This is a genomic window from Streptomyces sp. T12 (genome assembly GCF_028736035.1).
GTDB lineage: Bacteria > Actinomycetota > Actinomycetes > Streptomycetales > Streptomycetaceae > Streptomyces.
This window is the reverse complement of record NZ_CP117866.1, coordinates 6,844,084-6,899,444: the sequence shown is the minus strand read 5'-3', so window position 1 is coordinate 6,899,444 and position 55,361 is coordinate 6,844,084. Positions and strand designations below refer to the sequence as shown.

Below are 55,361 nucleotides of genomic sequence, written 5' to 3'. Positions count from 1 at the left end.
GGCGCCATCCGCACCGGCCTGTTCGTCGGCGCCGTCTGCGTCATGATGCTGATCGGCGCGAGTCTGCTGGTCTCCCAGCTGGAGCAGCTGCGCGACCGCAAGAAGCTGCTGTCGTCCCTGGTCGCCTTCGGCACCCGGCGCCGCACGCTGAGCCTGTCGGTGCTGTGGCAGACGGCGATCCCGATCGCCCTGGGCCTGCTGCTGTCCTCGGTGGTGGGACTGACGCTGGGCGCGGTCCTGCTGCGGATGACGGACACGCCGATCATGGTGGCCTGGACGAGTGTGCTGTCGATGCTGGGCGTCGGTGCCGGTGTCGTCCTCGCGGTGACACTGCTCAGCCTGCCGCCGCTCCTCCGGCTGATGCGACCGGACGGCCTGCGCACGGAGTAGGCACGGGTCGGACGCGGTCGCCGGTGCGCCAAGCCGCCGGTCACCCCTGCTCCTCGCCGCCCGTGCAGGCCACGCGGGGCTCAGGCGTTCGCGTCCAACACCCGAACGGGCAGCGGACGCAGGGCCTCACGCAGGGCGGAGGCCAGCTCCTCGTACTCCGCTGCGCGCGCCGCCCCCGTCCGCATGGCGAGGGCGACGCGGCGGGTGGGCGCCGGGTTCGCGAAGTACCCGGTGAGGAGCTGGCTGCTGCGGGTCGTCTCCAGCTTGAGGGCGGTACGCGGCAGCAGCGTGCAGCCCAGGCCGCCCGCGACGAGCTGCACGAGCGTGGACAGCCCGGCGGCGGTCGTGGTCACGGGAGCGTCCTCGCGGCCCGCCTCCCGGCAGATGTCGAGGGCCTGGTCGCGCAGGCAGTGCCCCTCGTCCAGGAGCAGCAGGTTCAGCTCCTTGAGGGCCTCGCGCGGGATGCCCTCCCGGCCGCCGAGCCCGTGGTCGAGCGGGGTGACGAGCACGAAGTCCTCGTCGAAGAGCGGGAGTTCGGCGACCCCGGGCACACCGAGCGGCACGGCGAGCAGGAGCAGGTCCAGACGGCCGGTCGTGAGCCCCTCGACGAGGCTGGCGGTCTGCTCCTCGTGCACCTGCAGGTCGAGGTGCGGATACCGGTCGTGGACGAGGCGCAGGACGGTCGGCAGCAGGTACGGCGCGACGGTGGGGATGACTCCGAGGCGCAGCGCACCGGTGAACGGCGCCCGGACCGCCTCCGCCTCCTCCATCAGCGCCCCGACCTCCACCAGCACCGCCTTCGCCCGTACGGCCAGCCGCTCACCGGCCGGCGACAGCAGCACCTTGCGGGTCGTCCGCTCCAGCAGCGTGACCCCGAGGGTCTCCTCCAGGGCGGACACGGCACCCGAGAGCGCGGGCTGACTCATACCGATCGCGGCCGCCGCGTCCCGGAAGTGGAGATGCTCGGCGACGGCGGCGAAGGCACGCAGCTGGGCGAGGCTGGGCTGCCTCCTCTTGCTCACGGTCACTGATAGATCCCTCCGATCAACCGGACCGAGTGTAGCTATTTCCCGTATCAATGCAGCCTGTGCCAGGATCGGTAAGGTCCAACCCAAGGGAGACACCTGTACCGAACGGGTGTCTCTTCGCTGCAAGGAGAGCGTGTGCTCACTGTCGGTGACAAGTTCCCCGAGTTCGAACTGACCGCCTGCGTCTCGCTGGAGAAGGGCAAGGAGTTCGAGACGATCAACCACAAGACCTACGAGGGCAAGTGGAAGATCGTCTTCGCCTGGCCGAAGGACTTCACCTTCGTCTGCCCGACCGAGATCGCGGCCTTCGGCAAGCTGAACGAGGAGTTCGCCGACCGCGACGCGCAGGTCCTCGGCTTCTCCGGCGACTCGGAGTTCGTGCACCACGCCTGGCGCAAGGACCACGACGACCTGCGTGACCTGCCGTTCCCGATGATGGCCGACTCCAAGCACGAGCTGATGCGCGACCTCGGCATCGAGGGCGAGGACGGCTTCGCCAAGCGTGCCGTCTTCATCGTCGACCAGAACAACGAGATCCAGTTCTCCATGGTGACCGCCGGCTCCGTCGGCCGTAACCCCAAGGAGGTCCTGCGGGTCCTGGACGCCCTGCAGACGGACGAGCTGTGCCCGTGCAACTGGAGCAAGGGCGAGGACACCCTGGACCCGGTCAAGCTGCTTGCCGGAGAGTGAGTGACATGTCCCTCGACTCCCTCAAGTCCCGCATACCGGACTACGCCAAGGACCTGAAGCTCAACCTGGGCTCGGTCATCGGCAATTCGGACCTCCCCGCGCAGCAGCTGTGGGGCACGGTCCTCGCCACCGCGATCGCCTCGCGCTCCCCGATCGTGCTGCGCGAGCTGGCGCCGGAGGCGAAGGCGAACCTCACGCCCGAGGCGTACACCGCGGCGAAGGCCGCGGCCGCCGTGATGGCGATGAACAACGTCTTCTACCGGACCCGGCACCTGCTGTCCGACCACGAGTACGGCAGCCTGCGCGCGGGGCTCCGTATGAACGTCATCGGCAACCCCGGTGTCGACAAGGTCGACTTCGAGCTGTGGTCCTTCGCGGTGTCCGCCATCAACGGCTGCGGCCTGTGCCTCGACTCGCACGAGCAGGTGCTGCGCAAGGCGGGCGTGGACCGCGAGACGGTCCAGGAGGCGTTCAAGATCGCGTCCGTCATCCAGGCGATCGGTGTCACGCTGGACGCGGAGGCGGTTCTGGCGGAGTAGCGCTTCGCCGAGAAACGCGGGGCCCGTTCACCCTGAGGGTGAACGGGCTCTTGTCATTCCTCCGCCGCCGACTTGTCCTTCGCGGACGGCGGCGGGTCAACGGAAGCCGCTCCCACCGCAGTCGCCCCCCGCGGCTCGGGCGCGTAGCGAAGAGCCGCCTGCTGCGAATACGCCCGCAGATACCCCACGATCGTGTTCGTCACCGCCACCAGCGGTACGGCCACCACCGCGCCGCCGATCCCCGCCACCATGCCGCCGGCCGCCACCGACAGCACGACCGCCAGCGGATGGACGCGGACCGCACGGCCGAGGATGAACGGCTGCAGGACGTGGCCCTCGATCTGCTGGACAGCGAGGACGACGGCCAGGGTCATGACCGCGGTGAAGACGCCCTGCGTCACCAGCGCCACCACCACGGCCAGCGCGCCGGAGGCCACCGCGCCGACGAGCGGGATGAAGGAGAACAGGAAGATGAAGACGGCCAGCGGGACGGCCATGGGGACGTCGAGGAAGTAGATACCGATGCCGATGAAGACGGCGTCGATCAGGGCCACCATCACCGTGCCGCGCACATACGCCGTCAGCGTCGCCCAGGCCCGCGGCCCGGCACCCGCCACACCCGGCCGGGCGGCGGCCGGGACCAGCTTGAGGGTCCACTCCCAGATCCGCTTGCCGTCGTAGAGCAGGAACAGCGTCGAGAAGGCGGCCAGCAGGATGCCGGTGAGCGCCTCCACGATGACCGTCACGCCTTCGAGGCCGGCCGAGGTGATGGCGTCGGTGTTGGCGCCGATCGCCTCCCGGAGGTTCTCGGCGATGTCGTTGATCTGCTTGTCGGTGACATGGAACGGGCTGTTGAGCAGCCAGTTGCGCAGCTCGTCGATGCCGTCCTGGATCTGGTCGGAGAGGTTGTCGATGTTCTCCATGACCTGCCAGGTCACGAACCAGCCCATCAGCCCGATGACGACGAACCCGAGGATCGCGGTCATCGCGGTGGCGAGCCCGCGCGGCACCCCGCGTCGCATCAGCCACGCCACCGAGGGCTGCATCAGCGCGGTGAGCAGCAGGGCGATGACGAACGCCAGCACCACGAGCTGTACGGCGCTGATGACCCGCATCAGCACCCAGACCGTGCCGGCCAGCACCAGCAGCCGCCAGCCCGCCTCCGCCGCGACCCGTACGCCCCACGGCACGACCTGTGCGGGGTCGGGGCGGGGCGGCGGAGCCGAGGGCGCGTAGTCGGGGGGCCGGGGGACGTGGGCGGCGGGCGGCGAGAGGGTGTCGTCGGCGGAGGGCTCAGGCGTGGCCTCGACGGCGGGTCTCGGCACCGGCTGGAGCTCGTCGCTCTCCCGTTCCACCGCGGCGCGGCGCTCGTCCAACCGCTCGCTCATCTCGGTCAGTCCGGCGCCGAGCCGACTGAGCCACCCTGGCACTCGCGACATGATCCGTCCTCTTCCCCCGTCTCTCCCCACCACTCCCCCTGGAGTCGCTGCGTCCGACCGTACAGGGCGCTGCACGCAGAAGAGCGAAAGCCCCTCACCCAAGGACGGTGAGGGGCTGCGCGAAGGTTGAGCGGCGGGCTCAGTACCAGTGGTTGGCCTGCCAGAACGACCAGGCGCCACAGGGGCTGTCGTAGCGCTCGTTCATGTAGTTCAGGCCCCACTTGATCTGGGTGGCCGGGTTCGTCTGCCAGTCCGAGCCGACGGACGACATCTTGGAGCCGGGCAGGGCCTGGAAGAGGCCGTAGGCACCCGAGGAGGCGTTGACCGCCTGGTAGTTCCAGCTGGACTCGTGGTCCACGATGTTGCTGAAGCACTGGAACTGGTCGCTCGGCACCATCTGGCGCGCCATGGCCTGGATCTGCGCGATGCTGTACGAACTCTGGATGGGGAAGTCCGCGGAGGAGGACCGGGAGGCCTTCGCCTCGGCCTCTTCGCGCTCCTTGGCTTCCTGCGCCGCCTTCTCGGCGGCTTCCTTCTTCTCGATCGCGGTCTGGGCGGCGGCCTTGCGGGCCGACTCCTCAGCATCCTTCTTGGCGCTCGCGTCCGCGGCGATGGCCTGCACGTTGGCCTGCGCCGTCAGGGACTCGGTCTGCACCTGGGCCTGCTGGCCCGCGGGTATGTCCGCGAGAAGCGTCGAATCGGCTGCCGTCGCCTCGGCGTCGTTCGTCTGCGCGGTGCTGCCCGAGGCAACGCCGACGACGCTTCCGACAGCGGTGACCGCGGTGGCCGAGGCCACTGCGAATCCCCTGACCGAAATCGGACTCACACGGTTTCCTTCCAGCATCGCCCGCTTCGGTGACCCTGGCGGACGCAATCGTGCCCCTGGCGCTGGCCTCCCAACTGCGGGGTCACGGGAGGCTCGGACCCGGTGGGCAACTCCCGCGAGGAGAGCGCCGCGTGTTGACTCGGGCGGCATACGACGGCGTTATGCAGTTGGCTGTGGTGTTGCTGTGGTGCCGTACCGCTGGGGGTACAGGTGTGTCGTATGCGGGGCCTGACAGGAGTGAGACTCTGCCGTACCCGGACGCCGCAAGGCAATTCTGTGTTGCGTGTGAAAGCTCACACCTTGTTTGCCCCAGGGGTTTTTCGGAAAGCCGCACACACCGAGGCGCCGCCCGGATAGGCTCCCTGCCTTTCCGGACGGCGCCAACCAACGAGTAGCTACCGCAAGTTGTGCACTTGGGTCAGATCTGCCCGTCCTCCAGCATTTCGGTCACAAGGGCGGCAATCTGGGACCTCTCGGACCGCGTCAGCGTGACGTGGGCGAAGAGGGGATGCCCCTTCAGCTTCTCCACGACGGCGACGACACCGTCGTAGCGCCCGACCCTCAGATTGTCCCGCTGGGCCACGTCATGGGTGAGAACCACCCGTGAATTAGCTCCAATTCGGGACAGAACAGTCAGCAGGACATTCCTTTCCAGCGACTGTGCCTCGTCCACGATCACGAACGCGTCGTGCAGCGAGCGTCCGCGGATGTGGGTGAGGGGCAGTACCTCCAGCATGCCGCGCGCGGTGACCTCTTCGATGACCTCGCGGCTGGTGACCGCGGACAGCGTGTCGAAGACCGCCTGTGCCCAGGGGCTCATCTTCTCGGCCTCGGAGCCGGGCAGATAGCCGAGCTCCTGCCCGCCCACCGCGTACAGCGGCCGGAAGACCATCACCTTCTGGTGCTGACGGCGCTCCAGCACGGCCTCGAGACCGGCGCACAGCGCCAGTGCCGACTTGCCGGTGCCGGCGCGGCCGCCCATGGACACGATCCCGACGTCCGGGTCGAGGAGCAGATCGAGCGCGATCCGCTGCTCGGCGCTGCGGCCCTTGATGCCGAAGGCCTCCCGATCGCCACGCACCAGACGGACGTTGCCCTCGGGTGTGATCCGGCCCAGCGCCTTGCCGCGCTCGGACTGGATGGTCAGTCCGGTGTGCACGGGCATCTGGGCGACCTCGGGCACATGGACGTGCCCCTCCTCGAAGAGGATGTCCACCTGCTCGCCGGGCAGGGTCAGTTCGGACATTCCGGTCCAGCCGGACGCGTCCGTGATGGCGAGCTCGGCGCGGTACTCCTCGGCGAGGAGACCGACGGACGAGGCCTTGATCCTGAGCGGCAGGTCCTTCGACACGACGGTGACGTCGAACCCCTCGGCCTGCAGATTGCGGGCGACCGCGAGGATGCGGGAGTCGTTGTCCCCCAGGCGGTAGCCGGTCGGCAGCACGCTGGGGTCCGAGTGGTTGAGCTCGACACGGACGGTCCCGCCGAGGTCCCCGATCGGGATGGGGGCATCGAGACGGCCGTACGCCACCCGGAACTCGTCGAGCAGGCGCAGTGCCTGCCGGGCGAAGTAACCGAGTTCGGGATGGTGCCGCTTGGCCTCCAGTTCCGTCACCACGACGATGGGGAGCACGACCTCGTGCTCGTCGAAGCGGCTCAGGGCGTTCGGGTCGGCCAGCAGGACGCTGGTGTCGAGAACGTAGGTGCGCCGGTCTGGCTTGTGGCGCTTTGTGCTGGTCACCACGGAAGGACGTACCCCCTCGGATGAGGTCGGGGAGCGACGGAGTGGAGCTGGACCGGTCGTCGGCCGCCCTGCACGCCGTGCAAGGGCCGAAAACCGGCCCTCCACTGCTTCTTCCATGCCGTGACCGCACGGTCGAGCTGGTGCAAAGGGCCTCCCGGGCGGACGGCTCCGGCGCCGCCCGCTGAGATACGACACCCGTGGTTCGGGCGTCGACCTGCTTGGCTTATGCCCTCGAACATGCGGTGCCATGCCAGCGCATATGACGGCGCGCTGGTGAACTCCTTGTTACTTCTGTCCCGGAGAGGGTGAGTTTCGTCGCGTCCGGATACGGCGGTGCGAGCGCCGAGAGGGGATCAGCCGCCGTAACGCCGGTGCCGGGCCGCGTAGTCGCGCAGGGCGCGCAGGAAGTCGACCTTGCGGAAGGCCGGCCAGAAGACCTCGCAGAAGTAGTACTCGGAGTGGGCGGTCTGCCAGAGCATGAATCCGGACAGCCGCTGCTCGCCGCTGGTACGGATCACGAGGTCCGGGTCGGGCTGGTCGCCGGTGTAGAGGTGGCTGCCGATCAGGTCGACGCTGACGGACTCGGCGAGGTCCTCCATCGAGGTGCCCTTGTCGTGGGCGTCGACGATCATCGAGCGCACGGCGTCGGCGATCTCCTGGCGTCCGCCGTAGCCGATGGCGACGTTGACCAGTATCCCGTCGACGTGCGCGGTGGCCTCCTCGGCCTCCTTGAGGGTGGTCTGCATCCCGGACGGCAGCAGGTCCGGCGTGCCGACGTGGTGCACCCGCCAGCGACCGTCGGCGGCGAGGGTGCGGACGACGTCCTCGATGATGCCGAGGAGTGGGACGAGCTCGTCCTGGGGCCGGTCGAAGTTGTCGGTCGACAGCAGCCAGAGGGTGACGACCTCGACGTCCGTCTCGGAGCACCAGCCGAGGAATTCCTCGATCTTCTCGGCACCGGCCCGGTGACCGTGCACGGTGGTGGAACCCGCGGCCTTCGCCCAGCGCCGGTTGCCGTCCATGATCACGCCGATGTGCTTGGGCACCTGAGCGTGGTCCAGGTGACCTTCCACCCGGCGTGCGTACAGCCTGACCAGCAGGCCGCGCAGCTTGTCGCGCAGGTTCACGTGATTGTCAGCCCCTCCGTACGGATCGGACAGGCGCGTGGCGCTGCGCGCGGCGCAGGCGAGGGCGGTTCCTGTCCGTATGGCGGTCCCCTCCGGCGAAGCGTACCCCTGCGGGGCTTGGGCCGTGGTTATGGGGTGCGGTGGGTGGGGGGTGCCACGCCCACGCGGCGGAGCCGCACATCGATACAGCCCCGCGCCCCCGTGCGGGCAAAAAAACGGGCCGGTCCGTGGGGGGGAGACGGACCGGCCCGAGGGGGGGTTTCCACCATAACCCTTCGTAAGGGATGCTGCGCGCATCGGCGTGCCACAATCACTCTCCGAAATCACTCGGCGACGGCCCGGTGGCCATGACAGGGCGCTTTCGTGGCCGATTCACGGCTGGTTCGGAGCCGATTCCCAGGGGAAACGCGTGGGATGCGGCCGGATCCGGAGGGTTTGCCGCACCTTGGTCCCCACTCGGCGACTTGTCCGCGCTTCCCTCCCCCGGGTGACCCCGACCGCGAACGTCCGCTTGACGCCGCACACCATTGCGCGGGGCGGACGCGGGTCCGATGCGATGCGCGTCCATCTGGGGTGCGCGCGGGCGCACAGCACCGCGCAGCCCCCTCCACTGCGCGGTACCGCCGCGCAGCTTTGCTTACGCGAATTACCTTGGTCTGAACTTACGTGAGGGGCGGAGGGAAAGCGAGTCGGTCGCTATAACAATGTGGAAAAGGTGCGGCCTCCTTTGATGCGCAGGGGGCGAAGGGCGTTCGCGCACGGATGCACGGTTTGCACCACGCGTCACACGGCGGGATGCCAAGCGGACAGTTCCTGACCTCTATCTGGCCTAACGTCGCCCTATGGCTGTCACTGTCACGTGGGACCAAGCGAGCGCGCGGCGGCTGGAGCGCCAGTTCCTGGCCCGTCCCGCCGAGCGCGGCACACCGGTCGGCGAAGTGGTCGGGGCGATGCTGGGGGCGCATGCGCAGGTGCTGTCCGCGGCCGAGGTGTCGGTGGGGGTGCGGGCCGCCGGGGTGACGCGGGCGGACGTACGGGCCGCGCTCTGGGAGGACCGCTCACTGGTGAAGACGTTCGGCCCGCGCGGAACCGTGCATCTGCTCCCCGCCGCCGAGCTGCCGCTGTGGTGCGGTGCGCTGACCGCGACTCCGACGGGCCGGAGCCCGCTACCGCCGGATGTCCGGGTGACGGAGGAACAGGCGGAGCAGATCGTGGCGGCGATCGGGGATGCCCTCGGCGGGGTGTGTCTGACCGTGGAGGAACTGGGCGAGGCGGTGGTCGCCCGCACCGGCTCCTGGGCCGGTGACCTGGTGATGCCCGCCTTCCAGGACCTCTGGCCGCGCTGGCGGCAGGTGCTGCACCGGGCCGGCCACTCGGGCGCGCTGTGCTTCGGCCCGAACCGGGGGCGGAAGGTGACGTACACGCGGCCGCCGGAGTTCGATCCGGGACCGGTGCCGGGGAAGGCGGCGCTGCGGGAGCTCGTACGCCGGTATCTGCGCGCGTACGGCCCGGCGACGCCCCTGCACTTCGCCAAGTGGCTGGCGGCGACCGCGGGTTGGGCGGCCGCCCTGTTCACGGAGCTGGCGGAGGCCGGGGAGGTCGAGGAGGTCGCCTTCGAGGGGGCGGCGGCCTGGGTGGCGGCAGGTGACACGGGGTTCCCGGTCGGGCGGGTGCCTGGCGTGCGGTTGCTGCCGTACTTCGACGCCTACGCCATCGCCGCGCAGCCACGGGAGTCGCTGTTCCCCGGGGAGGCGTACCGGCGGGCGCTCGCGGGCGGCCAGGCGGGGAACTATCCGGTGCTGTTGGTGGACGGAGTGGTGGCCGGGGTCTGGCACCAGCGGCGCCAGGGCCGTCGTACGACGGCGACGGTGGAGCTGATCGGGCGACGACGCCTGACGGCGCGGCAGGAGCGGGAGTTGGGCGAGCAGGTGGAGCGGGTGGGGGAAGTGCTGGAGGCGAAGGCCGAGTTGGTGGTCGGGGAGGTGACGGTCGGCCCGCATGCGTGAGGGGGGCGCCGGGCGGGTGTGAGGTTCGCGCCGGGCACGCTCAGGCGTCGGGCTTGCGGGCCTCGACGAGGTGACGGGTGCTGTGCGCGACGAAGGGGCCGTCGGTCCGGATCTGCTCGTGCAGGGCGCGGAGTCGGGGTCGGTACGCCTCGGCGGTGAAGCCGGGGACCATCCACACCACCTTGCGCAGGAAATGGACGACGGCCGCGATGTCGTAGAACTCCATGCGCAGCCGCTCGGCCCGCAGCTCGACGATCTCCAGCCCGGCCGCCTCGGCGTCGGCGCGCTCACGGTCCGGGTGGCGGGCGCTGCTCTGCTCCTCCGGGAGGGGGCCGAGGAAGTACTCGACGAGTTCGAAGACGCTGCGGGGCCCGACGTGCTGGGCGAAATAGCTGCCGTCGGGCTGGAGGACGCGGGCGATCTCGGCCCAGTGCGGGCTGACCGGGTGCCGGCTGCTGACGAGGTCGAAGGCGCCGTCGGCGAAGGGCAGCGGGGCGTCCTCGGGCGAGGCGACGACGGCGACGCCGTGCGGGCGCAGGAGGGCGGTGGCCTTGGCGATGTTCGGCGGCCAGCCCTCGGTGGCGACGGTGAGGGTAGGTGCCTTGGGGGCGGCGCGGCGGAGGGCGAAGTCGAGGACCTCTCCGCCGCCGGTCTGGATGTCGAGGGCGGCGGTGCAGAGGGAGAACCGCTCGGCGAGGGACGAGGCGTATCCCCAGGACGGCCGCGCCTCGGTGGCCCGCCCCTCGAACCACGAGAAGTCCCAGCCCTCGGTGGGGACGGCGGCGCCTTCGGCGACGAGGTCTTCGAAGGTACGGGTCATTTTTCCGGGGCGGACAGCACGAGCAGCACGTGTTCGTCGTCGCCGTGGTGGATGGTGCCCTCGCGCTGGAACCCGTGGCGTTCGAGGAGCCGTACGGACGCGGTGTTGCCGTGGAAGGGGTCGGCGTACAGCGGACGCGTCTGCTCGAGTTCGAGGAAGAGGGCGAGAGCCTTGGTACCGATGCCCCGCCCCCAGTACGGCCGCCCGAGCCAGTAGCCGAGGAAGCGGCGGTCGCCGTCCCACCACGAGACGACGCTTCCGGCCACGTCGTCCCCCACCGTGACCGTCTGCACGAGGCCGGTCTCGTCCCCGAGCACCCTCGTCCTCCAGTGCTTCAGGAAGGCGTCGCGCGGCCGAGGCGTGAATCTCGACCGCCGGACGGCCTCCGGGTCGTGCTCGTAGGCGAGGAATGCCTCGAGGTCGGCGTCCCGCACGTCTCGGATCCGTACGTCTGCGTACTCGCTGTCGCTCAGTTCTTCGCGCATGTCCAGGAGTGTGGCAGGAGCCACTGACAACGCCCCTGCCCCGACGAACGGTCCGAACGCGCTACGGCACCAACGGCCGTACTTCCTCGGCCACGAACCGCACGAACCCCTCCGGGTCGGGCTCGTCCCCCGTCGGCTGCAGCACCACGGTGTCGGCACCGGCGTCCGCGAGCCGCTGCACGGCCTTCGCGACGGCGCCGGCGTCCCCGGCGACACCGAGGTCCGGCACGGAGCCGAGCCCCTCGGCTTCGAGTTCGGCCTTGAGACGGGCAGGCCCGTCGGGCCCGGTGGCGGTCAGGAGGTAGACGACGACCTGGTGCGACGCGTCCTGGGTACGTCCCGCCGACTCCTGCCCCTCGTCGATGAGTTGCCGCGCACGCCGTACCCCCTCCGGCGAGGTCGAGGCCGTGAGCAACGTGCCGTCGGCCGCCTCACCGGCCAGCCGCAGCGAGCGCGGCCCGGTGACCCCGGCGATGACGGGCACCGGCTCGGCGGGCGGCCAGTCGAGGGCGACGTCGTCGAGCTTGACGTACCGCCCCTCGACGGTGACCCGCTCCCCACGCAACAGGGCCCGCAGCACGTCGAGATGCTCGCGCAACAGGGTCACCGGCGACTCGACCCGAGCCCCGACCTGCCCCATCCAGTCCTGCACACCGTGCCCGAGGGCGAGGATCGGACGGCCCGGGAACATGCGGTGGAGGGAGGCGGCCTCCATGGCGGTGATGGCGACGTTCCGCAACGGGACGGGGAGGAGTCCGATGCCGACCCGCACGCGCTCGGTCCACGCGAGTGCGGCGGCGGCCGTGGAGATCCCTCCCTCCCGGAAACAGTCCTCCCAGAGCCAGAGCTCTTCGAGGCCCGTCTCGTCGGCGAGGCGAGCGACGGATCGGAGTCGTTCGGGGGCGAGTTGGGGGCGGAAGATTGCACCGAGTCCGGTCATGGGGGCTTTCCTACCCGGCCGGGACTCGGCGGACAACAGAGTTTTGAAACGGCTCCCAGGAGGTGTCCGAAGCATGGGACGACGGTGGCGTGATGGGCGGGGAACGTTGGTCGTTCACGGGGAGCGGGGTGACGTTTCGGTCCCCCTGGAGCTCGCGTCGTCGTATCGGGCCCGTACGAAGGGGCTCCTGGGGCGTGACGTCGTCGACGGGGCGATGCTGCTGACGCCCGCCAGTGGCGTGCACACCTTCCGTATGCGCATCCCCATCGACGTCGCGTACCTCGACCGCAAGCTGAACGTCATCGCCGTACGCACCATGAGGCCGGGGCGCTTGGGTCTGCCCCGGCTGCGTTCGCGGCATGTGCTGGAGGCCGAGGCCGGGGCGATGGCGGGGTGGGGGCTGCGGGTCGGGGTGCGGGTGTCGGTCGGGGCCGGGTGACCGTACGGCTTCAGCGCTGAGTTTCCCCTCCCACGAGCCCCGTCTGCACCAACAGGTTCCCCCGCCTCCGCGAGACGAAGACGCCCCGCCCCGGCGGCATCGGCCGCGGGCGTACGTTGCCCAGGATGTCGCCCTCGTTCGGGTCACCGGAGAGCACGACGCCCTGCGCGCCCAGCTCCTTGATCCGCTGCATGAAGGGTTCGTACGAGGAGCGGCCGGCGCCTGCGGTGTTCCGGGCGGCGATGAAGCGGACCCCTATATCGCGGGCGAACGGGAGGAGTTCCGTGAGCGGGGCGAGGGGGTTGCCGCTGGACGTCGACACCAGGTCGTAGTCGTCTACGACCACATACACCGTCGGACCGCTCCACCAGCTGCGCTCCCGCAACTGGTCGGCTGTGACGTCGGGCGAAGGTGTGCGTCGGCGCATGAGGTCGGCGAGAGCCTCTACGTGGTGGTCCATGGCGTTGGACATGGGCACGTACTCGGCCAAGTGGGACGCCGGGGTCGCGTCCAGCAGCGAGCGGCGGTTGTCGATGACGAAGAGTTTGCAGGAGTCCCCGTCGTGCAGATCGGTCAGCTGCTTGATGAGGAGGCGCAGCAGGTTGGACTTGCCGGACTCGCTTTCGCCGAAGACGAGGAAGAAGGGGTCCTGGTCGAAGTTGACGTGGACGGGTTCCAGGTTGTTCTCGTCGAGGGCGAAGGCGACGCCGCGGTCCGGCTGGGCGAGGGCTGCCGGTAGGTCGGCGAGGGGCAGGTGGCGTGGCAGGAGGCGCACTGCCGGCGCGCTGGGCGCGGTCCAGTGGCGGTCCACGTCCCGGCTCATGGCGGCGGTCGCCTCGGAGAGGTCACCGTCGGAGTGGATGCCGTCGATGCGGGGAACCGCTGCCATGAAGTGCAGCGCTTCGGGGGTGAGTCCCCGGCCGGGCACACCCGCCGGGACGTTTTCGGCTGCCTTGCGGTCCAGTTCGGAGTCCATGGTGTCGCCGAGCCGCAGCTCGAGGCGGTTCATCAGCAGGTCCTTGAGGTTGGCGCGGACCTCCATGGCACGGGAGGCGGTGAGGATCAGGTGGATGCCGAAGCCAAGGCCCCGCGCGGCAATGTCAAGGACTGATGGCTCGAGGGCTTCGTACTCGGTGCGGAAGTTCCCCCAGCCGTCGATGGCCAGAAAGACGTCACCCCACGGCTGGTCCGCCACCGAGATGTCCCCGCGCGCCCGCATCCTTCGGAAGGTGGCAATGGAGTCGATGCCGGCGCTGCGGAAGTACTCCTCGCGACGCGTCAGGATGCCGTACACCTCGGCGACCGTGCGGCGTACCCGCTCCGGGTCCAGGCGCGAGGCGACGCCGCCGACGTGCGGCAGTCCAGAGACGGCCGACATGCCGCCACCGCCGAAGTCCAGGCCGTAGAACTGGACTTCGTGCGGAGTGTGGGTCAGCGCGAAGGCGGAGATGATCGTCCTCAGGAGTGTCGACTTGCCGGATTGCGGTCCGCCGACGATCTGCATGTGGCCGGCGGCACCGGAGAAGTCCCGGTACAGCGTGTCGCGCCGCTGCTCGAAGGGCTTGTCGACGACGCCGAGCGGGACGATGAGGCGGCCGGCGCCCTCGTAGCCGGGCTTGGTCAGGCCTCGGCCGGACTCCGCGGCGAGTCCGGGGAGCAGGGCGTCCAGAGAAGGGGGGTTGTCCAGGGGCGGCAGCCATACCTGGTGGGCGGCCGGGCCCTGCCCGGTGAGCCGGCGGACGATGACGTCGAGCACCGTGTCGACCAGCGCGTCGTCCCCGCCCGCGCGCGGGTCCGGCACCTGGGCCCGCGGGTCGGGCTGTACGTAGTGCACCGGCACGGGGGCGGCGGTGAAGGGCACGGGACGGCGGTCAACCGGCAGCGGACTGTCCCCGGTCGTGGCCCGGGCGGAGGCGGGCCGGTGCGGGCCGGACACGTAGGCCGCCTTGAAGCGGGCCATTTCGTCGGTGCCGTACTTCAGATAGCCGGAGCCCGGGACGTTCGGCAGGTGGTAGGCGTCGGGCACGCCGAGGGCGGCGCGCGACTCGGCCTCGGAGAACGTCCGCAGTCCGATGCGGTACGAGAGGTACGTCTCCAGACCGCGCAGGCGGCCTTCCTCCAGGCGCTGTGAGGCGAGCAGCAGGTGGACGCCCAGGGAGCGGCCGATGCGGCCGATCTGGACGAACATGTCGATGAAGTCGGGCTTGGCGGCGAGGAGTTCGCTGAACTCGTCGATGACCAGGACGAGGGAGGGGATGGGCTCCAGGGCGGCGCCGAGCGAGCGGGCCTTCTCGTAGTCGTGGATGTTGGCGTAGTTGCCTGTCTTGCGGAGCAGTTCCTGCCGGCGGTTGAGTTCACCGCGGATCGAGTCCCCCATGCGGTCCACGAGGGTCAGGTCGTCCGCGAGGTTGGTGATCACCGCGGCGACATGCGGCAGGTCCGCCATGCCGGCGAAGGTGGCACCGCCCTTGAAGTCCGCGAGGACGAAGTTGAGTGTCTCCGAGGAGTGGGTCACCGCCAGGCCGAGCACGAGGGTGCGCAGCAGTTCGGACTTGCCGGAGCCGGTGGCGCCGACGCACAGGCCGTGCGGGCCCATGCCGTCCTGCGCGGCTTCCTTCAGGTCCAGCATCACCGGGGAGCCGTCCTCGCCGACCCCGATCGGGACACGCAGGCGCTCGGTGCGAGAGCGTGGGCGCCAGGTGCGGCCGACATTCACGGATTCCGCGTCGTCCAGGTCGAGCAGATCGGTGAACTCCAGGTTGGCGAGGAGCGGTTCGTCGGAGTCGCTGCCGGACGCCATGTACAGGGGCGCGAGTTGGAGGGCGAGTGCCTCGGCGGCCTCGTGGCTGAGGCGGTCGGGCGTGCCCTCGTAAACGTGGCCGTCGCCGGACTCCAGGCGCAGCACATGGGGCTGCACCACGACCGAGAGTCCGCCGCGTGCCCCGCCCAGCCTGCCGGGTACGACCTCGATGACCGTGACACCCTGCAGCCCTTCGGCCGCTGCCAGCGCCGACAACGGCGACAGCGCCTCTCCGTCAAGTACGACGACGATGTGCGGCTGTTCCAGCAGGGGTTGGCCGCCGGCCTGGAACCGGGGGCGGCCTTCGAGCTGCTCCTTGAGCAGCAGCTCCAGATCCTGCGCGCCGGCCGTGATGAGCCGGCGGCTGCCCGCTCCGTCGCTTCCGTCGGTCTGCACGTGGGGCAGCCACTTGACCCACTCCCACTGCGTGGCTGCGTCGTGCCCGGCAGCGACGGCGACGACCAGGTCGTCGGGAGAGTGCAGGGAGACCAGGGAGGCCACCATGGCGCGTACCGACGCCCGGACGTGGCTCTCGTCCCCGCTGACGGTGAGGTGGTAGAAGGCCCGCAGCGAGATCGCCATGGGCAGGCCCTCGACCGTGCTGTGCGCGGTGAGGAACTGCTTCATCGCCCCGGCGGTGAGCGGCTCCAGCTCGTCCACCGGAGCGGTCTCGGGTGCGATCAGCGGGGCGGCGAGCTGCTGGCTGCCCACACCGATCCGCACCTGCCCGAAGTCGTCGTCGCTGATGCGCCGCTCCCAGATGCGGCTGCCTTCGGCGACCAGGGCCCACAATTGTTCGGGAGCCGGATGCAGATAGAACTGGGCGTCGCGCTGCAGCCGCGCGGTACGAAGAACCGCGCGACGAGTTTTGGCCAGGTACTTCAGGTAGTCCCGCCGCATATCGGCGAGCTGCCCCTGGGTACCGCGCCGATAGCGAACGAGCATGGCAATGCCCATTCCGATCGTCGACGCGATCATCACCATGCCCATGATGCGCATGACCGGGTTGGGCGTCATGAAGAAGAAGACGACGGAACCGCCCATCCCCAGCATGGGCAGCAGCTGCATCAGCGCGCCCTCCTGCTGCCCTCTGGGCAACTCGGGTGGGGATTGCAACTGCACTGGATCGGCGGGCACCTCGGTGGGCAAGGTCCTCGGCGGCCGTTTGACGACGATCTGGCTCAAAGCTGACCCGTCCCCCTCGCGGATTGAAGAGCCCTTGTCCGCACCCCCGTGGCGCCGACTTCATCCGGACTGGATCTGGAGTGGATCCTACTGGCGAGCACTGACATTGCGGGCGGTAGGGTGGCGCCACGCGTGTACGCACCCGCGAAATCCGCGAACAATCAATGGATTCGGGGTCATTCACGGTCTTTCGGAAAAAGACCGGAGTGAGAGCGGACACGCGAACGAACGGGGCAGGGGCGCGGCCCGCGATTTGAGAAGCACCGCGAGGGGGAGCAACAGGTGCCTACGACGGTTGGAGCTGCGGCGAACACCGGCAGTTATGCGGGACCGGGGGCCCATACGGGACCGGGGGTGCCGACCGCCCGCAGCACCGGCTTCCGCCGGATCATCGTGGCGGCGCCCGACAGCCGTATCGATGTTGCGCTGCCCGATGACATTCCGCTCGCGCACCTCTATGCGGAGATCCTGCGCCTGTCGGGGCAGAGCCCGGCACCTGGCGCTCCGGTCGGGTATCACCTGGTGCGCCGGGACGGGACGGTGCTCGACGGGGCGCGCTCCCTCGCCACGCAGCGCGTCGTCGACGGCGAGTTCCTGCTGCTGCGGCCGTTCTCCGACTCTCTCCCGCCCGCGGTGTTCGACGACGTCTCGCACGCCACGGCCAGCGCCGTCACCCGCGACCGAGCGCTGTGGAACGACGAACTCCTGCGCAGCGCAGGGCTCTTCGGCGGCTGTGTGCTGCTGATGCTGCTCGCCTTCGTGGCCTGGAGTTCCGACGTCCGCCATGACATGCACGGGCTCCCGGGCATCGTGGCAGGGGTCTCAGGCGTGGTGCTCCTCGCGCTCGCCGCCGTACGCGCCCGGGTGTACGACGACCGCGGCTCGTCCCTGGCCTTCGGCACAGGCGCCCTCGCGAACCTGGGAGTTGCCGGCAGCGGACTGCTCGCGCTGTCGTCCGAAGAAGGCATCGGCAGGCTGCAGTTCCTGCTCGCCTGCGCCGCTGTGCTGGTGGGATCGGCTGTGCTGGTGATCCTCACACCGAGCGGCGACAGCCCCTTCGTCGCCTTCGTCTTCGCCTCGGCCATCGGCATGCTGTTGACGTTCATGTCGATCCTCACCGAGATGAGGCCGGTCGAGACCGCGGCGGTCTGCTCTCCGCTCGCCTTGGGGACTCTCGCCTTCCTGCCGGGCCTCGCCACGCGTTTCGCCCGCCTTCCCATCGGCTTCGACCCGCCGCGCACCGCCGTAGGCGCCGGCTATGACGATGCTGATACCGATACCGATGGCGCCGAGGCACACGCCGCGATCGACGCCGAACGCATCGCCGCTCAGGCGCGGCGTGGGCACGAGCTGCTACTCGGCCTGGTCGGCGGTTGTGCGCTGGTGGCGGCGGCTGCGGCAGCGGTGCTCGGGTTCTCCGACGACCTGTGGGCTCAACTGCTCGCGCTCGCCACGGGGCTGGCCCTGCTGATGCGCGCCCATCTGTTCCGGCACACCGTCCAGGTGGGGTGCACGCTCGCGGCGGGCCTTGCCTCGCTGGTGCTCCTGGGACTCGGCCTCTCCCTCAACCCGCCCGGGTGGATGGTCCTGGAGGCGCTGCGGGGTGACGGCTCGGCCCTCTACATCAGGCTGGTGTGGCTGTCGGTCGCGGTCGCCGTCGTCGCCGGGGCGATCGCTGCGATCGCGCTGGTCGTCCCCAGCAAGGGGGTCACCCCGTTCTGGGGCCGATTCCTGGAGATCGCCGAGAGTTTCGTGCTTCTGACGCTGCTGCCGCTGTGTCTTGCGGTGTTCGGCGCGTACCACCAGATGCGCTCGCTCTCTTCGTGAGAGCAGCGTCGTGACCAGATAACCAGCGGGGGAAAGAGGCAGCGGCACGATGGCATCACGGCGGGACGAGCTCAATGCCTACACCTTCGCGCGACGGCGCCTGGTCGGGCAGTTCCTGCAGCCCAACCCGAACGGCACGGAGGAGGGCTGGCCACGCCCCCTGCGCGCGGTCGTGCCGGGTGCGATCGTCGCGACGGTCATCCTCGCGGCGTTCGGAGCCTGGGGCATGTTCAAGCCTGCTGCACCGCAGGACTGGGACAAGCCCGGGGAGAACATCATCATCTCCAGCAAGTCGACCACGCGGTACGTGATCCTCGTAACCGACGGCAAGACGCAGCTGCACCCGGTGCTGAACATGTCCTCGGCGAAGCTGCTCCTGCTCCCCGACAAGGGCAAGGTCATCAACGTCGACGAATCGGTGCTCGACAACGGCAAGATCCCGCACGGCCCCACACTCGGTATCCCCTACGCCCCCGACCGTCTGCCCGACGCCGGCGAAGCCGGATCGAAGAAGCGCTGGGTGGTCTGCGAGCGACCCGGTGAAGGCGGCCGTGCCATCCAGAAGGCCGCGTTCATCCTCGCCACGCGCGACATGCCCCGGACCGAAGGCACGGAGCGGCTGCGCGGCGGCGAGCTGATGTATGTGGAGGGCCCGGGTCCGGACCGCACCCGCTACGTCGTCGACGCCAAGGGAACGGCGTACCCCGTGGAAAACGAGGAACTGCTGCTGCGCCAGGTCGTAGGCGAGGGCCGGGAGCCGCAGCGGGTGTCGGCCGGCTGGTTGGCGACCTTGCACAAGGGCGACACCATCGCCTTCCCGAAGATTCCGGACACGCCCGGCGTCGACGCCGGAATCCAGGGCCGGCTGCCGGACGAGGCGAACAAGGTCGGCATGGTCCTGGAGGCACCGTCCGGTACCAGGATCCAGAAATACGTCGTCCTGCAGGGGCGGGTCGCGCCGGTCTCCGACTTCATGGCAAAGCTCCTGCTGAGCAGCAAGGACCTGACCGGTCTCGGGCAGGCGAGCCGAGCGCTGCCCGTCAGTGCCGGCAGCTTCACGCCCGGGGCGCCCTTCGGCGCGGAGAAGACCTGGCCTCAGCAGGAGCCGAAGCCGGTCAACTCCGCGAGCACGGAGGAGGGCAGCCGCAACACGGTGTGCAACGTTCTGCACGAGGTGGACGAGGACCAGGGCGCCACGACCTTGAGCACCTGGGCGGGCAGGGACTTCCCCGCCACGCTGCCCACTGGATCGAGCAGCGCGTACGTCACCCCCGGATCGGGTCAGTTCTTCCGCCAGTTCACGGGATCGTCGACCCGCTCCGGTTTCTTCTTCCTCGTCACCGACACCGGCCTGCGCTATGCGATGCAGTCCAACGGCGACAGCGAGACGGACGACGCGGGCATCGGCTCCTCGGGATCGGCAGCGGAAAAGCAGAAGCAGCGGGAAGCAGCGGCACTGGAGGAGGCCCAGCAGGCGCAGAACCACCTCGGCTACAAGGACGTGACACCGGCCCCGATCCCGGCCGCATGGTCGGCGTTCCTGCCGACGGGGCCGCGTCTGTCGACGGGCGCGGCGCGGCAGCCGCAGGGTTCATGAGGGGGCGGGCCGAGTAATGCGTACGCGTCCCCACGTGGGCCGGCTTGTTGGAACGGCCGCCGCCACGTTCGCGTTCGTCGTGGTGCCCCAGGCGCCTGTGGCCACCGCCGCCGTGCCCTCCGCCGGCACGGCCGATCAGTGCACCTTCCCGGGCAAGACGTACGAGGGCCGCCCCTGGGCCCTGCAGCGGGTCCTGCTGGACGAGGTGTGGAAACAGTCGATGGGCGAGGGCGTACGCGTCGCGGTCATCGACACCGGCGTGGACGTCAAGAACCGCCAACTCGCCCCGGCGGTGGACGTCAGGAAGGGCCGCAACTTCCTGTCGCCGAACCTCACGGACGACAACGGCAACAAGATCGAGCGCGGCCGCGACGACGGCACCACCGACGTGGTGGGCCACGGCACGAAGGTCGCGGGCATCATCGCCGCCAGGCCGGCGAAGGGCACGGGCTTCGTCGGCCTGGCGCCCAAGGCGACGATCATCCCGATCCAGCAGAACGATGCCGAGGGCCACGGCGACACCGAGAGCCTGGCCGCGGCCATCAACTACGCCACCAGGGAGGCGGACGCCGACATCATCAACATCTCCCAGGACACGGTCAACCCGATCGACTCCACCTCCGAACTGAAAACGGCGGTGGACAACGCGCTGGCCAGGGACATCGTCATCGTGGCCTCGGCAGGCAACGACGGACTCGGAGGCAACGTCAAGGAGACCTACCCAGCATCGTACGAAGGCGTCCTGGCGGTAGCCGCCGCGGACCGCAACAACGAACGCGCGGTCTTCTCCCAGTCCGGCGAGTTCGTGGACGTCGCGGCCCCCGGTGTCGACATGGTCTCCACCGTCCCCGGCGGCGGCCACTGCGCCGACAACGGCACCAGCTTCTCCGCCCCCTACGTCGCCGGTGTCGCGGCCCTCATCAAGGCCAAGCACCCGAGGTGGACGCAGGAGCAGATCACCGCCCAGATCATGCAGACCGCGGAACGCTCCATCCCCGGACATGACCGCCTGGTCGGCTGGGGCGTCGTCGACCCCGTACGCGCGCTGACGGAGGACGACAAACCGATCGAGCATCCGGTGCCGAGCAACCAAGGCGCCGGGCAGGCGCCCGCGGTGGCCCAACTCCCGCTCGGGGAAACCCCGCAGGAGCGGGCTGTCCGCCTCGGGACCTATGTGGTGGTCGGCAGCTTGGTGCTGGTGGCGGTCATCGGGGGCGGGGCGGTGGCGGGGCGGGATGCGCGGAGGAGGACGGCGTCGGGGAAGGCATCGGGGAACGCCCCGGGAAAGGCATCGGGGAACGCCTCGGCATAGCCGAGAAGGCCGTTGGTCCTGTCACTGGTAGTGGCTAGAGTGACACGCATGCAATCGGTGACGTTCGCGTCACCGCGATCGCAATGACCCGCGGTCGTAGCAAACGGGGAGTACGGGGGTTACGGGGGAGGGTGGCTGTCATGCCGTGTGCCGGTTCTTCAGCCTGACAAAGCACACGCGGCGCCTCACCACGCCCACGCAGCTTCTCCTGGTCCAACCCGTCGGATCCACAACAGCACCGGGAAGGAACAACAGATGGCCGGAACCCAGAAGGTCACAGACGACGTACTGCGGCAGTTCGAGCAGGAGCTCAACGAACGATTCGGGTCGGTGAAGCAGCAGTTGCAGCAGCTGCACGCCGTGATCGACGGTGTGGAAGGCAAGTGGCAGGGCCAGGGCGCCGTGTCCTTCGACCGGAAGCAGACCGAGATCAACGAGCGCATGGCCAACATCGGCAACCTGCTCGTCCGTTTCCAGAACGCAGTCAACGACAACCGCCGCATCGCCGGCAGCACCGACGAAGAGATCTACCAGGCCCTGGCAGGCATCGACTCGGGCGGCTCCGGCTCGGCCGGCGGTCCCTCGTCGGCGGCCAAGTCCTCGGCCTTCTCCGGCATGTGACCCGCAGCCCTCAACACACCACACCTGAAACCCCGTTGGAGAAGCCATGGCAGTAGACAACGGCACCATGCTCGTCACCTACGCGGAACTCGAGAGGGCCGCAGGGGACATCACCAACCAGGCCAAGAAACTGGACACGGACCTGGAAGCCCTCCAGCAGCGGATGAAGGACCTCTCCGCCTTCTTCGAGGGCGAGGCCAAGACCGCGGCAGACGGCCTCCACCGCGAGTGGGACATCAAGGCCAGGGAGATCCACCAGGCCCTGAACTCCATCGCGAACGCGGTCCGCGACGCGAGCGCGGCGTACAGCGCCGCGGACCGTAAGGCCGCCGCCAACTACTAGCGCGGAGCACAGCCTGGTTCAGGGTGGGTACGCACGGGAGGTACCCACCCTGAGTGGCTTCCCATGGCCGGGGCCGGGAGTACTTCACCGGCGGAGGCAGACCTCCATCGCCGGCGGCTGAATGCCGGTGGCGGTGCCGAGGCCACCCTCTTCTTCGGTGAGCCCGCGCCGCCGCACTGGCGCGGGCGCGTCTGCATCGCGTGCCGAACCCGGCCGCGGAGCGTACCGCTCGGGGCGCCGCAACTGAGGCGGCCCGCAGGCGGCGCGGCGGCCTCGGCCCCGCCGGGGACGACCGGACGTCACCGGCCCTCGGCCCCGCACAGCGAGGATGAACTCTGTTCCAGGAGTCCATAGTTCTTCCTGACCGTCGCCGCCGCTGCCGCCGCGCTGATCGCCCTCGCCTTCGCACCCGGCATTCGCCGTCTGGCACCGATGACCCGTCTGCTCCTCCTGGGCACCCTGGCATGTGCCCGGTGCCTACCTGCCTCGCGGTCGTGACCTGGGCCCGGACCGGGTGACCTGTGCCGCTCCGAGATGATCACGGTCACGTGTCCTCGGCGTCGCAGTCGTAGTTGTCCACCGCGTCGAAGGCGGGACGGTTGGGCTCGCCATACAGGGGATCCACGACGTCGCGTACCTTCGCGTCCGGTTTCAATCTGCTCGCCGAGGTATCGATCGCTTTGAGTACCGTACGGAACTCTTCGGCGATGTCCGGCGGCGCGCTCGCCTTCATCTCCCTACCGGTGTGAGCGATCAAGGCAGCCCTCCTCCGAAGGTCCTCGAAGTCCAGCGGTTGCCCCTCGATCGCAGCACCTACATCGGAGCGGAAGGCGACGACGCCGACCTGGAAGGTCGACAGATCGAGGCAGAAAGCCGAGGTTGCCGTGGCGGTCGGCCGTGCGGTCGACGTGCTGGACGAGGTCGGGGCCGATGCCGATGCCGATGCCGATGGTGCGGCGTCCGGGGAATTCGAACAGCCTGCCAGCGTCAGCGCGGCGGCCATCGCGGAGATCCATCTGCGTGGAGCGTTCATGGGCGGAGAGTAGGCAATGGGGTGCGGGAGGGGTCCCAACGGACTGGGCGCCCTCACCGCCCACAGCACTGATGCGGCGAACTCCCGCCACCCCGATGCCCCGGTACAAGGGCCTGTATCCAGTTGTGATCAAGCCGGGGTGCGACACCTGGTGTCTTCAACTCCAGAAGCCAGGAAACAATCCGCGCCACGCATCTTGTCAAACATTGAACGGACTCCTACAGTCCGGCGATAAAAGGAGCGTGGGACCGCTCCCACCCCCCATTTCGTCCGAGCAATGGAACCGCGATGTCATCTGCACTTCTCAGGCCGGGACGCCTGATAGTCGGCGCCCTGGCGGCGCTGTCACTGCTTCTCCTGGGACAGCCGCCAGCCCACGCGGCATCCTGGGGAGCCCCCCAGACCGTCAACTCGTGGAACACCATCAGCGGACGGTGGACCGCCAACAACGAGCTGGAGACCTACACCCCCAACTGTGTCTGGTACGAGGGCAGCACCCTCGTCATCAAGACCTACAAGTCGGGCAGCACTTACTACTCGGGCCGCGTGGAGTCCAAGGCACTCTACGGCTACGGCACTTACAGCTTCACCGCGAACATGCCCAACGGCCAGGGCCTCCTGCCTGCGGTATGGGCGGCCTACCTGAATCCGTGGCTGCCCGAGTTCGACGCCGCCGAAATCGTCGGCCAGAACCCGAACACCGTCTACCAGACCTTCCACGACCCCAACAACGCCCAGACCCAGTTCTCGAAGACAAATTCCGCGGGCTGGACCAACGCGTACCACAAGTATTCGTTCACGTGGTGGCCCGATCACATCGACTTCGCCGTGGACGGCACCATCACCGGCACCAAGTGGTACACCACTGCCCCGGGTGTCGGGATGCGCTTCATCGTCAACACCGCCGTCGGCGGCGACTGGCCGGGCAACCCCAACGACTCGACATGGGCCACAGCAGACGGCGCGAGGTACCTGAAGGTCTCCTCGATCACGTACACCCCCTACTATCCGTAAGGGTTCCGCTTCAGGAGCCGAACTTGGATTGCCTAAGAGCTCGTAACAGGATCTTGGTGAGGTGTCCCGGCACTCGGCCGTAGATCGTGAACGACGACTTGTGGACGCTGATCGGGCCGTTGACCGCCGGCGCCCCGCACGGGGCAGGGTACGGACGGAGGCGCAGCGGGTAGGCAGGTTCGGGTAGCCAATCCGGCGGTTGCGCGTCTCTTCCTGCAATGAGGCGACGGGGGAGCAATGGTCAATGGCCCACAGCGGCAAGACCGATTACGACTCGCGCGGCAGCGACCTGCACCGGACCGCGTACGAGGACGCGTACGTGAGGAAGGCGAGCCACCGCCCCGGCGGTGGTGGAGCCGCGTCGACTGGACGAAGTGGGGAACGGCCGCCGGGATCGTGGCAGGTATCGGAACCCTGCTGTTCACGGGCATCGCCACGTACTACGGCGCCCGAGTCTCGCAGGGCCAGTTGCAGCAGTCACAGGAGGACGCCGAACGTGATGCCCGCGATCAGGCGGCGCACTTAGCCTTCTGGATCGGCAACGAGGAGGACCTTTCCAGCCCGGGGGGAAAAGTTTCCAGCGTGCACGTCATGAATCGGTCGCCGGACCCGGTAACAGAAGTCACCGTGGCCTACTACGTCGATGTGTACGAACAGAACGACAAGGAGGAAGTGGTCCATATCCAACGCGGCTACTACTTCCGGGAGTTGCGGAGCATGCCTCCGTGCAGTGAAGCGATCTTTGAGACGGATCCTTGGTGGGTGGAGGAACTTGCCGAGCATCCCCATGGCCTCTTGACCGCGGAGATCGTCGTGCGGCACGTGACATTCACCGATCGCGAAGGTGTGGACTGGGTGCGTGACAGCAGGAACCTCGCCCACGCGGAAGGCACAGAGAACAGCAGACACGTGCCCAAGCCAAAGCCGGATCACGAGGTCAAGCCGCGGACGTGGATCTCTCTTGGCTCGGACACACCCAAGTTCAAGCAGGCCACATCCTGCGGCGACCGGGACGATGCCGGCCGCTGACACCACGGCACCGTGAGCGGGCGCTGGCGGCTGCAGGCCGTGTACGCCTATACCGCCCGGGCAATGCACTGGCGTAGCTGCCGCCCCGAGCGGGCCCGCATGGATAGCTGCTCAGACTCTGACTCCCGAGCAGATCAAGGAGCGGGCCGATCGCGCCCTGGCGAAGGTTCGGTGTCTGAAGCGGGCGCCCCCTTCGCGGCTGTCAACACATGAATAGACTGCTGGCCAAGATCCGTTGGTGCCCACACCGACGTGCAGGGGAAGCGCTGTGTGGTGGGCCCGCGGTTGAGTGTGTGGTTACGGGAACGGCGCACGTGGGGGACCGGTTCGCGAGGGCTGCCTGCGCCGGAGGGGATCACGGGGTGAGTGAGACAGACGAGGCGCCCGCGGCGTCCGGTCGGTTGCGCCGAGCACTGCCGCACAGCAGGCGCGGCCGGTTGTCGCTGATATCCGCGCTGGTGCTCGCGCTTGCGGGCACCGGGCTCGGCACGTGGGCGGCGGACACCTGGCCGTGGCCGAAGGACCGCTACTGCTGGGGCGCATGGGAGGAGGACAGCGGCCCGGAGTTCCTCGGCGACGCGGCCTTCGGCGACGATGACGACGGGTCACGCACCGGCACAGAGACGGCACCCACCCGCGAGCGCCCGACCGGCAGCTGCGAGGTCGCCATCGCCAGCGACTACAAGAGCAGTTACGACGGCGACAAGGTCTCCATCCGCCAGCAGGTGTCCGTTGAGTACGGCCCGGTCCCCAAGGCCGCGGAGGCCCGGCTGGCGATGGTCCAGGACGATTTCCTGGGCGGCGACATGGTCCCGCTCCCGGACGGCCTGCCGGGCACGGTGAACGGGCGTGGTGGCCTGCTGGTGCTTCCGAAGGCCTGCGATACGCAGGACGGCCGGCCGACCGTCGTCACCATGCGCGCGTCCGGCATGTACACCAGCGGCCCCTCGTACAGCCAGAACGATCCGGCCGGTCTGGGCGGCGCCCGTGAGGCGGCGGTGCTGCTCGTCGCGGCGGCCAACCGTGGGATGGCGGCGGCCGGTTGCGCGCCGGACGAGCCGCTGAGGGTCAGCTCGCCGGTCTACGACCTGCCGGGCAATCCGGAGCGCATCTTCAGCACCTCTGACGACGCCTGCGGCATCCGCGGCCTGCGCCTCGGCATGGAGGACATCGCGGACCAGACCGGCGCGGTCACCCGCGACCTGCAGACGTGCAGCGTCCGTGGCGACGGCGTGCCGTACCTGGAGCTGGCGATGGTCGCGCAGCCCCGGCTGGCCGCAGTGTTCGACGGCATCCCGGGCGAACGCCCCGCGGCCCCCGGCTGGCGAGGCACGGGCACCATCGGCGAGAACCACGCGATCGTACGAGCCGACTGCGCCGGCCGGCCCACCACCTTCCTCATGGGCGCCTCCACCGACCCCGGCTACCTCGCCACCTTCACCAACGCGGCCGCAGCCCGCCTGGGCTGCGCCCCCATCGCCCCCAAGGGAGCCGCCCGGTGAGCAGCACCGCGGACCAGCCGAACCGCTACGACCAGTCCCTGCCCGCAGACCGGGAGTCGCTCAGCGAGCGGCATCGGCGCCTGCGCCGGGAGCGGTGGCGCCGACGCCGCCAGCGTTGGCACTGGCGCCACCTGCTGCGTGGCCAGGTCCGGCCGCTGCTGGCCGCAGGTCTCGCCGGGGTGCTGCTCGGCGTCGGCGGCACAGCCTGGCAGACGCAGGCCGGGCCGTTCGCGCCCGACGAGGTGTGCTGGGGCGCGCTGTCCCGCGACGACCTCGCCCCGATATTCCGCGAGCCGGAGAACGTCCAGGCGGTCGAGGCGCCCGTGCTGCACGGTGCGCGCTCTATGGACGGCCCCGTCGGCAGTTGCCAGTTGACGAACAGCGACGGTGACGAATGGGCGCTCACCGCCCGGGTGCACCGGCTTGACGACCGGGCCGGTGACGACGGCAAGTGGGCTGATGAGTTCCTCTCCGCCCGCCTCACCCCGCTCGGCGGCGGCCTCCTGGGCATGGCCTCGGACAGCCGCGCCTGGCTTGCCATCCCGGACGGCTGTCTGGGCCGCTCCGACGAGTTCGACGGTCCGGCCGTCGTGGACATCGCCCAGGGCAGCTGGATCAGCGACATGGAGCCGCGTACCAAGGAGCGGGACGCGATGGCCCGCATGGTCGTGAAGCTCGTCAACAAGGTCAGCGCGGACCTGGGCTGCACCGGCACGATCGCCGATCCGGTCGAACGCCTGCCGAAGGCCGCCCGCTACACCCGCACGGAGAAGCCGGACGCGCTCTGCGGCATCAAGGGGCTGACCCTGGGCAAGAAGCGCAAGCCGAACCAGTACCCCATGATCACCGACGGGCACGGCCCGGTGCGCACCTGCGACCGCGACATCACGGGCTCGCGGTGGAAGCAGCGCATGATGACCGTCGAGGACCCGCGGCTGGCCGCGATCTTCACGGGGATGACGCTCGACGAGGGCGACCGGGTGCACTCCGCCGTCGGCTACGGCGGCCTAGGCCCCAACCTGGGCGTCTTCCGGGCCCGTTGCCAGGCGGGCGCGACGGTGTTCCTCGTACAGGCCAACGACGGCGGGATGAGCGCGGACCTGCGCACCCTCTTCCCTCGCTACGTCGAGGCCGAGGCCGCCCGCCTCGGCTGCGGCCCGCTGAAGCTGAAACTGCCGGGTCCGGGCGGGGGCCGCTGACTCCTGCCCGGCCGCAGTGCCGTAACGATGCGAAACGCCACGCCCCCAGCAGCCCGAATGCCGGGGGCGTGGCGTTGTCGTGGGTGGCTAGCCGAGCCAGACGATGTCCAGGACAGACAGGTGACGCAGGGCGCGCGGTGTTACACATCTCCCAGACGTGCAACACCTGCGGCCGGTACGCCAACTCCGTGGAGACGACTCGCCATCAGTCCGGTGTCAGCGAGAGCAGCCGCACCGGACGCCCCTTCCACTCCTCGGGGGTCACGGTCGCCACCACAGCACCACGGGGGCGTTCCGCCGACGGCGTGGCGACATGCTCGGTGTGCGGCTGCCCCCACCCGTCGGCACCGGTCAGGGTGAGGGCGGCGGGCAAGTCCAGAGGGACGATGTCCACGGCCGGAAGCTGCGCGACATGCTCAGCCAGCCCCGGATATCGCCGGTCGGCCTCCACCAGTGCGCAGGCAGCCGCGTACAGGCGTGTTCCGGTGCCGCTAGTGGCCTGGTAGACCAGCCGGGACACCAGCGGATTGCCGCGCAGGGCTACCAGCGTGCCGGTGTCCAGGACGATGTGCAGATCGTTCACGCGGCGTCGGTCTCCGCGATACGGTGGGCCAGCAGCGCGTCGGCTTCCGGATCGGGCACGGCCGGATCGTAACCGCTCCACCCCATGAGGATCTGCCGTGTGCGCTCCGCCTCCTCAGCGCGCTCGGCAGGCGTCTTGACGGTTTCGGCCAGCCGGTCGAGCCACGCCCGCAGGCTCAGCCCTTCGGACTCGGCGACGGCGGCAAGTCTGTCCCGTGTCTGGGACCGGGCTCGGATGGTGGCGTCCGACATGGGAGTGGATCCCTTCTGCTCGGTGAGACGGGTGTCGATCAGCCACGGTCGATCGACAGAGACGCGTCTCGTCACGACTCACCGTAGCAGCTGACGTACACGCATACGTACACGTCTACGTCACGGGCGGGGGTGGGACCACTCGCCGCTCCGCCCGCTCACCATGATCGCCCGGGACTCCTCCACGGACGAGCTCCCGTCCGGACAGAAGAACGGGCGAGGCGAAGCACCGCACAGCACGCCCGGGTACCGCGAAACCGGGACCACGAACGGGCACGACCGTCATGACCACACATCCGGCAGACTCCGGGCAGCCCCACCTGCCTCCGATGCGTACCATCGGCGAACTCCGCGCCGCCCTCACCATGGGCTACGGCTTCCCCGGAGATGCCGACGACTTCGAGGCCGAGCTGGCCCGCGAGATCAACCACGCCGACCCAGCCGACCTCACCGGCATCGTCCGCCTGGTCGAAGAGTTCCGGGGCCGGATCATCGCTCGCCAGGATCCCGGCTTCGACACCGCCATCACCACGGCTGTCGCCGAGATCAACGCGGCCCGAGGGGCGCCCCAGTGACCGACAGGCCGCACCAGGTCATCGCCGAGATCACGCAAGAGGCGCGCGCCCGCTGCCATGCCATCGGTGCAGGAGCTCTCGAAGCCGTCGAGGCGCTGCGCGCCGAACTGGAGAAGAACCCGACGCTGGGCCGACGCGCCCGGCTCTCACCGTTGCATACGTCTACGACGCCCCGCCGCCCGAGCCCGGCCTGATCCGCATTGCTCTCGTGTCTCCCGTCCGTTTCGCGTGCGGTGCCACCCAATTCTGAACCCGCGCCATGGCACTGGCGCGGGCGCGTCCGCATCCCCTGCCGAACCCGCATCGCGGGCAGGGTGGCGGTGTGGGCGCGGCAGTAAGGCAGCACGGCCCGGAGCTCCATGGTCGGCAGCGGCGTCGTCAAGGCGTCACGGGTGCAGAACAGCCGTGGGCTTTGGCCGAACGCTCGGCGAACGCCCTGAGCGCGGCGCGTTCGTAAGCGAAACCCGGATTGCTCACGGTGTTCTTGGGGTTGTCGTCCCGCTCGGCAGCGACGTGCATGGTGAACAGGGCACGGCCGTCGGAGCACTTGGCCGTCGTCCAGCTTGTCAGGCTGAGGAGTCGGCCCGCTCATGGACCGTTGCAGCCTCGTGGAGCTTCGCGGTGTTACGGTCCCTACGGCCCCGCAGCCGAGCCCCACCGCCCCGAACATCGCCGAAACACACGGCACGACGCTCACCCTCCCTGTTCCCCCGTTTGCTACGACCCCCGGTGCGCGGTTACTTTCGGCCAGGGGACAAACTCAAACCATCGCGGAATCCTCAGGCATAGAAGGTGTCGTCACTGCGACCCGCACCGCGCCGATAGTCGACGGTGCGACTTGGGCCACACTCTCGTCCTTGGCATTACGAGCGACGATCGCGGGAATGCCGGCCTCGGTTGGAACATGACGCACGGTCCAGCCCGCGCTCTCGAAGTAGGTCTGCGCACGTGCCATCACCCGGACCGTCTCCTCTTCCGTAAGCGGCTGAGTCGACCATGCGTGGTGGACATAGGCGCCTTCGGAGTCCTGATAGGTGCTGAGCCCGTCGCCCTGCTGTGCTGTGGCGTGCCGCGCTTGGAGAGCGTCATAAATCCGGCTGGAGTGGTCGAGGGCTCGATGCTCGGCGTGCTCGTCGGCCTGCGTGCGCTGGAGGGCTGCAGGGTCGGCAGCGGACCCGCCGCTGGGAGCAAAGCAGGGAGAAGTCACGGAGATGGCTGCGAGCCCCTCGCCTTCGGCCCGGTTCACGACCCCGGTAAGGGCGGTCATCCAGAAGTCATCCGGTTCGGTACGCATGCCCACTGAGGGAAAGGGATCGGACCAGTCAGCATCTGACGACTGGAACTTGTAGCCAACTTTCACCCATGCGTCCCGTGCTTGCCGTACCAATGTCTTGGCCTTGCTGCCTGGAACTCCGGTCAGCTGATACGTGAGTCGGAACTGCACTCGATCGTCAGGGCCGTGGTCGTCTCGGGCGACGCACGTCCCCAAGGGGCGAAGACCGGTACGCTTGAGCGTCGGCTTGGGTGACATACCGTCCACTGCCTGGTGAACGATTTCCTCTGCGCGTTGGGTTGCCTTCTGCTCGTCCATGGTGGCCTGCTTGGATTCCGTTGCCTTATTCCCACTGCCGTTCTGTTGGGTTCCGCAAGCCGTGACTGCGGCTGCTACACACAACGAGGTAATGACCGCCATCATTCGGTTCAGTTTCACGGAGTTCCTCCGGTTGCGATCTTCGCCATATCAGCCAGGGAATCACCTTCCCAGTACTGGGAGTGAGCGGGCATGAAGCCATCCGCGCCGGGGAATTTACCGTCAGCAACCCTGAAAGTCCGCCCACCAAATTCGTCGGACGTCGGATCGTTACCGTACATGATCGAGTGGTCGTCGAAGAGGCGCATGTATGCCTTCGGATTCAGCGGCGCCAGCATGCCTGCGGGCGGTGGAGCCACGTTGACGAGATCGTTCTTCGCCGTGGCAGCCCAGACATGATCTGCGGGGATGTTCAGGTCCTTGGCGTGGTTGACCCCTACGCCCGGACTTCCTACCAGAATCGCGTTGTCTACGGGCAGGTCTGGGTGATCACGCATCGTCTCGCCGGCCACAAGAGTGCCGTAGCTGTGGCCCATGATTGTTGAATTCGCATGGCCTCCGCGATGGGCCGTGTCAAGGCCGGTCAGGAAACTGTTCAAAGGCTCACGTGCATTGTCGGCCCACTTGGCGTCAGTCGCGTCGCCCATAAGACTCTGCGGAGCGTCGTAACCAAGCCACATTATCGATGCTGTCGAATGCAGAGGGTCCGCAATTGTTGCTTGGTCCTGAAGAAGCTCAGCCCTTGAGATGTCGCCATCAATACTGATCAGCTTGGTCCCGGTTCCCGGAACATATGTCACTACGTTGTCAGCGGTGTCGGGGTTTCCGATGGACATGACGACATGCCCGAGCTTCTTGTTGTCGAACCCGAGGAGATAAGGCCGGGTACTCTCGTCACCAGCATAGTTGTCGTATCGGTCCTGGATCGCGTCCATAGCGTCGATTGGACTCTGAAGTTCTTTCCGTTTCTTTTCCCACTCCCTCCATTCCTCCGTCGGAATCTTTGCAGTCCACCGCTCACCCGTCTGGGCGTTGATGATTTCGCGCTCGTAGTAAGCCGGCTTGGGCTCCTTCGCCATCCAGGCGTTCAACTCGCCCTGCGCGACGCCACGGGCCTCCGCAAGAACCGTTCTGTTCGCCTCGTCACGTACAGCGGCAGGAAGCCCGTCCATCCACCCGATCGAATCAGGATGCACAGCTATGTAATCCGCCCGCTGCTCGTCGGTGAGGCTCTTCCACCACTGAGCGTTGTCCTCGGGAGTCCCGTGCTTGGGCGGTTCCTTGATCGAGTCCAGGTAGTCCTCGGCTCCCTTGAGGACACCAGCGGTGTCCTTCTTCACGTCTGACCAGTCCCGGTCGGAGACGGTCAGGTCGTCGTCGGCCTTCAGGGCCCGCAGCTTCGGCGCCCACTTCTCGTCGGCCTCCGTAGCCTGCTGGAGGGCATCAGCGATGAGGTCGACGTAGTCCAGCGCTCGGCGGTGATTGGGGTTGGGGTCTACGTTTGCAGCCTGGTGGCCAATCGCAGCAGCTGTACCGTCTGGCAGGCTGCTCACGGTGCCGCCTTGGGGAACCTTGCCGTCGACCTGCTCGCCGCTGGCCGGGTAGGTGATCGAGCCGTCGGGGTTCACAGTGAACTTCTCGGCTTGGGCGCCCTCGACCGCCGCGTCCAGCTTCTTCTTGGCCGCTTCCAAGTCGTACGCGAACCCGTTGAGCGCCGCGGCGACCAGGCCGCACTCCACCTGGGTGTAGTGGAAGTTCTCAGCCAGGTCCCGCAGCTGCTTCATCCCCGCTGTCGCAGCCTCGCCCTCGTTGGCCTGACGCATGGCCACTGTGATCTGGTGCTCGATACGGTCCTTGGCCGTGCTGGCCATGTCACTCGTACTGCGATATCCGTCGGCCGCATCCGAGAACTCCGACGGCTTCAGCGCACTGAGGGTTGCGAGGTCCATGGCTCCTTGTCACTGCCCCTCGGCCTGGCCGCCGACTACGGGCGTGTCCTCGAACTGGACCTTCAGCGTGGCGATCTCAGCCTTGACCGCCTCATCGGTCCTCATTTGGTCGTTGCCCACCTTCTCGAACACTCCCGCCAGCGCATCGCATCGCCTGCTCACGTCCTTGACGTACCGCTCCCAGGAGTCATAGACGTCCCGCTGGGCGGCAGCAGTCAGGCTCCCGGAAGCATCACCGAGTCCCTTCTGCCCGTCCTCAAGCTTCGCCAGCGCCTTGCCGATGTTCCCGCGCAGTGCGCCAACGTCCTTCCCCGCCTTGGACCACGCGGCCCTGTCCGATCTCAACTTGCCAGAGGGAGGACCGTAGACACCGCTTGTACTGCTGCCTCCCTGATCGGCCGGCAACTGGTTGAGCTGCATCTGTGCGGCGTGCCGCTCGGCCACCGCGGCCTTGAGCTGCTCCCATTCGTCCCACGCCATGCGTGGTCCCTCCCCGTGTCTCATCGAATGCCGTCGAACGGTTGTGAACGTGCGACCGCGACGCTGCGGTGGTCGCGAAGTACGGTAGTGCCACGGCATCACGTGCCCCATCCGTATCTGCCACCAGCGCGTCTGAGTATCCGTACTCAGTGAGCGATGGACGTCGTGTTGCGGCGCCGGGCGCGCACTACAGGGATGGCGATTGCGGCACCCAGCAGAGCGGCAGCACCTACGCCCAGCGTGATCCAGAGAGCCGAGTCGCTGTCATCGTCGTGTGCGGGGACGGCGGCGGACTGCTTGTCCTCCTCGTTCTTGGTCCCAGCGGACTCAGAGGCCTTCGGAGACGGAGACATGGGCTCTGCGGCGGCAAGATCGGGCAGAGGGTATTCGTCGGCTGGGCCGGGATCGCCGGGGGTCTTCAGGGCGATCCGGGGACGCACAACTCCGTAGCCGATGTAGTCGTTTCGCTTGGCGCCGCTTGTGGGGCCGGCTGCGGTGTTGAGCATGACCCTGAGGACCTGGTTGTTGGTCCAGTCAGGGTGCTTCGACCAGATGAGGGCCGCGCTGGCGGAGGCGAGGGCGGTGGCGTCACTCGTGCCACTGCTCTTGCACAGCTCCGTCTTGCCACCACATGCGTGGACCATGTCGATGCCCGGCGCCGCCAGGTCGACTTGGGGGCCGTACTGTGACGCGGAGGTTTTGCGGAGGTCTTGGCCGATCGCTCCTATTCCGACGATCCCTGGAGTGGCAGCGGGGTACGAGAGAGATGAGTCGCCGTTATTGCCGACGGCTGCGAAGATCAGGGCCCCCTTATCCAGGGCATACTTCACAGCATCGCTCTCTGCCTGCCAGGGCCCTCCCGGGGTCTCTACCTCCGACCCCATGGAAATATTGATGACCTTGGCCCCTGCGTCGGCGGCATACCGGATTGCCTTGGGGAATGCGGATGCGTTCTCATGTACTCGGATGGGCAGAATCTTTGCCCCAGGGGCGAGGCCGAAAGCCCCGTCGCCTCCCCCGCTTTCCCCGGTTCCGGCAATCAATCCAGCCATGCCCGTTCCGTGGCCCCGATAGTCAGTGTGCTGATCGCCCTTGGTGGCTGGCGCGAAGTCCTTCCCCTCCAATACTCGGCCGCGGAGGTCAGGGTTCTGGTCGTCGACCCCGCTGTCGATGACTGCGACTGTGACCCCCTCGCCCTTGGTGATCTTCCACATCTCCTCCGCCTTCATGGCGGTCAGATGCCACTGCTGGGAACGGATGGACTCCGCGTGGGACGGCGCGGTGGCGGTGCATACCAACAGGACCGCTAGTACTCCCGGCAGCAGAGTTCTGTGAGCGACACGCTGCATGTTGCTGGTGGGCATCGGCATTCCTCTTGCGGTCCTAATGAATTCAGTCGACAACAGGGGGTGTCGCGCGACGGACACCCTGTCTCCAGGTCTCTTCATCCTCGGTGAGGTAGTCGGGACGCTCGCTCTGCCGATCCTCACGACGTGATTCCGTCGAGCGAGAGCCCGGCGGGACCACCGATCCACCACGCCCAACCGGTCCGGCACCGTGCTGCGGCTCGCCTGTCCGGCGCACCGCGCCCGAGGCCGAGGGACCACCGCGCGTGCCGCCCTGACCTGCAGGACTTGCAGGACTCCCGCTGCCGCCCGAAACACCGTGTACCGCTCCAGAGCCGCCCGGGGTGAAGGGGCGCGAGCTCCCCGTCCCAGCCTGCTGGGGACGGCCGCCGACGATGCCTCCAGTTTCCGGGGCGGAGCGACGCCCCCCGGTTCCACCGCCAGGTGTGGAGGGAGCCGCACCACGTGCAGGGGTTGAGCCGCCAGTACTGATGGGACGGACATGCGCACCGCCCGGACCCTGCGGGCGACCACCAACAATGCCTTCGGGCTGTCCGGCGATGCGTCGGCCACTTCCCGTACCACCCTGGACACCCCCCGGTCGTCCTGTGCCGACGGGTTGCCCCGCTGGGCCACGGCCGTGGATGCCCTCACCGCCGATCACTGTGCCGCGGGGGATGCCGCCAGTGGCTCGCCCGGGAGCCGACGGTACGGGCCTACCACCCGTGATGCCTCCTCCCTCTGCGGGCCGCTGGGGGGTAGGCCTCGTGCCGATCGGAGTCTGGCCAGGGCTCACCGGGGGCCGGAGCCCCGTGGAGGGGCGGCTTGTTCCTGTCGAGGGGCTGGTCGGCCTCTGTACACCTCCCCCCGACGGGGGTACCACTCCGGAAGGCATCGGCGGAGTTCCTTCTGGCCGCCCTCCTGCCATCGGCGGGCCACTTGGCGGCCCCGACGGGGTAGCCGGTGTTGCGGGCAGGGTGGCAACACTGTCGATCTCCATCGCCGTGGGCGCCTGTGGACGCACAGCTCCTCCGGCGGGGATTCCAGGAGCATCGACGGAAGACTCGGGAGCTCCAACCGGCTTGCTCCCTCCATGCCCCTGGCTCGTTGAACCACCGGCCTGCTCGCCAGGCCTGGCCGCTCCACTCGTGCCGGACGCAGCCGCGCCATCGGCAGCACCCTGCCGTGCGAGATCCTCGCTCATCTCGTCAAAGCTGCCATCCGGCATCACAACCGCAGGCGGCGGCGGAAACACCGGCTTCTCCAACCCGTCCATCTGCTCCGCAGACAGCGTGTAGGACTCCCCTAGCTTCTTCATCTGCCGAGCAGCCTCTTGCCGCTCCGACTCCCGCTTGGCCATGACCGCCTGAATGTCCCTGGTGGAGTCACGGGAGACGGAAGCCGAATCAGGGTCCTTGGGCGTGGCCTTCGCTGCGTCCAGGTTCGCCTGCGCCTTGCTCAGGGTGGACTGGCCGTACTTCGTGTCCCGGGGGATCGAGGCCTGGACGCTCGCGATCGTGCCGGCGGCCTCCTGGAGCCACTTCGACGCGCCTTCGCTGTAGTCGGCCAAGCGCAGCGTCGCGTTCGCCAGGTCTCCGCTCCAGGTGCGGAACGCGTCGGCTCCTTCCCCCTTCCAACTCACCCACTGCGGGCGCGTCTTCAGCTCCTCGCCGGCCTTCTTGATCTCTGCGCCCACCCGCAAGAGCTTGGCCGCGGCGAAGATCACCGCGTTGGGATCGGCCTGATCCAGCCAGGCGAGCATGCCCTCGTGGCTCATGCCCTCGAACGGCGTCTTGCCGCCGCCCCCGCCTTTGTCGCCCATCTCGACTCCCCGCTTATCCCCGTGTGTGTCCCCGTGTTGCGTGACCGGCCGTCATCATCAGAAGCCCGATGCGCCGGACGTGTCGCCGCTGCCCGCGGTGCCGCCCGGCTTCGTGGTCTCCCCACCTGGCCCACCCGGAACCGGCGGCTCGTAGGTGCCGCCGTAGTGCTCGGTCGTGTCCTTGCTGATCGCCAGCATGCGCTGGCGGACGTCCGCGTCCACGTTCTCGTAGCCCTTGTGCGAGGCCAGGACCGCGATGCTCATGCCCTCGATGGAGTCGGTCAGGAGCTTGGAGAGCTTCTCCAACTCCGAGATCACCGTCTCGTACGAGCCAAAGAGGTTGGTTGCCTCGGCCCAACCGTCGGATCCTCCACCGAAGTTGGCCCGCGACACCGTGTCCTGTCCCACCTGCTTCGGGCCTGCGGGTCCTTCCCGCAGGTCACGCAGGAGCGCGTCGATGCGGTCTCGGAACTTCGTGAAGGACTGCAACTCGGTGATGACGTCACCAACAGCCGAAACGGCTGCCTGGAGGCCTCCCCCGACGCCGAACGCCTCTGCGCCCCACGATGCGACTGGTCCCCCCAATGCACCCTCCGCCCATGCGGCTGGGTCCGCCACAGGTGCGTCGATCGGCACGTCCTCCGCCACAGCGTCCTCCCCGTTAGCCAAAGCGTCAGGTTTCACTTTAGCTACGGGTACTGACAATTCGCCTACCTTCTTTGCGCGCGCAAGTAAACGCACAAGTGGGCAAGTTGGGCACAGTCGGTCGCAACTGAACGTCACGAAATCGTGACAGTCGCTCGCGCCGTCAGCGCTACCGATGGCCGAAAAGAGCGCCTATGGGGCGATCGCCTGACAGGGGCACCTGGAGGTATCTCATACCGTGGCTCGAGGAACGGGCGAGTAGCCGAAGGGGCACTGTTTACTTCCCAGTCGGAGCATCGCATCCCAGTCAGCCTCAGGTTTCACGATGCGAATGCCCGCGCCCCCTCAAGGGGGCAGCGCGACCGGGGCAACACCTCAGAGCAGGTGGTCCGCCTTCCCTGCTTTGATGTCGAGGATGAGCGCGCGGAGGGCTTCGCGGGTGTCCGTGAGGTAGGTGTCCTCGGCGCCGGCTATGGCGATGTAGGCGTTGCCGTCGGGGTCGGTGCCGAGGCGGAAGCAGTTGTTGCCTTCACCGCAGAATGGCTCTTCCCAGGTGATGCGACTAGTCATGACGTCTCCTACAGCTCACGGGCGATCTTGTGGATAACGTCACGCGATGCTTCCGAACTCATCGCCGCGTCGTCCATCCAGTCCAGATGCGCACGGTACTTCGTGAGCTGGGCCTCGGCATGAGTGAATTCCGGCCCGTGCGCCGAGTCCAGTTGCACGGTGTCCAGTTGAGGCACAGCCCCGTCCGCATAGAGCAGCGCGTGTCCCGCGCCGGGGAACCCGCCTTTGAGGGTGGAGATCACACGGACTTCAATGTTCTCTCGTTCAGACTGGACGGCCAGATGCTTGAGCTGCTCCCGGGTCGCTTCCCTGCCGCCGTAGGGCATACGCAGGGCTGCTTCATGGACGTAGGCGATGTACGGGAGCGGTTCCGACCGTTCGAAAACCTGTTGGCGCTCCATGCGGTGCGCTACGCGCAGCTCGACCTCCAGTCGGCTTAGCGGTGGCAGTACGGCAGCGAAGACGGCGCGGGCGTACTCCTCGGTCTGGAGCAGGCCGGGGGCGTGCATGACCTGAGCGGTCCGGACGCGGGCCGCATGCCACTCCAACTCGGCGATATCCAGGAGCCCTGAGGGCAGCGTTCCTCGGTGATGCTCCCACCACCCGCGTACCTTTCCAGCCGCTATGGCCACCAGGGCGTCAACGTAAGTCTCGTCCGTGCACGCATAGTTGCAGGCCAAGGTGCGGATGCGTTCCGGTGAGAAGGGGCGGATACCCGACTCCATGTTGGACAGCCGCGTCCTGTCGATCCCCAGGAGGCCTGCCGCGTACTCCGTGGTGGCGCCTGCCGCCAGGCGCATCTTGCGCAGCTCGGCACCCAGGCGCTTCTGCCGTTCCGTCGGAGTGGTTCTGGTTGACATGGCGACAGTCTGCCTGGGCAAGGGCAGGCACGTCCAAGCATTCAGGGGGTAATTATCTCCATCTCGGTGGACACCGTGACTCCGCGGTCTCTACATTCGGTAACGCGACGGCTACCCACGGCAGTTGGAAGCGCATCGCGCGAGCCTGCCCGCACCCTCCTCCCTGGGTGGGGTGGGCCGCGCCAGGGAGACAGGTCGCCAACTGCCGTTCACCAACTGAACCCAACCGAACCCGCCCCACCCCCACCCCCACCCGGAACGGAGACTCCGCATGTCCGACCCTCGGTCCTGGGAGTGCCACCTCAAGCTCCCCAACGACCCGCGAGCACTCTCGATCGCCCGCCGCACCGTCCGCACGGCCCTGCTCGGTTACGCCCACACGCCCGAACTCACCTACACCGCCGAACTGTTGACCTCGGAGCTCGTCTCCAACTCCGTGAAACACTCGGACGGCCCGGTCACCGTCAGACTCCGTTCCCGCGGCAGCACCGTACGCATCGGAGTCATGGACAACCACCCAGAACTCCCCGCCCCCTTGCCCTGCACCCCGGACCAGGACTTCGGTCGCGGCCTCTACCTGGTGGAAGCCCTGGCGGACGCTTGGGGCCGCTACCCGGTGATCAGCCACTCGCACGCGCCCGGATGGAAGGTGGTGTGGTTCGAACTGTCCGGCGTACGGGAGTAAGGCCACCAGGAGATGGTCGGCGGCCCGATGTGCCCCGAAACCCAGAAACGCGGGCCGCGCCCCTCCTGTAACAGCGTGGCCCATACGGCGGGACGCCGACCGCGCGGCCGCCGCGACCCTCTGCGGCGAGGTGCACTCAGCCGCGGGAGGTGGTCTCCTCGGCCATCCCGTCGCACCCATGGTGCGTCATCGGAGATCAGGGACAGGTACGGGATGGTGATGGCCACCGGCGGCATGGCCGCCCCGCGCGCCGGCCATGCCGCTCGCCGACGGCGGGCGAGGCCCGCTAGCCCGACCTCGGCCGACCTCGGCCGACCGGCGACGGTTCACCTCGATCCGCCGCACCTCTTCGGGACCGGCGTACAGGAAACGGCGCTTCCCTGCTCAGATGCCGATGAGTCGGACACGGTCACCGCACAGCCGGGCCATGTCATCGACGTCGGACGTCAGTATGGCCACCGGACCCGGCTGGCGCAGTGCCACCTCAGCGACAGTCGCGTCGATCGCGTACTTGTGGCCGTGCAGACCTGCGGCCTTGAGCAGTTCCGCGGACGCCCTCGCTGCCTGCTCCGTCACCGGCTCGACCTTGACGCGTGAGAGAGCCCACCGCAGCCGAGGCATGTTCACCCGCCCGTGGCTGACTTCCACGATGATGTTGGCTCCGATGACGAAATCCGCGCCCATGGCGTGGAACACCTGGAACATCGCAAGGATCTTGCGGTCCTGCGCGATCCAGGCGGAAAGTCCCTGGGAATCCAGAACGACGGTTTCGACGCGCTCGTTCACGTAGCGCTCACCGACCCGCCGGCGTCCGGCGTCCCGAAGATCCTGGAGCGGGCCTCCGCCAGCTCCTCCTCGGTGAAGGCCCCGTGTTCCTCCTGGTGACGCTGCAGGTCGGCGCCGAGCAGCTGGTGCCGCAGCTGACGCGCCACCGCTGCGGCGACATAACCGGAGACGTTGTCGGTGAGCTTCCTCACGTCAGCAGGCGGACTGTCCGTCGGTGTCGACGGTGGTGCCGCCGATGGCGATGCTGTCGCAGCAAGCTGTGACTCAGGCCCATGCGCCGGTAGAGGACCTGAGCCCACTGATCGGCAGCTCGTGCACCTCGGCCTTCGAGGCCTTCGAGGCCTTCGAGGCCTTCGAGGGCTTCGATCCACGCCGCGAGAAGCCTGCACCTTCATCCACTGGGCGCCAAAAAAATTTACCCAAAACCTATTGACTCTGGGCATTTATTGCGCAAAGTGATTACTAGACCACAACACCGAAGTGCCACAAAGCCGATGAGGACGTCTAGGTCGGCGGAGTGACTTGGACAGGATGTGGTTCAAGCCCCCGGCAAGCCGGCGCGACACCGAGGCAGCAGTGACGACTGAGGCTTCAGGACACGCGCAGCACTACCGGGGACTGTTTTTTGCCCTCAGAGCCTTCGCACGAGCCTGACCTCGGCGCGAAGGCTTTGCCACGCCCACGCCCACGCCCACGCCCACGCTCCGCGGAACCGAAGAGCGCCACCCCTGTCCCTCCACGGCCGGATCGGTCACCCTGCGTCCATGTCGGGCCGGATCTCCACGGTGAAGGCCGCGTCCTCGGGGCCGTCGCCTTCCTCGTCCTCCCAGACGATCACACGCACGTGCCTCTGCTTGGTGCCGCGCACCTCCCACTCGGTCACCAGGTCGGTGACGACGAGGGCGGCGACGTACTCGGCGGACTCTTCGGGGTTGTCGGTGACGACGGTCCCCCGCCACCGCTCGGGATGGCCGCCGTAGGGGCGCCAGCCCTGCGAGCCGTGCGGCTCGTCGACCCGGTACACCCAGCCCTTCTCGGTGCCCATGGCACCGATCCTTCCACTCCGGGCGCACCATGCGCCGCATCGGATCGACCTCCGCCGAGCGCGGGTCGACCGGCTGACCGGCCTGTCGGCTACAACAACTGCCCCGATCACAACAACTGCCCCGACGGCATCGAGCCGGCGGACACGGGCCCCTCAGGCTGCGCCGATGTGTCCCGGAGGCTGACCCGGTGGCATCGCGGGTCTCCGGCCGTGCCGCTACCGGCCGGGACCTCCGTCGGCGGCCGCCTGCAGCGCCTCGGCGGTTGCCGGGTCCACCGGGAGGAACGCCTCCAGTTTCAGCTCGGTGAGGGTCACGTCGATCGCGGTGGCGAACGTCGTCACGGTCGTCATCAGGTGCAGCTCACCGCGCGACGTCTCCAGGTGGAGCGGGACCGCGAAGCCGAGAGCACCGGCGGACCGCTCCAACTCGGGGACGTATTGGGAGAGTTCGGCACGCAGCTCTTCCTGGTGGTCCAGGCGCGCCAGGATGTGACGCGCCCATTCGGCGAGGTTACGGATGCGGGGTGCCATTCCGTGGGGATGGAGGGCGAGGCGGTACACGTTCGTCCCGGGGCCGACCAGTTCGGGGGCCGCACCCTCGGTGATCACGTCGAGTGCCTTATTGGCGGCGATCAGATCACCGTTCCGGTCCACGACGAGCGCGGGATAAGGAAGGTGCCCATGAAGGATGTGGTCCATCGCCGCACGTACAGGGGCCAGGACCGGATCGTCGAGGGCGTTCTCCGGATAGACGGGCGCGTATCCGGCGGCCAGCAGCAGCTCATTGCGCTCCCGCAACGGCAGTTCCAACGACTCGGCCAGGCGTACGACCAGGTTCCGGCCGGGGGTGGACCTGCCGGACTCGATGAAACTGAGGTGCCGCTGGGTGGTACCGGCCCGCAGCGCCAGGTCGAGCTGGCTGAGACGGCGGCGGGTACGGCGTTCACGGAGCGCGGTCGGGAAGTCCACAGGCCTGTTGTAACGGCTGGGGCGGAGGTCCGGCCATTCCCCGGAGGGAATTGTGGGCACCATCGCCGGACGGAAGCCTCTGGGACATGGACATCGGCGTACTCCTCCCGACCGGAAAAGCCCAGTGGGGCGCGGACGACGACCCCCGGGACCTGATCGCCTTCGGCGTCCGGGCCGAACGGTCGGGCTTCTCTTCTCTCTTCGTCAACGACTCCCTGATCAGCCCGCGTATCGAGGCGCTCACGATGCTGGCCGCGCTCGCCCCCGCGACCGAGCGCGTGACGCTGGGGACCGGTGCGCTGCTGGCGTTTCTACGACGCCCGATCCAGGTCGCGCAGTCGCTGGCGTCGATCGACCTGCTGTCCGGCGGCCGGCTCACCGTGGCGGTCGGCGCCGGTTTCCCCGGACGTTTCGGACGGCCCTTCTACACACTGTCCGAGGTGCCGTGGGAGCGCCGCTTCGCCCGGCTTGACGAGACTGTCGCGCTCTGGCGTGGTCTGTGGACCGGCGCCACCTCCTTCCACGGCGAGATCCTCCGGTTCGACCGCATCCCACCCGTGACCCTGCCCTTCCGCGCGGGCGGCCCGCCGATCTGGCTCGGCGGCGCGTCCCCGGCCGCGCTGGCCCGCACCGGCCGGCTGTACGACGGCTGGCTCCCCTACCCGCCCGACCCGGCCGACTACGAGTCCGGTCTGCTGGACGTACGGAAGGCGGCGGCCGAGGCTGGGCGCCCCGCCGACGACGTCACCCCGGCCCTGTTCGTGTCCGTACGGGTTGACGACGGCGTCGAGAACGGCCGCCGGGCGCTCGACGACTACGCACGGGCCGCCTACGGCATGCCGTTGGAGGAACTGGAGAAGATCCAGGCGGTCGTCACCGGCTCCGCCGAGCAGGTTCTCGACGGCCTCGGCCGGTACGTCGCCGCCGGCGCGCGCCATCTCGTCATCCGCCTCGCCGCCCTCGACCTCCGCTCACAGCACGACCAACTCCAGCGCGTCGCCGCCCTGATCCCCGATCTCCGGGCATCGGCGGTTCACGCCTCGTCCTCGGCAGGCGCGCTCACTCCGGACGCGGGAGACTCAGGCACGGAAGGCTCTGACGCTGCCGACACGGTTCCTTCGGATCGGCCCTGAGTGGTCCCGCCGTCTGATTCCGCAGTGCTCCGGTCAGCGTCCCGGTCAGCTCTCCGAGCGCGGGAAGGAGACCTCCACCCTTCGGTTCTTCTTGCGGCCCGCCTCCGTCGCGTTCGAGGAGATGGGGTACTGCTCGCCGTAGCCCCGCACCTCGTACGTGACCGTGGAGTCGTTCAGCGCCGATTCCAGGACTCCCTGTACGGCGTTGGCGCGCTTCCTGGACAGGACGTCGCCGTGGGCCGAGGAGCCGAGGTTGTCGGTGAAGCCGAAGACCCGGATCCTTGTGGCGTTCTGGTTCTTGATCTCCTCGGCGATCGACGAGATGCGTGCCTTCGCCTCGCCGGTCAGCTTCGCGCTGTCCTTGGGGAAGAGGACCTCCGCCTGGAGGGCGAACTTCACGTCCGTGTTGGTGTCTTCCCGACGCTCCTCGCCGGCCTGGTCCTCGACGACCTGCTTGATGTCCAGAACCTTGGGCTCTGCGAGGGTCGCGCCCTCGGGGAGTTTGAGGTCGGGGTCGTTCGCGTCCACTTCGACGGGGGCGGCGGCGGTCGCTTCGGTACCGGGCGGGACGCCGGGGTCGTCGGCCGCGTCGGCTGTTGTGGCGCCGAGGATGTTGGCGGCGAGCATGACTGTGGCGGCGGTGAGGGTCAGGGTGAGGCGTGGGGTGCGGGTCATGGGGGGCCTCATCCGGAGATCTGGATGGAGGCGGCGGCGAAGGTCGGCAGTTGGAAGGTGACCTCGGCAGTGTCCGTGGGCGGAGATGGGAACTGCATGAACACGGCCAGGCTCTCCCCGGCCTTGAGAGTCGAGAAACCCGTGGTGGTCAGCGGACGGCCATCCGTGTCCCGCAGGACGTAGTACCGCTTCTTGCTTTTCGAGTCGACGAGTGTGGCACCGCCGAGCGACCTGCCATTCCTGATGATCTCGGTCTCATTGCCGCTCAGGGCGGACGGAACCGAGGTGCTCTTGGCCCCGTCGTTCTTGAGGTTGCCGTTCACGGTGATGAAGCCGCCGGAATCCCGCTGGGCAGAGGTGATCTGGAGGAGCAGTCCGTCCGAACCCTTCAGCTCCGCCAGGGGCTCGTCCGCCTGTCCCTCCTGGGCACTCGGCTCGGATCCACGGTTTGTGGGAGCGGACGCCGAAGCCTGCGGCTTCTTGTCGTCCTCCCCCCCACCGCCGCAGCCGACCACGCCGAGGGCCAGACCAGCCGCAACGGTCAGCGCGACCATCCCCCTGTGGGCCTTCGTCGTGAACCGAATGCTCATGCCTCTGCTTCCTTCGTCACTCGTCGTTCGCTTGTAGGTCGGCCAGATGGACGTCGAAGAGGTCCTCGGGGTCCGGAAGGGTGGTCGGATCGTCCGGGTCCGGGTCCCAGTTCTCGTCCCCGCAGGTGAGTCGAGGCAGTGGCAGTACGTCGTTTCCGTCGCCGCCCTCGTCTCCGCCCCCGGTTTCCTCGCCCGGGAGGTCGAACGTGCAGCGAGCCTCGATCACGGCGGTGGCGGCTGCCCTGGACTTCTTGTCTTCCGTGCCGGGGACGATCGAGTCTCCGACGGGCTTGTCCGTTCTGACCTCGACCTCATAGCTCAGGATTCCTGGATCGCAGCCTTCTACATGGGCGTCGTTCTGCGCTGCGAGTTCGTCCGCTCGCCAGCACGACAGATCCAGTCCGACGACGTCGCCGTTGAAAATGTCCTGCCACTTCCTCGGGTCGAGGACGTCCTCCACCCACTTGCCCGCGAGTTGGTCCCGCGTGTCCAGCGCCGCCGCCAAAGCCGCCGCGTCCGCCGCGGTTTGGGCGCCGTTCCGGTTTGCCGCGGCCTGGCCGACCGCAAGGTAAGCGAACGCGAGAAAAAGCAGGCCCGCCACCACCGTGATGTAGATGGGGAAGGCCTGCCCGGCGTCGCCGTACCTCGGTGGTCGCATCAGCCGCCGGTCACCTCGGTGATCTTGTCCGTGATCGCGTCGAAGATCGTCTGACCGATGTCCGTTCCTGTAATGGCCAACACGATCGCCACGACCACCGCGATGATCCCCAGATACTCCACCGCCGTCTGCCCCTTGTCGTCGCGAGCGGCACGGCAGCGCAGGTGCTTGACGGCGGTGTTGATCCAGTTGCTCATGATGTTCCCCTCTGGTGTCGGGCGAGGCCTCGTGAGAAACGTAAGCGTGAATCCCCGAAACACCAGAGGGTCCCTGGGCCCAATTCCGGGCCCCGGCCGAAAACCATCGCTCTGTCATCGCCGGTCAACTCCGTCCTGGGTGTGAACCCGGGGCCGTGCCGAGCCACTTGGCGGCGGCTTCCGCTCGGCTGGTGCTGTGGAGTTTGGCGAAGATCCGGTTGATGTGGTTCTTGACCGTCTTCTCGCTGATGAAGCAGGTGGCGGCGATCTGCTGATTGTTCATGCCCGACGCGATGAGGTCCATGATCTCCGCCTCCCTCCTGCTCAGCTGGAACCGTGACCTGTACGACGACGACTGTCCCACACCCGGTTGCAGTTGCGAAAGCGGTTCCCCGAAATTCCCTGTAGCGGTTGGGTCTTTGGCGTTTGCTTGCGCGAGGGACGCCAACGCGGTGGGAGTGAAGTGGGAGCGGCCGTCCTTCATGTCCCGTACCGCCCTGACCAGTTCGTCCGCCGTGAACTCCCCGTGCACCAGATAGCCGACCGCCCCTCGGCGCATGGCCGCACGGACCGTCTCCGACTCCCCGCTGTACGTCAGCATCATCACTGGGGCTATACGGACGAGGTGCGGGAGCGCCTCGATGCCGTCCATGCCCGGCATGCGGACGTCCAGGAGGATCGCGTCGGGACGGTGCCGGAGGGCCACCTCGTGGGCCTCGTGGCCGTTGGCCGCCTCGGCCACGACCGTTATGTCCTCGTGGGCGGACAGGAGAGCCGTCAGTCCTGCTCGGACCACTGGGTTGTCGTCGGCCACGACGATCCGGAGGGGGGTGTTCATGGGGCCGCCTTTGTCGTCGTCAGGGCCGCCAGCGGGAGTTCCAGTCGGACCTCCGTACCGCGGGAGTGGCCGCCCTTGCCGAGGTGAATGCGGGCGCCGATCGAGGCAGCTCGTTCGGCCATGCCGATCAGGCCGAAGTGGCCTGACCGGCGGAGGTGTTCGGAGGTGGTGTCGGTGGGAAGTCCCTGCCCGTCGTCCTGGACCGTCAGATACAGCACGTCGCCCTGGACACCTGCGCGTACGTCGACCCGGGTGGCGTTCGCGTGACGGTGGGCGTTCTCCATGGCCTCCTCGGTGATGATGAGGAGTTGACGGGCGACGGCCGGCGGGACCGGGGGTGCGGGGGCCTCGCCCATGGCGACGTACGCGGCTCGCATGCCGGTACGGGCCGTGAAGTCCTCGATACGAGCGGCCAGTTCCGACGCGATGTCCGTCGCCTGGTCCGGATCGGACTCGCGGCGCAGGTCCGCCAGAAGTTCTCGGGACTCGGCCGCGGCTCGGCGGGCGGAGCGTGCCACCAGTTCCGCCTGCTGCCTGATGCGGGCCGGGTCCATCGAGGCCGACGCCGAGGAAGCCGCCAGACCCTCCGCCGCCAGCGCCACGCCGTGCAGCGTCTTCGCCACCGAGTCGTGCATCTCGCGGGCCAGGCGGGCTCGTTCCGCGCTGACCGCCTCCGTCACCGCCAGGCGGGCCTGGATCGTCGTCAGGGCCTCGGTGGCCGTGCCGAAGCGGAGCATGAGGTTGCGCAGGGACGAGCCCAGTGCGCCTGTTATGACGCACAGGCCCGGCAGGAGGAGTTTCTCCGCCAGGACGCTGCCCGCCTGCGCGTCCCTGTTGATCGCGTAAGCCAGCAGCAGGATCAGGGACTGCGCGCTGGCGAACACCGCCGCGCCCCGGTAGCCGTAGACGATGCCGGCCAGGAGCGGGGTGCAGACGCTGACGTAGGCAAGAGTCGTGTCCGGGCCCGCCGAGATGAGGAGGAGGGAGGTGAAGAGGGTGTCGACGGCCAGGAGGGTGGGGTGGCGCAGGAGGAGGGGGCCGAAGCGTTCCCAGTCGCGGAACAGGGCGTACGAGGCCATGAAGGTGATGACCACCGACGCGCCCACCAGACGGGTGCCCAGGCCCGGAGCCGCGTTGAGCAGGGCCCCGGGTGCCGCCAGCGCGATCATGGCGAGGCGGAAGCCGAAGACCTGGCGGCACATGGCCTGGAGGGCATTTATCTGGAGGGAGATCTCCGGTACCTGCGTGGAGATCTCCGGTACCTGCGGAGAGGTCTCCGGTGCCTGCAGAGGGGTCTCCGCAGAGCGCTCCGCCTCCGCAGTCGCCGTTCGGGACGTCCACCGGCGTCGCAGAAGCGCGCGGCCGACTCGCGCCACGCCTCGCCCCGACCCCGTGCCCATCCGCACCGGCATACCTGCCATACAGCCCTCCCCCCTACTCCCCCGTCAACGACCCGAAGTCCGTCCCCGACCCCAGCAACAGCCCCGCCCCCAGCAGGATCATCGTCGCCGGAACCATGAACGTCGTGATCATCATCGTGGCCTTGGGCACCGCCCGGGCCGCCTTCCGGCGGGCGTTCTGGGCGTCCGTGCGGCGCATGTCCTTCGCCAGCGCCACCAGCGTGTCGACGATCGGCGCGCCCAGTTCCTCGCCCTGCTGGAGCGCCGTCACGAACATGGCCACCTGTTCCGAGTCGTTCCTCCGCCGCAGCTCCGCGAAGGCCTGGCGGCGGCTCATGCCGAGGTCCATCTGGCGCAGGGTGATGCGGAGTTCGTCGGCCCAGGGGCCCTCGTACTTCGAGGCGACCCGGTCCAGTGCCTGGCGGAAGCCCAGGCCCGCGCTCACCACGACCGCCAGTACGTCCAGGAAGTCGGGCAGGGTTCGTTCGATCTCGTCCTTCCTGATCCGGATCGCCGACCAGATGCCGACCTCCGTCCAGAAGGCGCCGAAGGCCAGCAACAACAACGCCACCAACACCTGGCCCCGGAGCAGGAACACCAGGAAGCCGACCGCGCCCAGGAAGCCGTACACCGCGCGCCTGGCCGCATAGCGGTCGATGGTCAGGCCGCCGGGGTTGCCCGCGAGGTCGATCTTGCGGCGGTACTTGGCGACCAGCTTCGGGCCCATCAGGCGCAGCACGGCGGGGGCGTAGCGCATGCCCATGCGGTCGATGAGCGAGTCCACGGCGCCGGTGCGGGTCGCGCCGATCTCCAGGGCCAGCGCCAGATCACCGGGCAGTTTCGCCTCCGCGCGGTACATGCGGATACCGGCGAAGATCCCCCACACGCTCAGGGCCATCACCAGCGCCAGGAGAATTCCCAGTTGTCCGAGTCCCAGTCCCATGGTCGTCGTCCTCCCTTCCCGCGCCTCGGCGCCTCAGACGTCGATCCGCGACAGGCGGCGGATCAGGATGAAGCCGACCGCGTACAGCCCGAACGCGATCAGCACCGCCGCCTGGCCCACCGGCGAACCCGTCATGCGGTCGAGGGCGCCGTCCTTCACCCCGTTCATCAGGAACAGGGAGCCGACACCCATGACCGGGACCGCGTACGACGTCATGTTCACCTGGGAGAGCTGTGTGCGGACCTCGCGTCGCGTCTCCTTGCGCTCCTCCAGCGTCTCCGTGAGGTTCCGCAGCGCGCTCACCACCTGCCCGCCGGCCCGGTTGGACAGCACCAGCGTGGTCACCAGGACGACCAGTTCGCGGGACGGCAGGCGTTCCGCCAGTTCGCCCAGGGCGTCGTCCATCGAGGCGCCCAGCGCCAGCTGGTTGGAGACCTTGGCCAGTTCCTCGCCCGCCGGGGCCTCCAGTTCCTCCGCGGCCAGGCCGATGGCCGTGCGCAGGGCGAGGCCCGCGTGGGCGGCGTTGGCGAGGATGCGAGCCAGTTCGGGAAGTTGGTTGATGAACTTCTCGATTCGCTTCTGGCGTTGCCAGTTGAGGAACTGGACCGCCGCCCACACGCCGAGCAGGCCCGCGATCGGGCCGAAGAAGGGGGCCAGGGTCGCCTGGCCGATCAGCCACAGGCCCGCCACCGTCGCCAGCATGTAGACGAAGAACTCGCCGGGGGTGACGTCCAGGCCGGTTGCCGCCAGGCGCAGTTCCAGCCGCTTTCCCAGCTTCGTACGGCGCAGGCGGCGGTCCAGGTCCGTGAAGCGGCGTCGGCGGCCGCCGGCCCCGGTGAGCTGGCCGGTGGACGTCAGGCGGTCGACCAGGGCCTGGCGCTGGGCCCGGCCGGCGGCGTAGGCGTGGACGCCCACCACGGCCAGGGCGCAGGTCAGCAGGGCGACGCCGGTCGTGAGGGTGATGCGGGTCTGCAGGTCCATGGGTGGGGTCCTACCTGGCTTCTCGGGTGGCGAGCTCGAGTGGGGACTGGGCGACGCCGAAGGCCTGGGGTATCGGCTGGCTCGCCATGTAGAGGCGGTCCGCGGTGCGGCGCGGGAGGGGGTAGTACGCGAAGGCGCCGTGGACGCGGCCGTCCGGCGTCATGGGCTGGGCATGGAAGCGGGCCGCCGTCGCCAGGCGGTACGGCTCCGCGCCGTGGCTGTCCAGGATGGCGATCTCGGTGATCCTGCGGGCGCCGTCCGGGAAACGGGTCAGCTGGATGATCACGTCCACCGCGCTGTTGATCTGGTCGTGCAGCGCCTCGAAGGGGACCGTCACGTCGGACATGGACGCGAGGGTCTTCAGGCGCATCAGGGCGTCCTCCGTGTTGTTGGCGTGCACGGTGGCCAGGGAGCCGTCGTGGCCGGTCGACATCGCCTGGAGCATGTCCAGGGACTCACCGCCGCGGACCTCGCCGACGACTATGCGGTCGGGGCGCATACGCAGGGAGTTGCGGACCAGGTCGCGGATCGTCACCTGACCCTTGCCCTCCACGTTGGGGGGCCTGGACTCCAGGCGGATCACATGGGACTGCTGGAGCTGGAGTTCGGCGGAGTCCTCGATGGTGATGATGCGCTCGTGCTCGGGGATCAGGCCCGAGAGCGCGTTGAGCAGCGTGGTCTTTCCCGTGCCCGTCGCGCCCGAGACGATGATGTTGAACTTCGCCTGCACCAGCCCGGCCAGCAGATACACCATGGGCTCGTCGAGCGAGCCGAAGCCGGTCATCTCGTGCAGGGTGAAGGAGCGGGGGAAGCGGCGGATCGTCAGCGTCGCGCCGGTCAGGGACAGCGGCGGGATGATGACGTTCACGCGCTCGCCGGACGGCAGGCGTGCGTCCACCATCGGGTTGGACTCGTCGACCCGCCGGTTCACCGTCGAGACGATCCGCTCGATGGTCTGCATCAGCTGGTCGTGGGAGGGGAAGCGCAGCGGCAACTGCTCCACCCGCCCGCCGCGTTCGACGAAGATCGCGTCCGGGCCGTTCACCATGATCTCGGTGATCGACGCGTCCTCCAGCAGCGGCTCCAGGATGCCCAGCCCGAGCGCCTCGTCGACGACCCTGCGGATCAGCTGCGAGCGCTCGGCCGTCGACAGCACCGGGCCCTCACGGCTGATGATGTGCCCGAGCACCCGCTCCAGCCGGGCCCGGCGCTCGGCCGCGGCCAGCGAGCTCATCTCCGCGAGGTCGATCTCCTCCAGGAGCTTGGCCCGGTACGAGGCGACCAGGTGGCCGTCCTCGCCCCGGCCGGGGTTCTCCTCGGGGGTGTTGATGCGTGCGCGCAGGCTCATGGTCGGTGCTCCTCGTTCCTGCGTCAGTCGGTGGTCGAGTCGAGCGGCATGGTCGCGGTCTTGCGGGCGTCGTCGAACTCCCAGCCGGGGACGATCGACGGGATCTGGACGACGGCCGTGACGGTGACCTCGTCGCCGCCTTCCGCGGGTTCGCAGGTGACGGACAACCAGTCGCTGATCGCGTTCTCGCACCCCTCCTGGGCGGCACCGGGTTCGAGCGAGGCGGCGCGCGCCCCGGCCCGGGCCGCCGTGCCCGCCTGCTGGGCGGTGTAGGCGATCAGGCCGATCTGCACGCCGGCCATGGCGACGAGGATCAGGATCGGGATGAACCCGAGGTACTCGATGGCGACCTGACCGCGGTCGCGTGACCTCGCGCGGGGGCCGTTGTCGTCGTACGACATCTCAGTCCTTCTCCTCCTGCACGGCCCCCGCATGGCCCTCGACGGTGAACGGGAAGCCGATCGAGCCGGGGAAGAGGACGGGCACCTCCAGGCGCACATCGGCCGTCACGTAAAGGCCGTCGGCCTTGCACCGCACGCTTGCGCCGCCCTCCCACGCACCCGGCAGATGCTGCAGCCCGGCCTCCTCGCAGGCCGCCTGTCCCTCGGACGCCGTCGCCGCCCGCGCCGCCTCGTCCGCAGCATTCCCCGCGAGCGAGAACGTGTACCCCAGCAGCACGAACTGCCACAGCAGCACCAGCGTGATGATGATCAGCGGGGTCATGCCGAGGAACTCGACGGTGACCTGGCCCCGGTCGTCCCCGAGCCGCCACCCCTTGCCCCTCCGCTGCCCCCTCACCTCCCTATCTCCTTCCGCCGCCGGAACGTCAGCGCCGCCCGGTCCCCGCCCCGCGCCGCCCTGCTGTTCCGGCGCGGGACGGCTCCCTCGGTGCCCTTGACCAGCCCCAGCTCCCCCGCGAGCGCCCACAGGGCCTGCTTGACCGACCCCTTGCTGTCCAGCTCGTGCACCCGGCCGGCGTCGACCGCGCCCTGGAGCTCCTTGAAGTTGGCGGGGATCACGGTGCTCGCGATGCCCGTGCCGGTGATCCGCTGGATCAGGGCGGGCTGGATCTCCGTACCGCGGGAGTACCGGTTGACGACGATCGTGGTCTCCTCCGCCTTGCGGATCTGCAGGCGGTCCCACATCCGTACCGTGCGCTTGGCTCCGCGCACCGCGACCACGTCCGGGGTGGCGACGAGGAGCGCCGTGTCGGCCATCTCCACGGCGGCCGCGCTCGCGCCGGTCAGCTGGGCGCCGCAGTCGATGACGACGACCTCGTAGCGGGAGCGCAGGGCGCCGACGATGTGGCGGGCAGCGCGGTCGGTGACCTCCTCGCCGCGTTCGCCGTCGCCGGGCGCGAGGAGCAGGGCGACGCCGGTGTCGTGCCGGAACACCGCGTCCGCCAGCACGCGCGGCGTGATGTCGTTGATGGTGGCGAGGTCGACGACCGAGCGGCGGAACTGGATGTCCAGGTAGGCGGCGATGTCGCCGGTCTGCAGGTCCATGTCGAGCAGGGCGGTGCTGCGGCCCGACGCCTGGGCGGCGAGGGCCAGTTGGATGGCCGTGAGGGTGGTCCCGACCCCGCCCTTGGCGCCGCTCACCGTCACGACCGTGCCGCCGACGCCGCTGAACACATCGCCGCCGGCGCCCAGATGACGCCGTACGCCCACCGACCACTGCGCCACCGCGTTGACGCGGCTGGCCAGCTCCTCGTAGCTCAGCGGGAGGGCGACCAGGCCTCGCGCCCCGTAGTCCATGGCGGCCTGGAAGAGGCCGGGGCCGGCGTCGGAGGTGACGAGGATGACGCCCACCGCGGGGAAGCGCAGGGCGACCTCGCGGATGAGTTCCAGGGCCGGGACGGGGCCGATGCGCTCATGGACGACGACGACCTCGGGCAGCTCGTCAATGGACTCGGCGGCCAGCCGGGCGAGGGTGTCGACGAGCTGGGTGGAGTCGGCCACCGGGGCCACCGGCTCGGCGTCGGGAAGCTGGCTGAGCAGCGTCGTGAGGGACCGGACCGCGTCCGCGTCGCCGACCGCCGGGAGGATCCTCGTGGGCATGGGGGCCTCTCACTTGTCCTTGGCGAGTTCGTAGGTGCGGTCCGTCGCGTCGACGTCGGAGCCGGTACCGGGTGCCACCAGGGCGAGCCGGACCTCGTCGGCGAACGACTCGGCGTAGGTGATGCGCTGGGCGTCGATGGTCTGGAGGGCGAAGGTGATCGGGACGGCGTCGGTGGGCTCGCGGTCGCGGTCGTCGGCGTCGGGCTTGAGGGCGGTCAGCTCGCCCACGTCGATGACCCTGGCGTTCTCCACGATGAGCTTGGACTGGTCGGGGTCGCTGTCGCGCCGGCCCTCGAAGGTGGCGTAGACGTTGACCGTGGAGCCCGGGGTGATCTTGCCGGCCACGCCGGTCGCCGCGTCGATCATGATGGCGACCTCCTGCTCGCCCGGCTTCAGGGCGGGCTGGTCGACGATCATGTCGCTCTGGAGCAGGGAGCCCTTCCGCAGGGTCGTGACGGCGATCTTGCCCTGGATCTCGCGGAGGTCGGTGACCGCGTTCTCCGACAGCCACCGCTCGGGCATCTCGGTCTTCTCGAACTGGCCGGCACTGAGCTGCGTGTAGGGGGCGACGTTCGCCTTGACCCGGTAGGCGGTGACCTCGGGACCGACCTTGGACTTCACGTCGCTGATGACGGAGAGGACGCCGGCGAAGGCGCCGAGGGCGCACACGATCGACAGGAGCAGGAGTATCACGCCACGGCGCTGACGGGAGTTCATGAACCGGACAACCTCATTGGGGGAATCGGTCGGGTGGGGTCGGGGCGGCCCTGAGCGGCCGGGGTCCGGTCAGCCTGCGCGGGCCGGCTGCTCGTGGGCGGGCGGGAGGGCGGAGCAGAAGACGCAGCGGTCGCCGATGACGTCGATGCCGCACCAGTGACAGGAGTTCTGCCGTACCGAGGTGACGAGCTGGTAAAGCACCGACAGGTCGGGCAGATAGGCGCAGAACTCGATCAGCTTGGGCGTCCCCCACCAGGTGGCCGACTCGGCGGGCAGCGCCGCCTCGCGCAGGCCCTGCGCGTTCCAGACCTTCACCAGGTTGGAGGTGACCCAGTCGGAGTGGAGCTGCCCCTGGGCGACCAGCATCGACGTGCGGAACTCCGGCCCGCTGAGGGTGGCTCCGGGGGCGATCCGGACCAGTTGCGGGGTCGGGTGGGCGAGCACGCCGAACTGGCTTCCGGGCACCCAGGACTTGGCGTGCGACTTGAGGTCCACGGGGACGCGGTCCAGCTTGGCGACGGAGCCGAGGAGCGCTCCGGCGTGGATGTAGTGGGTGAGCAGCCGGCCGGCCGAGGCGAGGACACCGGGGCTGAGGTCGCAGGAGGCCAGCTGCCGCAGCTGGCGGGCGAGGACGGCGAGCCCGAGCGGGGGCAGTTCGGGGCGGAACACGGCGATACGGTCGCTCTCCAGCAGGGACCGCACGGTGTGCAGCCGCTGCTCCACGGCCCGGGGAACGGCCTGGGAGCAGACGACGACCACATGGCCGTACTGATCGATCAGCCCCTGTATGTCCTCCAAGGACCGCTCCAGCGGCTCCCGGTCGAGGTCCCCGAGCACGACGGCGGGCACGGTTCGCTCGTCCTGCGCCGGCAGCGCCATGTCGGCGCTGGTCACGGCAATGGCAGTTGGCACGCGCAGCTCCCCGATGACTTCATTGCGTGACTATCTCAGCACTGTATCCACGGCTCTATGGCCGGAGAACAGCTTCTCTGTAGCTGGGAACGAACTCCTCTCGCACAAGTCAAGCCAATTCAGGGCAAGTTACGCACACAGATTCTCCACTACCGGAATCTCTTGACACGCGAATTGGTCTGGACCAGGTTGTTCAGCATGCCTCTTGTCATGTCCATACGCAGCAGATTCCGGGTGGCCGCGGTCACCGCCGCCCTCGCCCTCACCTTCCTCCCCGCGGCCCAGGCCTCGGCCTCGGACGTCAACAACGCCAAGAACGCCGGCTTCGAGTCCGGCCTGAGCAACTGGACCTGTTCCGCGAACAGCGGCACGACCGTCTCCGCACCGGTGCACGGCGGCTCGACCGCGCTGAAGGCCACCCCGGCCGGGCAGGACAACGCCCGCTGCACCCAGGCGGTGGCGGTGAAGCCCAACTCGACGTACACGCTGAGCGCGTGGGTGCAGGGCGGCTACACCTACCTGGGCGTGACGGGCACGGGCACGACCGACGTGTCGACCTGGACGCCGGACTCGGCGGCCTGGAAGCAGCTGTCGACCACCTTCACCACCGGCGCCTCGACGACCTCGGTGACGGTGTACACGCACGGCTGGTACGGGCAGGCGGCCTACTACGCGGACGACGTGTCGGTGTACGGCCCCGACGGCGGCGGTGGCACCGACCCCTCCCCCACCGTCCCGGGGGCGCCGAGCGGCCTGTCCGTGTCGGGTACGACCTCCTCGTCGGTGTCGCTGGCCTGGAACTCCATCTCGGGCGCGA

At 68.7% G+C, this 55,361-nt stretch carries 59 protein-coding genes (2 of these 59 only partly in view); 21 read left to right on the top strand and 38 right to left on the bottom strand.

Annotation, left to right across the window (positions count from 1 at the left end):
- Window positions 1-390: the final stretch of an ABC transporter permease gene (locus tag PBV52_RS31265; RefSeq protein WP_274242871.1), read on the top strand. It extends 1,947 nt beyond the left edge of the window; the window shows 390 of its 2,337 coding nt (coding positions 1,948-2,337); its start codon lies off the left edge, out of view; it ends in the stop codon at window positions 388-390.
- 80 nt (window positions 391-470) lie between these two features.
- Here the strand turns inward: PBV52_RS31265 and PBV52_RS31260 are convergent, their stop codons facing one another.
- Window positions 471-1,418 (bottom strand): LysR substrate-binding domain-containing protein, encoded by a 948-nt coding sequence (locus tag PBV52_RS31260; protein ID WP_274242870.1) that lies wholly within the window; start codon window positions 1,416-1,418, stop codon window positions 471-473.
- Between the two features lie 135 nt (window positions 1,419-1,553).
- Between PBV52_RS31260 and PBV52_RS31255 the strand changes: the two genes are divergently transcribed.
- Together PBV52_RS31255 and PBV52_RS31250 are read left to right on the top strand one after the other, a co-directional pair.
- Window positions 1,554-2,108, top strand: a complete 555-nt coding sequence (locus PBV52_RS31255) for a peroxiredoxin (RefSeq protein WP_274242869.1) — start codon at window positions 1,554-1,556, stop codon at window positions 2,106-2,108.
- Between the two features lie 5 nt (window positions 2,109-2,113).
- Window positions 2,114-2,647 carry an alkyl hydroperoxide reductase gene (locus PBV52_RS31250; RefSeq protein ID WP_274242867.1) on the top strand — a complete coding sequence of 178 codons (534 nt, stop codon included), beginning with the start codon at window positions 2,114-2,116 and terminating at the stop codon, window positions 2,645-2,647.
- 53 nt (window positions 2,648-2,700) lie between these two features.
- On the opposite strand, the gene PBV52_RS31245 is transcribed toward PBV52_RS31250, so the two are convergent.
- The 4 genes from PBV52_RS31245 to PBV52_RS31230 form a co-directional block, all read right to left on the bottom strand.
- Window positions 2,701-4,086 (bottom strand): AI-2E family transporter, encoded by a 1,386-nt coding sequence (locus tag PBV52_RS31245; protein ID WP_274242866.1) that lies wholly within the window; start codon window positions 4,084-4,086, stop codon window positions 2,701-2,703.
- Window positions 4,087-4,225: 139 nt separating this feature from the next.
- Complete coding sequence (locus tag PBV52_RS31240) at window positions 4,226-4,912, bottom strand: transglycosylase SLT domain-containing protein (protein WP_274242864.1); 687 nt, start codon at window positions 4,910-4,912, stop codon at window positions 4,226-4,228.
- Between the two features lie 418 nt (window positions 4,913-5,330).
- On the bottom strand, window positions 5,331-6,656 hold the full coding sequence (locus tag PBV52_RS31235; RefSeq protein ID WP_274242863.1) for a PhoH family protein: 1,326 nt from the start codon (window positions 6,654-6,656) through the stop codon (window positions 5,331-5,333).
- A 353-nt stretch (window positions 6,657-7,009) separates the two neighbouring features.
- Window positions 7,010-7,783, bottom strand: a complete 774-nt coding sequence (locus PBV52_RS31230; RefSeq protein ID WP_274242862.1) for an isoprenyl transferase — start codon at window positions 7,781-7,783, stop codon at window positions 7,010-7,012.
- A gap of 842 nt (window positions 7,784-8,625) precedes the next feature.
- Here PBV52_RS31230 and PBV52_RS31225 point away from each other — a divergent pair.
- Entirely contained in the window at window positions 8,626-9,789 is a 1,164-nt protein-coding gene (locus PBV52_RS31225) for a winged helix DNA-binding domain-containing protein (protein ID WP_274242861.1), read from the top strand.
- A gap of 40 nt (window positions 9,790-9,829) precedes the next feature.
- On the opposite strand, the gene PBV52_RS31220 is transcribed toward PBV52_RS31225, so the two are convergent.
- The 3 genes from PBV52_RS31220 to PBV52_RS31210 form a co-directional block, all read right to left on the bottom strand.
- The gene (locus PBV52_RS31220) at window positions 9,830-10,609 is read right to left on the bottom strand and encodes a class I SAM-dependent methyltransferase (RefSeq protein ID WP_274242860.1); all 780 of its coding nucleotides are present in this window, start codon (window positions 10,607-10,609) and stop codon (window positions 9,830-9,832) included.
- Window positions 10,606-11,094 carry a GNAT family N-acetyltransferase gene (locus PBV52_RS31215; protein WP_274242859.1) on the bottom strand — a complete coding sequence of 163 codons (489 nt, stop codon included), beginning with the start codon at window positions 11,092-11,094 and terminating at the stop codon, window positions 10,606-10,608. Before PBV52_RS31215 ends, PBV52_RS31220 begins: the two co-directional genes overlap by 4 nt.
- 61 nt (window positions 11,095-11,155) lie before the next feature.
- Window positions 11,156-12,034, bottom strand: a complete 879-nt coding sequence (locus PBV52_RS31210; protein WP_274242858.1) for an LLM class flavin-dependent oxidoreductase — start codon at window positions 12,032-12,034, stop codon at window positions 11,156-11,158.
- A gap of 73 nt (window positions 12,035-12,107) precedes the next feature.
- Here PBV52_RS31210 and PBV52_RS31205 point away from each other — a divergent pair, with 73 nt between their 5' ends.
- On the top strand, window positions 12,108-12,473 hold the full coding sequence (locus PBV52_RS31205; protein WP_274242857.1) for a DUF192 domain-containing protein: 366 nt from the start codon (window positions 12,108-12,110) through the stop codon (window positions 12,471-12,473).
- Between the two features lie 10 nt (window positions 12,474-12,483).
- Here PBV52_RS31205 and eccCa read toward each other — a convergent pair whose 3' ends face one another.
- Window positions 12,484-16,458 carry a type VII secretion protein EccCa gene (gene eccCa, locus PBV52_RS31200; RefSeq protein ID WP_274242856.1) on the bottom strand — a complete coding sequence of 1,325 codons (3,975 nt, stop codon included), beginning with the start codon at window positions 16,456-16,458 and terminating at the stop codon, window positions 12,484-12,486.
- A gap of 282 nt (window positions 16,459-16,740) precedes the next feature.
- On the opposite strand from eccCa, the gene eccD reads away from it, so the two are divergent.
- The 5 genes from eccD (at window position 16,741) to PBV52_RS31175 (ending at window position 22,158) form a co-directional block, all read left to right on the top strand.
- A complete protein-coding gene (gene eccD / locus PBV52_RS31195; protein WP_373921929.1) occupies window positions 16,741-18,285 on the top strand; it encodes a type VII secretion integral membrane protein EccD in 1,545 nt (514 codons plus the stop codon).
- A gap of 49 nt (window positions 18,286-18,334) precedes the next feature.
- Entirely contained in the window at window positions 18,335-19,882 is a 1,548-nt protein-coding gene (gene eccB, locus PBV52_RS31190) for a type VII secretion protein EccB (protein ID WP_274242855.1), read from the top strand.
- 16 nt (window positions 19,883-19,898) lie between these two features.
- Window positions 19,899-21,194 (top strand): type VII secretion-associated serine protease mycosin, encoded by a 1,296-nt coding sequence (gene mycP / locus PBV52_RS31185; RefSeq protein ID WP_274242854.1) that lies wholly within the window; start codon window positions 19,899-19,901, stop codon window positions 21,192-21,194.
- A gap of 255 nt (window positions 21,195-21,449) precedes the next feature.
- Complete coding sequence (locus PBV52_RS31180; protein WP_274242853.1) at window positions 21,450-21,815, top strand: WXG100 family type VII secretion target; 366 nt, start codon at window positions 21,450-21,452, stop codon at window positions 21,813-21,815.
- 46 nt (window positions 21,816-21,861) lie between these two features.
- Window positions 21,862-22,158 (top strand): WXG100 family type VII secretion target, encoded by a 297-nt coding sequence (locus PBV52_RS31175; RefSeq protein ID WP_274242852.1) that lies wholly within the window; start codon window positions 21,862-21,864, stop codon window positions 22,156-22,158.
- Between the two features lie 544 nt (window positions 22,159-22,702).
- Here the strand turns inward: PBV52_RS31175 and PBV52_RS31170 are convergent.
- On the bottom strand, window positions 22,703-23,191 hold the full coding sequence (locus PBV52_RS31170) for a hypothetical protein (RefSeq protein WP_274242850.1): 489 nt from the start codon (window positions 23,189-23,191) through the stop codon (window positions 22,703-22,705).
- A gap of 288 nt (window positions 23,192-23,479) precedes the next feature.
- Between PBV52_RS31170 and PBV52_RS31165 the strand changes: the two genes are divergently transcribed.
- The 4 genes from PBV52_RS31165 to PBV52_RS31150 all read left to right on the top strand — a co-directional run bounded on the left by PBV52_RS31165 (window position 23,480) and on the right by PBV52_RS31150 (window position 27,935).
- Window positions 23,480-24,205: a glycoside hydrolase family 16 protein gene (locus PBV52_RS31165; protein ID WP_274242849.1), complete on the top strand. Its 726-nt coding sequence runs from the start codon at window positions 23,480-23,482 to the stop codon at window positions 24,203-24,205.
- Between the two features lie 396 nt (window positions 24,206-24,601).
- On the top strand, window positions 24,602-25,234 hold the full coding sequence (locus PBV52_RS31160; protein ID WP_274242848.1) for a hypothetical protein: 633 nt from the start codon (window positions 24,602-24,604) through the stop codon (window positions 25,232-25,234).
- A gap of 362 nt (window positions 25,235-25,596) precedes the next feature.
- Complete coding sequence (locus PBV52_RS31155; protein WP_274242847.1) at window positions 25,597-26,736, top strand: hypothetical protein; 1,140 nt, start codon at window positions 25,597-25,599, stop codon at window positions 26,734-26,736.
- The gene (locus PBV52_RS31150) at window positions 26,733-27,935 is read left to right on the top strand and encodes a hypothetical protein (protein WP_274242846.1); all 1,203 of its coding nucleotides are present in this window, start codon (window positions 26,733-26,735) and stop codon (window positions 27,933-27,935) included. Before PBV52_RS31155 ends, PBV52_RS31150 begins: the two co-directional genes overlap by 4 nt.
- 205 nt (window positions 27,936-28,140) lie before the next feature.
- Here the strand turns inward: PBV52_RS31150 and PBV52_RS31145 are convergent, their stop codons facing one another.
- On the bottom strand, window positions 28,141-28,518 hold the full coding sequence (locus PBV52_RS31145; RefSeq protein WP_274242844.1) for a hypothetical protein: 378 nt from the start codon (window positions 28,516-28,518) through the stop codon (window positions 28,141-28,143).
- Window positions 28,515-28,769 carry a hypothetical protein gene (locus PBV52_RS31140; protein WP_274242843.1) on the bottom strand — a complete coding sequence of 85 codons (255 nt, stop codon included), beginning with the start codon at window positions 28,767-28,769 and terminating at the stop codon, window positions 28,515-28,517. The genes PBV52_RS31145 and PBV52_RS31140 overlap by 4 nt, the downstream gene beginning before the upstream one ends.
- A 329-nt stretch (window positions 28,770-29,098) precedes the next feature.
- Here PBV52_RS31140 and PBV52_RS31135 point away from each other — a divergent pair, with 329 nt between their 5' ends.
- Together PBV52_RS31135 and PBV52_RS31130 are read left to right on the top strand one after the other, a co-directional pair.
- The gene (locus PBV52_RS31135; protein ID WP_274242842.1) at window positions 29,099-29,344 is read left to right on the top strand and encodes a hypothetical protein; all 246 of its coding nucleotides are present in this window, start codon (window positions 29,099-29,101) and stop codon (window positions 29,342-29,344) included.
- Window positions 29,341-29,538 carry a hypothetical protein gene (locus PBV52_RS31130; protein ID WP_274242841.1) on the top strand — a complete coding sequence of 66 codons (198 nt, stop codon included), beginning with the start codon at window positions 29,341-29,343 and terminating at the stop codon, window positions 29,536-29,538. Before PBV52_RS31135 ends, PBV52_RS31130 begins: the two co-directional genes overlap by 4 nt.
- A gap of 184 nt (window positions 29,539-29,722) precedes the next feature.
- On the opposite strand, the gene PBV52_RS31125 is transcribed toward PBV52_RS31130, so the two are convergent.
- From PBV52_RS31125 to mycP (PBV52_RS31105), 5 genes are all read right to left on the bottom strand, one after another.
- Entirely contained in the window at window positions 29,723-29,863 is a 141-nt protein-coding gene (locus tag PBV52_RS31125; RefSeq protein ID WP_274242839.1) for a hypothetical protein, read from the bottom strand.
- Between the two features lie 241 nt (window positions 29,864-30,104).
- A complete protein-coding gene (locus tag PBV52_RS31120) occupies window positions 30,105-30,935 on the bottom strand; it encodes a hypothetical protein (protein ID WP_274242838.1) in 831 nt (276 codons plus the stop codon).
- A 116-nt stretch (window positions 30,936-31,051) separates the two neighbouring features.
- Window positions 31,052-32,884 carry an alpha/beta hydrolase gene (locus PBV52_RS31115; protein ID WP_274242837.1) on the bottom strand — a complete coding sequence of 611 codons (1,833 nt, stop codon included), beginning with the start codon at window positions 32,882-32,884 and terminating at the stop codon, window positions 31,052-31,054.
- A gap of 9 nt (window positions 32,885-32,893) precedes the next feature.
- A complete protein-coding gene (locus PBV52_RS31110; RefSeq protein WP_274242836.1) occupies window positions 32,894-33,364 on the bottom strand; it encodes a hypothetical protein in 471 nt (156 codons plus the stop codon).
- 146 nt (window positions 33,365-33,510) lie between these two features.
- Entirely contained in the window at window positions 33,511-34,728 is a 1,218-nt protein-coding gene (gene mycP, locus PBV52_RS31105) for a type VII secretion-associated serine protease mycosin (RefSeq protein WP_274242834.1), read from the bottom strand.
- Between the two features lie 1,403 nt (window positions 34,729-36,131).
- Between mycP (PBV52_RS31105) and PBV52_RS31100 the strand changes: the two genes are divergently transcribed.
- Window positions 36,132-36,272 carry a hypothetical protein gene (locus PBV52_RS31100; protein WP_274242833.1) on the top strand — a complete coding sequence of 47 codons (141 nt, stop codon included), beginning with the start codon at window positions 36,132-36,134 and terminating at the stop codon, window positions 36,270-36,272.
- 317 nt (window positions 36,273-36,589) lie between these two features.
- Here the strand turns inward: PBV52_RS31100 and PBV52_RS31095 are convergent, their stop codons facing one another.
- The 3 genes from PBV52_RS31095 to PBV52_RS31085 all read right to left on the bottom strand — a co-directional run bounded on the left by PBV52_RS31095 (window position 36,590) and on the right by PBV52_RS31085 (window position 38,607).
- Complete coding sequence (locus PBV52_RS31095) at window positions 36,590-37,117, bottom strand: hypothetical protein (RefSeq protein WP_274242832.1); 528 nt, start codon at window positions 37,115-37,117, stop codon at window positions 36,590-36,592.
- 435 nt (window positions 37,118-37,552) lie between these two features.
- A complete protein-coding gene (locus PBV52_RS31090) occupies window positions 37,553-37,747 on the bottom strand; it encodes a hypothetical protein (protein WP_274242831.1) in 195 nt (64 codons plus the stop codon).
- 8 nt (window positions 37,748-37,755) lie between these two features.
- A complete protein-coding gene (locus tag PBV52_RS31085) occupies window positions 37,756-38,607 on the bottom strand; it encodes a helix-turn-helix transcriptional regulator (RefSeq protein WP_274242830.1) in 852 nt (283 codons plus the stop codon).
- Between the two features lie 271 nt (window positions 38,608-38,878).
- On the opposite strand from PBV52_RS31085, the gene PBV52_RS31080 reads away from it, so the two are divergent.
- A complete protein-coding gene (locus tag PBV52_RS31080; protein ID WP_274242829.1) occupies window positions 38,879-39,292 on the top strand; it encodes an ATP-binding protein in 414 nt (137 codons plus the stop codon).
- Window positions 39,293-39,676: 384 nt separating this feature from the next.
- On the opposite strand, the gene PBV52_RS31075 is transcribed toward PBV52_RS31080, so the two are convergent.
- Window positions 39,677-40,078, bottom strand: coding sequence for a DNA-binding protein (locus tag PBV52_RS31075; protein ID WP_274242828.1), 402 nt, complete (start codon window positions 40,076-40,078; stop codon window positions 39,677-39,679).
- A complete protein-coding gene (locus tag PBV52_RS31070) occupies window positions 40,075-40,269 on the bottom strand; it encodes a hypothetical protein (RefSeq protein ID WP_274242827.1) in 195 nt (64 codons plus the stop codon). Before PBV52_RS31070 ends, PBV52_RS31075 begins: the two co-directional genes overlap by 4 nt.
- A 23-nt stretch (window positions 40,270-40,292) precedes the next feature.
- On the opposite strand from PBV52_RS31070, the gene PBV52_RS31065 reads away from it, so the two are divergent.
- Window positions 40,293-40,511: a hypothetical protein gene (locus PBV52_RS31065; RefSeq protein WP_274242826.1), complete on the top strand. Its 219-nt coding sequence runs from the start codon at window positions 40,293-40,295 to the stop codon at window positions 40,509-40,511.
- A 318-nt stretch (window positions 40,512-40,829) separates the two neighbouring features.
- Here the strand turns inward: PBV52_RS31065 and PBV52_RS31060 are convergent, their stop codons facing one another.
- Entirely contained in the window at window positions 40,830-41,123 is a 294-nt protein-coding gene (locus tag PBV52_RS31060) for a hypothetical protein (RefSeq protein ID WP_274242824.1), read from the bottom strand.
- 216 nt (window positions 41,124-41,339) lie between these two features.
- The gene (locus PBV52_RS31055; protein ID WP_274242822.1) at window positions 41,340-42,092 is read right to left on the bottom strand and encodes a helix-turn-helix transcriptional regulator; all 753 of its coding nucleotides are present in this window, start codon (window positions 42,090-42,092) and stop codon (window positions 41,340-41,342) included.
- Window positions 42,093-42,178: 86 nt separating this feature from the next.
- Between PBV52_RS31055 and PBV52_RS31050 the strand changes: the two genes are divergently transcribed.
- A complete protein-coding gene (locus PBV52_RS31050) occupies window positions 42,179-43,225 on the top strand; it encodes an LLM class flavin-dependent oxidoreductase (protein ID WP_274242820.1) in 1,047 nt (348 codons plus the stop codon).
- 45 nt (window positions 43,226-43,270) lie between these two features.
- On the opposite strand, the gene PBV52_RS31045 is transcribed toward PBV52_RS31050, so the two are convergent.
- The 14 genes from PBV52_RS31045 to PBV52_RS30980 form a co-directional block, all read right to left on the bottom strand.
- Complete coding sequence (locus PBV52_RS31045) at window positions 43,271-43,900, bottom strand: OmpA family protein (protein WP_274242818.1); 630 nt, start codon at window positions 43,898-43,900, stop codon at window positions 43,271-43,273.
- An 8-nt stretch (window positions 43,901-43,908) separates the two neighbouring features.
- Window positions 43,909-44,490, bottom strand: a complete 582-nt coding sequence (locus PBV52_RS31040) for a hypothetical protein (RefSeq protein ID WP_274242816.1) — start codon at window positions 44,488-44,490, stop codon at window positions 43,909-43,911.
- A 16-nt stretch (window positions 44,491-44,506) separates the two neighbouring features.
- Window positions 44,507-45,148, bottom strand: coding sequence for a pilus assembly protein TadG-related protein (locus tag PBV52_RS31035; protein WP_274242814.1), 642 nt, complete (start codon window positions 45,146-45,148; stop codon window positions 44,507-44,509).
- Window positions 45,148-45,345, bottom strand: a complete 198-nt coding sequence (locus PBV52_RS31030) for a Flp family type IVb pilin (protein WP_274242813.1) — start codon at window positions 45,343-45,345, stop codon at window positions 45,148-45,150. The genes PBV52_RS31035 and PBV52_RS31030 overlap by 1 nt, the downstream gene beginning before the upstream one ends.
- A gap of 124 nt (window positions 45,346-45,469) precedes the next feature.
- Window positions 45,470-46,183 (bottom strand): response regulator transcription factor, encoded by a 714-nt coding sequence (locus PBV52_RS31025; RefSeq protein ID WP_274242812.1) that lies wholly within the window; start codon window positions 46,181-46,183, stop codon window positions 45,470-45,472.
- Window positions 46,180-47,604, bottom strand: a complete 1,425-nt coding sequence (locus PBV52_RS31020; RefSeq protein WP_306801452.1) for a histidine kinase — start codon at window positions 47,602-47,604, stop codon at window positions 46,180-46,182. Before PBV52_RS31020 ends, PBV52_RS31025 begins: the two co-directional genes overlap by 4 nt.
- A 13-nt stretch (window positions 47,605-47,617) precedes the next feature.
- Window positions 47,618-48,526: a DUF5936 domain-containing protein gene (locus PBV52_RS31015; RefSeq protein ID WP_274242811.1), complete on the bottom strand. Its 909-nt coding sequence runs from the start codon at window positions 48,524-48,526 to the stop codon at window positions 47,618-47,620.
- A 33-nt stretch (window positions 48,527-48,559) separates the two neighbouring features.
- Complete coding sequence (locus tag PBV52_RS31010; RefSeq protein ID WP_274242809.1) at window positions 48,560-49,507, bottom strand: type II secretion system F family protein; 948 nt, start codon at window positions 49,505-49,507, stop codon at window positions 48,560-48,562.
- Between the two features lie 10 nt (window positions 49,508-49,517).
- Window positions 49,518-50,855 (bottom strand): CpaF family protein, encoded by a 1,338-nt coding sequence (locus tag PBV52_RS31005; protein WP_274242808.1) that lies wholly within the window; start codon window positions 50,853-50,855, stop codon window positions 49,518-49,520.
- 23 nt (window positions 50,856-50,878) lie between these two features.
- Complete coding sequence (locus PBV52_RS31000) at window positions 50,879-51,256, bottom strand: TadE/TadG family type IV pilus assembly protein (protein ID WP_274242807.1); 378 nt, start codon at window positions 51,254-51,256, stop codon at window positions 50,879-50,881.
- A 1-nt stretch (window position 51,257) separates the two neighbouring features.
- Window positions 51,258-51,578 carry a pilus assembly protein gene (locus PBV52_RS30995; protein ID WP_274249716.1) on the bottom strand — a complete coding sequence of 107 codons (321 nt, stop codon included), beginning with the start codon at window positions 51,576-51,578 and terminating at the stop codon, window positions 51,258-51,260.
- Window positions 51,579-51,649: 71 nt separating this feature from the next.
- Window positions 51,650-52,915: an AAA family ATPase gene (locus PBV52_RS30990; RefSeq protein ID WP_274242805.1), complete on the bottom strand. Its 1,266-nt coding sequence runs from the start codon at window positions 52,913-52,915 to the stop codon at window positions 51,650-51,652.
- Between the two features lie 9 nt (window positions 52,916-52,924).
- Window positions 52,925-53,632, bottom strand: coding sequence for a Flp pilus assembly protein CpaB (cpaB, locus tag PBV52_RS30985; RefSeq protein WP_274242803.1), 708 nt, complete (start codon window positions 53,630-53,632; stop codon window positions 52,925-52,927).
- 69 nt (window positions 53,633-53,701) lie between these two features.
- Window positions 53,702-54,511, bottom strand: coding sequence for a hypothetical protein (locus PBV52_RS30980; protein WP_274249714.1), 810 nt, complete (start codon window positions 54,509-54,511; stop codon window positions 53,702-53,704).
- A gap of 243 nt (window positions 54,512-54,754) precedes the next feature.
- Between PBV52_RS30980 and PBV52_RS30975 the strand changes: the two genes are divergently transcribed.
- On the top strand, window positions 54,755-55,361 hold the 5' end (the start) of the coding sequence (locus PBV52_RS30975) for a chitinase (RefSeq protein ID WP_274242802.1). It continues 1,073 nt past the right edge of the window; the window shows 607 of its 1,680 coding nt (coding positions 1-607); it begins with the start codon at window positions 54,755-54,757; the stop codon falls past the right edge of the window.

Excerpts from the sequence above, each read along its gene's own strand:
- PBV52_RS31090 (WP_274242831.1), bottom strand. The coding sequence starts at position 37,747 with ATGACTAGTCGCATCACCTGGGAAGAGCCATTCTGCGGTGAAGGCAAC.
- PBV52_RS31050 (WP_274242820.1), top strand. The coding sequence starts at position 42,179 with ATGGACATCGGCGTACTCCTCCCGACCGGAAAAGCCCAGTGGGGCGCG.
- PBV52_RS31210 (WP_274242858.1), bottom strand. The coding sequence starts at position 12,034 with ATGACCGGACTCGGTGCAATCTTCCGCCCCCAACTCGCCCCCGAACGA.
- PBV52_RS31220 (WP_274242860.1), bottom strand. The coding sequence starts at position 10,609 with ATGACCCGTACCTTCGAAGACCTCGTCGCCGAAGGCGCCGCCGTCCCC.
- PBV52_RS31180 (WP_274242853.1), top strand. The coding sequence starts at position 21,450 with ATGGCCGGAACCCAGAAGGTCACAGACGACGTACTGCGGCAGTTCGAG.
- PBV52_RS31005 (WP_274242808.1), bottom strand. The coding sequence starts at position 50,855 with ATGAGCCTGCGCGCACGCATCAACACCCCCGAGGAGAACCCCGGCCGG.
- PBV52_RS31000 (WP_274242807.1), bottom strand. The coding sequence starts at position 51,256 with ATGTCGTACGACGACAACGGCCCCCGCGCGAGGTCACGCGACCGCGGT.
- PBV52_RS31250 (WP_274242867.1), top strand. The coding sequence starts at position 2,114 with ATGTCCCTCGACTCCCTCAAGTCCCGCATACCGGACTACGCCAAGGAC.
- PBV52_RS30980 (WP_274249714.1), bottom strand. The coding sequence starts at position 54,511 with ATGGCGCTGCCGGCGCAGGACGAGCGAACCGTGCCCGCCGTCGTGCTC.
- cpaB (WP_274242803.1), bottom strand. The coding sequence starts at position 53,632 with ATGAACTCCCGTCAGCGCCGTGGCGTGATACTCCTGCTCCTGTCGATC.
- PBV52_RS31135 (WP_274242842.1), top strand. The coding sequence starts at position 29,099 with ATGCGTACCATCGGCGAACTCCGCGCCGCCCTCACCATGGGCTACGGC.
- PBV52_RS31205 (WP_274242857.1), top strand. The coding sequence starts at position 12,108 with ATGGGACGACGGTGGCGTGATGGGCGGGGAACGTTGGTCGTTCACGGG.
- PBV52_RS30995 (WP_274249716.1), bottom strand. The coding sequence starts at position 51,578 with ATGACCCCGCTGATCATCATCACGCTGGTGCTGCTGTGGCAGTTCGTG.
- PBV52_RS31125 (WP_274242839.1), bottom strand. The coding sequence starts at position 29,863 with ATGCACGTCGCTGCCGAGCGGGACGACAACCCCAAGAACACCGTGAGC.
- PBV52_RS31035 (WP_274242814.1), bottom strand. The coding sequence starts at position 45,148 with ATGCGACCACCGAGGTACGGCGACGCCGGGCAGGCCTTCCCCATCTAC.
- PBV52_RS30990 (WP_274242805.1), bottom strand. The coding sequence starts at position 52,915 with ATGCCCACGAGGATCCTCCCGGCGGTCGGCGACGCGGACGCGGTCCGG.
- PBV52_RS31175 (WP_274242852.1), top strand. The coding sequence starts at position 21,862 with ATGGCAGTAGACAACGGCACCATGCTCGTCACCTACGCGGAACTCGAG.
- PBV52_RS31245 (WP_274242866.1), bottom strand. The coding sequence starts at position 4,086 with ATGTCGCGAGTGCCAGGGTGGCTCAGTCGGCTCGGCGCCGGACTGACC.
- PBV52_RS31120 (WP_274242838.1), bottom strand. The coding sequence starts at position 30,935 with ATGGACGAGCAGAAGGCAACCCAACGCGCAGAGGAAATCGTTCACCAG.
- PBV52_RS31225 (WP_274242861.1), top strand. The coding sequence starts at position 8,626 with ATGGCTGTCACTGTCACGTGGGACCAAGCGAGCGCGCGGCGGCTGGAG.
- PBV52_RS31060 (WP_274242824.1), bottom strand. The coding sequence starts at position 41,123 with ATGGGCACCGAGAAGGGCTGGGTGTACCGGGTCGACGAGCCGCACGGC.
- PBV52_RS31110 (WP_274242836.1), bottom strand. The coding sequence starts at position 33,364 with ATGGCGTGGGACGAATGGGAGCAGCTCAAGGCCGCGGTGGCCGAGCGG.
- PBV52_RS31025 (WP_274242812.1), bottom strand. The coding sequence starts at position 46,183 with ATGAACACCCCCCTCCGGATCGTCGTGGCCGACGACAACCCAGTGGTC.
- PBV52_RS31215 (WP_274242859.1), bottom strand. The coding sequence starts at position 11,094 with ATGCGCGAAGAACTGAGCGACAGCGAGTACGCAGACGTACGGATCCGA.
- PBV52_RS31015 (WP_274242811.1), bottom strand. The coding sequence starts at position 48,526 with ATGGGACTGGGACTCGGACAACTGGGAATTCTCCTGGCGCTGGTGATG.
- PBV52_RS31115 (WP_274242837.1), bottom strand. The coding sequence starts at position 32,884 with ATGGACCTCGCAACCCTCAGTGCGCTGAAGCCGTCGGAGTTCTCGGAT.
- PBV52_RS31080 (WP_274242829.1), top strand. The coding sequence starts at position 38,879 with ATGTCCGACCCTCGGTCCTGGGAGTGCCACCTCAAGCTCCCCAACGAC.
- eccB (WP_274242855.1), top strand. The coding sequence starts at position 18,335 with ATGGCATCACGGCGGGACGAGCTCAATGCCTACACCTTCGCGCGACGG.
- PBV52_RS31170 (WP_274242850.1), bottom strand. The coding sequence starts at position 23,191 with ATGAACGCTCCACGCAGATGGATCTCCGCGATGGCCGCCGCGCTGACG.
- PBV52_RS31085 (WP_274242830.1), bottom strand. The coding sequence starts at position 38,607 with ATGTCAACCAGAACCACTCCGACGGAACGGCAGAAGCGCCTGGGTGCC.
- PBV52_RS31020 (WP_306801452.1), bottom strand. The coding sequence starts at position 47,604 with ATGGCAGGTATGCCGGTGCGGATGGGCACGGGGTCGGGGCGAGGCGTG.
- PBV52_RS31165 (WP_274242849.1), top strand. The coding sequence starts at position 23,480 with ATGTCATCTGCACTTCTCAGGCCGGGACGCCTGATAGTCGGCGCCCTG.
- PBV52_RS31010 (WP_274242809.1), bottom strand. The coding sequence starts at position 49,507 with ATGGACCTGCAGACCCGCATCACCCTCACGACCGGCGTCGCCCTGCTG.
- PBV52_RS31040 (WP_274242816.1), bottom strand. The coding sequence starts at position 44,490 with ATGAGCATTCGGTTCACGACGAAGGCCCACAGGGGGATGGTCGCGCTG.
- PBV52_RS31030 (WP_274242813.1), bottom strand. The coding sequence starts at position 45,345 with ATGAGCAACTGGATCAACACCGCCGTCAAGCACCTGCGCTGCCGTGCC.
- mycP (WP_274242854.1), top strand. The coding sequence starts at position 19,899 with ATGCGTACGCGTCCCCACGTGGGCCGGCTTGTTGGAACGGCCGCCGCC.
- PBV52_RS31045 (WP_274242818.1), bottom strand. The coding sequence starts at position 43,900 with ATGACCCGCACCCCACGCCTCACCCTGACCCTCACCGCCGCCACAGTC.
- mycP (WP_274242834.1), bottom strand. The coding sequence starts at position 34,728 with ATGCCCACCAGCAACATGCAGCGTGTCGCTCACAGAACTCTGCTGCCG.
- PBV52_RS31140 (WP_274242843.1), bottom strand. The coding sequence starts at position 28,769 with ATGTCGGACGCCACCATCCGAGCCCGGTCCCAGACACGGGACAGACTT.